Annotated in this window: 48 protein-coding genes (2 of these 48 cut by a window edge); 27 read left to right on the top strand and 21 right to left on the bottom strand. The window is 71.6% G+C overall.

Annotated features, from left to right (window positions below; genetic code table 11):
- Positions 1–503, bottom strand: the 5' end (the start) of a protein-coding gene (locus D466_RS0105325; RefSeq protein WP_018912676.1) for an efflux transporter outer membrane subunit. The gene continues 991 nt to the left of window position 1, outside the view; only the first 503 of its 1,494 coding nucleotides appear in the window; its start codon is at positions 501–503; its stop codon lies beyond the left edge, outside the window.
- Between the two features lie 143 nt (positions 504–646).
- Here D466_RS0105325 and D466_RS0105320 point away from each other — a divergent pair, with 143 nt between their 5' ends.
- The 3 genes from D466_RS0105320 (at position 647) to D466_RS0105310 (ending at position 4,495) form a co-directional block, all read left to right on the top strand.
- Complete coding sequence (locus tag D466_RS0105320; protein ID WP_018912675.1) at positions 647–1,507, top strand: AraC family transcriptional regulator; 861 nt, start codon at positions 647–649, stop codon at positions 1,505–1,507.
- Positions 1,497–2,768, top strand: a complete 1,272-nt coding sequence (locus D466_RS0105315) for an O-acetylhomoserine aminocarboxypropyltransferase/cysteine synthase family protein (protein WP_018912674.1) — start codon at positions 1,497–1,499, stop codon at positions 2,766–2,768. Before D466_RS0105320 ends, D466_RS0105315 begins: the two co-directional genes overlap by 11 nt.
- Positions 2,769–2,866: 98 nt before the next feature.
- Positions 2,867–4,495: a hypothetical protein gene (locus D466_RS0105310; RefSeq protein ID WP_018912673.1), complete on the top strand. Its 1,629-nt coding sequence runs from the start codon at positions 2,867–2,869 to the stop codon at positions 4,493–4,495.
- A gap of 169 nt (positions 4,496–4,664) precedes the next feature.
- Here D466_RS0105310 and D466_RS0105305 read toward each other — a convergent pair whose 3' ends face one another.
- Complete coding sequence (locus tag D466_RS0105305) at positions 4,665–6,302, bottom strand: YifB family Mg chelatase-like AAA ATPase (protein WP_018912672.1); 1,638 nt, start codon at positions 6,300–6,302, stop codon at positions 4,665–4,667.
- 40 nt (positions 6,303–6,342) lie between these two features.
- On the bottom strand, positions 6,343–6,666 hold the full coding sequence (locus D466_RS0105300; RefSeq protein ID WP_231385664.1) for an accessory factor UbiK family protein: 324 nt from the start codon (positions 6,664–6,666) through the stop codon (positions 6,343–6,345).
- Positions 6,667–7,024: 358 nt separating this feature from the next.
- Between D466_RS0105300 and D466_RS0105295 the strand changes: the two genes are divergently transcribed.
- From D466_RS0105295 to gshB, 5 genes are all read left to right on the top strand, one after another.
- Positions 7,025–8,125 carry an outer membrane beta-barrel protein gene (locus D466_RS0105295; RefSeq protein ID WP_018912670.1) on the top strand — a complete coding sequence of 367 codons (1,101 nt, stop codon included), beginning with the start codon at positions 7,025–7,027 and terminating at the stop codon, positions 8,123–8,125.
- 31 nt (positions 8,126–8,156) lie between these two features.
- Positions 8,157–8,495: a P-II family nitrogen regulator gene (locus D466_RS0105290; protein WP_018912669.1), complete on the top strand. Its 339-nt coding sequence runs from the start codon at positions 8,157–8,159 to the stop codon at positions 8,493–8,495.
- 29 nt (positions 8,496–8,524) lie between these two features.
- A complete protein-coding gene (locus tag D466_RS0105285; RefSeq protein WP_018912668.1) occupies positions 8,525–9,913 on the top strand; it encodes an ammonium transporter in 1,389 nt (462 codons plus the stop codon).
- 261 nt (positions 9,914–10,174) lie between these two features.
- The gene (gene gshA, locus D466_RS0105280; RefSeq protein WP_018912667.1) at positions 10,175–11,467 is read left to right on the top strand and encodes a glutamate--cysteine ligase; all 1,293 of its coding nucleotides are present in this window, start codon (positions 10,175–10,177) and stop codon (positions 11,465–11,467) included.
- A gap of 31 nt (positions 11,468–11,498) precedes the next feature.
- Entirely contained in the window at positions 11,499–12,479 is a 981-nt protein-coding gene (gene gshB / locus D466_RS0105275; RefSeq protein ID WP_018912666.1) for a glutathione synthase, read from the top strand.
- A 36-nt stretch (positions 12,480–12,515) separates the two neighbouring features.
- Here the strand turns inward: gshB and D466_RS20640 are convergent, their stop codons facing one another.
- On the bottom strand, positions 12,516–13,466 hold the full coding sequence (locus D466_RS20640; RefSeq protein WP_018912665.1) for a hypothetical protein: 951 nt from the start codon (positions 13,464–13,466) through the stop codon (positions 12,516–12,518).
- A gap of 149 nt (positions 13,467–13,615) precedes the next feature.
- On the opposite strand from D466_RS20640, the gene D466_RS0105265 reads away from it, so the two are divergent.
- Positions 13,616–14,797, top strand: a complete 1,182-nt coding sequence (locus D466_RS0105265) for a class I SAM-dependent RNA methyltransferase (protein ID WP_018912664.1) — start codon at positions 13,616–13,618, stop codon at positions 14,795–14,797.
- A gap of 43 nt (positions 14,798–14,840) precedes the next feature.
- Here the strand turns inward: D466_RS0105265 and D466_RS0105260 are convergent, their stop codons facing one another.
- From D466_RS0105260 to D466_RS0105240, 5 genes are all read right to left on the bottom strand, one after another.
- Positions 14,841–15,614 (bottom strand): 5'-methylthioadenosine/adenosylhomocysteine nucleosidase, encoded by a 774-nt coding sequence (locus D466_RS0105260; protein WP_018912663.1) that lies wholly within the window; start codon positions 15,612–15,614, stop codon positions 14,841–14,843.
- Between the two features lie 18 nt (positions 15,615–15,632).
- The gene (locus tag D466_RS20635) at positions 15,633–16,406 is read right to left on the bottom strand and encodes a glycerophosphodiester phosphodiesterase family protein (RefSeq protein WP_081629828.1); all 774 of its coding nucleotides are present in this window, start codon (positions 16,404–16,406) and stop codon (positions 15,633–15,635) included.
- A gap of 55 nt (positions 16,407–16,461) precedes the next feature.
- Positions 16,462–16,722, bottom strand: a complete 261-nt coding sequence (locus D466_RS0105250; protein ID WP_018912661.1) for a hypothetical protein — start codon at positions 16,720–16,722, stop codon at positions 16,462–16,464.
- A gap of 106 nt (positions 16,723–16,828) precedes the next feature.
- The gene (locus D466_RS0105245; RefSeq protein WP_018912660.1) at positions 16,829–17,461 is read right to left on the bottom strand and encodes a YbhB/YbcL family Raf kinase inhibitor-like protein; all 633 of its coding nucleotides are present in this window, start codon (positions 17,459–17,461) and stop codon (positions 16,829–16,831) included.
- 81 nt (positions 17,462–17,542) lie between these two features.
- A complete protein-coding gene (locus tag D466_RS0105240; RefSeq protein WP_018912659.1) occupies positions 17,543–18,430 on the bottom strand; it encodes a cation diffusion facilitator family transporter in 888 nt (295 codons plus the stop codon).
- 361 nt (positions 18,431–18,791) lie between these two features.
- Between D466_RS0105240 and D466_RS0105235 the strand changes: the two genes are divergently transcribed.
- The 3 genes from D466_RS0105235 (at position 18,792) to D466_RS20630 (ending at position 23,190) form a co-directional block, all read left to right on the top strand.
- A complete protein-coding gene (locus D466_RS0105235; protein WP_018912658.1) occupies positions 18,792–20,504 on the top strand; it encodes an ABC transporter permease subunit in 1,713 nt (570 codons plus the stop codon).
- 43 nt (positions 20,505–20,547) lie between these two features.
- Entirely contained in the window at positions 20,548–21,906 is a 1,359-nt protein-coding gene (locus tag D466_RS0105230; protein ID WP_018912657.1) for a nitrate/sulfonate/bicarbonate ABC transporter ATP-binding protein, read from the top strand.
- Positions 21,907–22,002: 96 nt separating this feature from the next.
- Positions 22,003–23,190, top strand: coding sequence for a glycosyltransferase (locus D466_RS20630; RefSeq protein WP_018912656.1), 1,188 nt, complete (start codon positions 22,003–22,005; stop codon positions 23,188–23,190).
- Here the strand turns inward: D466_RS20630 and D466_RS0105220 are convergent.
- Positions 23,156–23,989, bottom strand: coding sequence for a ferritin-like domain-containing protein (locus D466_RS0105220; protein WP_026284910.1), 834 nt, complete (start codon positions 23,987–23,989; stop codon positions 23,156–23,158). The genes D466_RS20630 and D466_RS0105220 overlap by 35 nt on opposite strands.
- 196 nt (positions 23,990–24,185) lie before the next feature.
- On the opposite strand from D466_RS0105220, the gene D466_RS0105215 reads away from it, so the two are divergent.
- On the top strand, positions 24,186–24,851 hold the full coding sequence (locus D466_RS0105215) for an OmpA family protein (RefSeq protein WP_018912654.1): 666 nt from the start codon (positions 24,186–24,188) through the stop codon (positions 24,849–24,851).
- A 58-nt stretch (positions 24,852–24,909) separates the two neighbouring features.
- On the opposite strand, the gene D466_RS0105210 is transcribed toward D466_RS0105215, so the two are convergent.
- Together D466_RS0105210 and D466_RS20625 are read right to left on the bottom strand one after the other, a co-directional pair.
- Complete coding sequence (locus tag D466_RS0105210) at positions 24,910–25,716, bottom strand: carbon-nitrogen hydrolase family protein (protein WP_018912653.1); 807 nt, start codon at positions 25,714–25,716, stop codon at positions 24,910–24,912.
- A 41-nt stretch (positions 25,717–25,757) separates the two neighbouring features.
- On the bottom strand, positions 25,758–29,987 hold the full coding sequence (locus D466_RS20625; RefSeq protein WP_018912652.1) for a YhdP family protein: 4,230 nt from the start codon (positions 29,985–29,987) through the stop codon (positions 25,758–25,760).
- 210 nt (positions 29,988–30,197) lie between these two features.
- Here D466_RS20625 and glnE point away from each other — a divergent pair, with 210 nt between their 5' ends.
- Genes glnE through D466_RS0105190 form a run of 3 tightly spaced genes read left to right on the top strand, consistent with a single transcriptional unit; the run spans position 30,198 to position 34,651 of the window.
- Positions 30,198–32,918: a bifunctional [glutamate--ammonia ligase]-adenylyl-L-tyrosine phosphorylase/[glutamate--ammonia-ligase] adenylyltransferase gene (gene glnE, locus D466_RS0105200; RefSeq protein WP_018912651.1), complete on the top strand. Its 2,721-nt coding sequence runs from the start codon at positions 30,198–30,200 to the stop codon at positions 32,916–32,918.
- A gap of 24 nt (positions 32,919–32,942) precedes the next feature.
- Positions 32,943–33,887: a transaldolase family protein gene (locus D466_RS0105195; protein ID WP_018912650.1), complete on the top strand. Its 945-nt coding sequence runs from the start codon at positions 32,943–32,945 to the stop codon at positions 33,885–33,887.
- A 23-nt stretch (positions 33,888–33,910) separates the two neighbouring features.
- Positions 33,911–34,651 (top strand): 16S rRNA (uracil(1498)-N(3))-methyltransferase, encoded by a 741-nt coding sequence (locus tag D466_RS0105190; protein ID WP_018912649.1) that lies wholly within the window; start codon positions 33,911–33,913, stop codon positions 34,649–34,651.
- On the opposite strand, the gene D466_RS0105185 is transcribed toward D466_RS0105190, so the two are convergent.
- Positions 34,563–35,630, bottom strand: a complete 1,068-nt coding sequence (locus tag D466_RS0105185) for a LysR family transcriptional regulator (protein ID WP_018912648.1) — start codon at positions 35,628–35,630, stop codon at positions 34,563–34,565. The genes D466_RS0105190 and D466_RS0105185 overlap by 89 nt on opposite strands.
- 333 nt (positions 35,631–35,963) lie before the next feature.
- Between D466_RS0105185 and D466_RS0105180 the strand changes: the two genes are divergently transcribed.
- The 9 genes from D466_RS0105180 to D466_RS22655 all read left to right on the top strand — a co-directional run bounded on the left by D466_RS0105180 (position 35,964) and on the right by D466_RS22655 (position 46,029).
- Positions 35,964–37,043, top strand: a complete 1,080-nt coding sequence (locus tag D466_RS0105180) for a class 1 fructose-bisphosphatase (RefSeq protein WP_018912647.1) — start codon at positions 35,964–35,966, stop codon at positions 37,041–37,043.
- 107 nt (positions 37,044–37,150) lie between these two features.
- Complete coding sequence (locus D466_RS0105175) at positions 37,151–38,026, top strand: phosphoribulokinase (RefSeq protein ID WP_018912646.1); 876 nt, start codon at positions 37,151–37,153, stop codon at positions 38,024–38,026.
- Between the two features lie 43 nt (positions 38,027–38,069).
- Entirely contained in the window at positions 38,070–40,124 is a 2,055-nt protein-coding gene (gene tkt, locus D466_RS0105170; RefSeq protein ID WP_018912645.1) for a transketolase, read from the top strand.
- Positions 40,125–40,137: 13 nt separating this feature from the next.
- On the top strand, positions 40,138–40,824 hold the full coding sequence (locus tag D466_RS0105165; protein WP_018912644.1) for a phosphoglycolate phosphatase: 687 nt from the start codon (positions 40,138–40,140) through the stop codon (positions 40,822–40,824).
- 52 nt (positions 40,825–40,876) lie between these two features.
- A complete protein-coding gene (gap, locus tag D466_RS0105160; protein WP_018912643.1) occupies positions 40,877–41,884 on the top strand; it encodes a type I glyceraldehyde-3-phosphate dehydrogenase in 1,008 nt (335 codons plus the stop codon).
- 16 nt (positions 41,885–41,900) lie between these two features.
- Positions 41,901–43,115 (top strand): phosphoglycerate kinase, encoded by a 1,215-nt coding sequence (locus tag D466_RS0105155; RefSeq protein ID WP_018912642.1) that lies wholly within the window; start codon positions 41,901–41,903, stop codon positions 43,113–43,115.
- Between the two features lie 48 nt (positions 43,116–43,163).
- On the top strand, positions 43,164–44,228 hold the full coding sequence (gene fba, locus D466_RS0105150) for a class II fructose-bisphosphate aldolase (RefSeq protein WP_018912641.1): 1,065 nt from the start codon (positions 43,164–43,166) through the stop codon (positions 44,226–44,228).
- Between the two features lie 14 nt (positions 44,229–44,242).
- A complete protein-coding gene (locus D466_RS0105145) occupies positions 44,243–45,040 on the top strand; it encodes an HAD-IA family hydrolase (protein ID WP_018912640.1) in 798 nt (265 codons plus the stop codon).
- A gap of 11 nt (positions 45,041–45,051) precedes the next feature.
- A complete protein-coding gene (locus D466_RS22655; protein WP_018912639.1) occupies positions 45,052–46,029 on the top strand; it encodes a glycosyltransferase family 2 protein in 978 nt (325 codons plus the stop codon).
- Between the two features lie 28 nt (positions 46,030–46,057).
- On the opposite strand, the gene holA is transcribed toward D466_RS22655, so the two are convergent.
- The 5 genes from holA to D466_RS0105115 form a co-directional block, all read right to left on the bottom strand.
- Positions 46,058–47,143 (bottom strand): DNA polymerase III subunit delta, encoded by a 1,086-nt coding sequence (holA, locus tag D466_RS0105135; RefSeq protein WP_018912638.1) that lies wholly within the window; start codon positions 47,141–47,143, stop codon positions 46,058–46,060.
- A 16-nt stretch (positions 47,144–47,159) separates the two neighbouring features.
- Entirely contained in the window at positions 47,160–47,708 is a 549-nt protein-coding gene (gene lptE, locus D466_RS0105130) for an LPS assembly lipoprotein LptE (RefSeq protein ID WP_018912637.1), read from the bottom strand.
- Positions 47,695–50,367 carry a leucine--tRNA ligase gene (leuS, locus tag D466_RS0105125; protein ID WP_018912636.1) on the bottom strand — a complete coding sequence of 891 codons (2,673 nt, stop codon included), beginning with the start codon at positions 50,365–50,367 and terminating at the stop codon, positions 47,695–47,697. Before leuS ends, lptE begins: the two co-directional genes overlap by 14 nt.
- Before the next feature lie 127 nt (positions 50,368–50,494).
- Complete coding sequence (locus D466_RS0105120) at positions 50,495–50,932, bottom strand: biopolymer transporter ExbD (RefSeq protein ID WP_018912635.1); 438 nt, start codon at positions 50,930–50,932, stop codon at positions 50,495–50,497.
- A 25-nt stretch (positions 50,933–50,957) separates the two neighbouring features.
- On the bottom strand, positions 50,958–51,845 hold the full coding sequence (locus tag D466_RS0105115; RefSeq protein WP_018912634.1) for a TIGR00730 family Rossman fold protein: 888 nt from the start codon (positions 51,843–51,845) through the stop codon (positions 50,958–50,960).
- Positions 51,846–51,914: 69 nt separating this feature from the next.
- Between D466_RS0105115 and D466_RS0105110 the strand changes: the two genes are divergently transcribed.
- Positions 51,915–53,072 carry a homoserine O-acetyltransferase gene (locus tag D466_RS0105110; protein ID WP_018912633.1) on the top strand — a complete coding sequence of 386 codons (1,158 nt, stop codon included), beginning with the start codon at positions 51,915–51,917 and terminating at the stop codon, positions 53,070–53,072.
- Positions 53,069–53,647 (top strand): methionine biosynthesis protein MetW, encoded by a 579-nt coding sequence (metW, locus tag D466_RS0105105; protein ID WP_018912632.1) that lies wholly within the window; start codon positions 53,069–53,071, stop codon positions 53,645–53,647. Before D466_RS0105110 ends, metW begins: the two co-directional genes overlap by 4 nt.
- Positions 53,648–53,669: 22 nt before the next feature.
- On the opposite strand, the gene folE is transcribed toward metW, so the two are convergent.
- From folE to D466_RS0105090, 3 genes are all read right to left on the bottom strand, one after another.
- Positions 53,670–54,281 (bottom strand): GTP cyclohydrolase I FolE, encoded by a 612-nt coding sequence (gene folE, locus D466_RS0105100; RefSeq protein ID WP_026284905.1) that lies wholly within the window; start codon positions 54,279–54,281, stop codon positions 53,670–53,672.
- Positions 54,282–54,438: 157 nt separating this feature from the next.
- Entirely contained in the window at positions 54,439–55,488 is a 1,050-nt protein-coding gene (locus D466_RS0105095; protein WP_018912630.1) for a sterol desaturase family protein, read from the bottom strand.
- 19 nt (positions 55,489–55,507) lie between these two features.
- A protein-coding gene (locus tag D466_RS0105090; RefSeq protein ID WP_369759401.1) for a YncE family protein crosses the window boundary here: on the bottom strand, positions 55,508–56,249 show its 3' portion. Its footprint extends 284 nt past the window's final position; the window shows 742 of its 1,026 coding nt (coding positions 285–1,026); the start codon falls outside the window, past its right edge — the gene reads right to left on this strand; it ends in the stop codon at positions 55,508–55,510.

Below are 56,249 nucleotides of genomic sequence, written 5' to 3'. Positions count from 1 at the left end.
CGCCGGTTGCCGCCGAACAGGTCCAGGTTGTAGTTGACGGCGATGCCCGCGTTGTACAGGTTGTAGATGCGTTGCGTGTTGCCGCCCTGGCCCTGCTGCGCGGAGTTGACCTCGTTGCGGCTGGCGCCGAGCTTGCCATTGACCGTCGGGTACAGCGTCGAGCCGGCCTGGGCGCGGTAGGTCTCCTGCGCCTGGCGCAGCGTGGCCTGCGCGGCCTGCAGGGTCGCGCTGTTGGCCAGGGCCTGCTGGATCAGCGCGTTCAGCCGGGGCGAGCCGAAGGCGGTCCACCACTGCTCCGGCACCGCGGCGCCGCCGAAGCGCTGCGCGCCGCCCAGCGTGCCCGGTGCCGAGGCCGTCGCCGCGGGCAGGGCGCCGGCGGTGTACCCTGCCACCTTGGGGGGGGCGGGATTCTTGAAGTCCGGCCCGACCGTGGTGCAGCCGGCAAGCAGCGCGGCGGCCAGGAGTGACCAGCCGGCGCGCGGGGAAACGGTCGAACGGAGCATGAGCAGCAGTCCTGGAATCCGAAATCTGGAAGGTAATCCTGACGGATGGTAGGGTTTCGCCCCATGGCAAAGTTGCTTGATCCAGCCAATTAATATCGCAATTCGGCCAATTGCGGTTCCCTCGGACCTTCGCCTGGACTTCCATGGGTATTCCCGACGCGCTTCACCGCCTCGTGCACGATCCCGCGGGCCCGGAACTCATCGCCATCCGCGTGCGCAACGACGCGCCGCTGGACAACAGCCACGCCAGCATGCCGCGAGGGGTGCTGTTCCTGCTCACCGAAGGCCTCGTGGCGGTGCAGACCGAGCGCGGGCGGGTGATCGCGGGCCCGCGCAGCATCGGCTGGATGCCGCCCGGCGAAGCGCACTCGGTGCAGTCCTTCGGTCCCACCGCCGGGGTCGGCGTGTTCCTCGCCGAGCGGCACTGCGCGGCGCTGCCCGCCCATCCGGCGCAGTTCGAGGCCAGCCCGCTGGCCGCGCTGCTGATGCAGCGCATGCTGGAGTGGGTGCCCGAGGCGCCGCTGGCGCCGGCGCAGCGGCGCATGATGCAGGTGCTGCTCGACGAGCTCGGGCAGGCCGGAACCCAGTCCCTGCAGCTGCCCTGGCCCAAGGACGAACGCCTGCTGACGGTGGCGCGCGCGCTGCTGGCCAACCCGGCCAGCGGGCGGCGGCTCGAGCAATGGGCGCGCTTCGCCGACATCAGCGCGCGCACCCTCAGCCGCAAGTTCGTCGAGGAAACCGGCATGAGCTTCGGGCAATGGCGCCAATGGGCGCGCCTGACCCAGGCGCTGGAATGGCTGGCCACCGGACAGGCGGTCAAGCATGTCGCGCTTTCGCTGGGCTACGACAGCGTCAGCGCCTTCATCAAGGCCTTCCGCCTGGCCCTGGGCACCACGCCGTCGGCGTATTTCGGCGCCGGGCGCCGAAATACGCCGGCGCGCGATGCCGAGGCGGTCCCCGATCTGTCCCAGTCCACCCTGTCAGGAGAACTCGATGCGTTTTGAAACCCAGGCCGTGCATGCCGGCTACAGCCCCGACCCCACCACCCGCGCGGTCGCGGTGCCGGTGTACCAGACCGTCTCCTACGCCTTCGACGACACCCAGCACGGCGCCGACCTGTTCGACCTGAAGGTGGCCGGCAACATCTACACCCGCATCATGAACCCGACCACCGCGGTGCTCGAGGCCCGGGTGGCCGCGCTCGAGGGCGGCGTGGCCGCGCTGGCGCTGGCCTCCGGCATGGCCGCGATCACCGCGGCGGTGCAGACCATCGCCGCGGCGGGGGACAACATCGTCTCCAGCAGCCGCCTGTACGGCGGCACCTACAACCTGTTCGCCCATACCTTCCCGCGCCAGGGCATCGAGGTGCGCTTCGCCGACCCCGCCGACCCGAAGGCCTTCGCGCGGCTCATCGACGCGCGCACCAAGGCCGTGTATTGCGAGAGCATCGGCAACCCGCTGGGCAACGTCACGGACATCGCCGCGCTGGCCGAGGTGGCGCACGCGGCCGGCGTGCCGCTGATCGTCGACAACACGGTGCCCTCGCCCTACCTGTGTCGGCCCTTCGAGCACGGCGCCGACATCGTCGTGCATTCGCTGACCAAGTACATCGGCGGCCACGGCAACAGCGTGGGCGGGGCCATCGTGGACGGCGGGCGCTTCGACTGGGCCGCGCAGCGCGAGCGCTTCGGCCTGCTGGTGGAGCCCGACGTCAGCTACCACGGCGTGAGCTACACCGAGACCTTCGGCGCCGCGGCCTTCATCGCGCGCGCCCGCGTCGTGCCCCTGCGCAACATGGGCGCGGCGCTGTCGCCGATGAACGCCTTCCTGCTGCTGCAGGGCCTGGAGACCCTGCCGCTGCGCATGGACCGCATCTGCGACAACTCGCTGCGCATCGCCAAGCACCTGCGCGGCCACGCCAAGGTGGCCTGGGTGCGCTACGCGGGGCTGAGCGACCACCCGGACCACGCCACCACGCAGCGCCTGATGGGAGGGCGCGCCTCGGGCATTCTCAGCTTCGGGTTGCGCGGCGGGCGCGAGGCCGGCGCACGGTTCCAGGACGCCCTCAAGCTGTTCACCCGCCTGGTGAACATCGGCGACTGCAAGTCCCTGGCCTGCCACCCGGCCACCACCACCCACCGCCAGCTCGGCGACGCGGAACTGGCCGCCGCCGGCGTGAGCGCGGACATGGTGCGCCTGTCGGTGGGCATCGAGCACGTGGACGACCTGATCGCCGACCTGGAGCAGGCGCTGCAGGCGGCCTGAGGGCGGGGGCGAGCCGCGGCCGGGAAGCGGCCGTTGATGCTGCGTGATTCCGGCGTTGCGCACCTCGCGCGACGCCGGAATCCGGGTTGCAATCCGGCATGCGCAAGCCCCACGTTCCACGCCAGGCCCTGCAGTCGCTTCCCTTCCTGATCTACGTGGGGCTGTTCCTGCGCTTCACGCGCAACGTCCCCTTCGCCGACGATTACGACGTCATCCTGCGCTGGCTGACGCAGTTTCGCGCGCAGCGCCAGGCGGCAGACGTGTTGCCGCTGCTGCTGCAGCAGCACAACGAGCATCGGATGCTGTTCGAGCGTCTGGTTGTGCTGCTGCAGTTCGCGCTGTGCCGACGCGTGAACTTCATCCAGCTCGCCGCGTTCGGATCGCTCGGGCTGTGGCTGATCGTCTGCCTGTTCCAGCGGCGCCTCGCGCCCTCCGCGGCCTGGCTGGCGCCGGCCTTCGCCGTCCTGCTGCTGAATCTGTCGCAGTACGAGCTGGTGTCCTTCGCGACGGCGTCCTTGCAGCAGTACTGGCAGTTGCTGGCCTGTCTGTGGACGCTGCTGCTGGTCGCCGATCGCGGCACGCGCGCCTGGCTGCCGCTGTCGCTGCTCGCCGCGGTGGCCGCGACCTTCACCGGCGCGGGCGGCCTGCTCGTGTTCCTCGTCGCGCCGCTGATCCTCGCGCGACGGCGCGACTGGGGCGCGGTGAGCGCGTGGCTGCTGGTCGCGGGGGCCACCTGCGCGCTGTATTTCGTGCTGCTTCCCTACGAGCCGACGCCCATCCAGACCGCGTCGCGCCAGATCGCGCTGGCCCACCCCCTCGAAGTGCTGCGCTATGTCGTGCTGTTCCTCGGCTCCGCGCTCGGAAACACGCAGTCGGCCGGCATCGCCGGCGTGGTCCTGCTGGTCGCCAGCCTGGCCGTGCTGCTGCGCGCCATGATCGCCGGTTTCAGCTTCGAGGCCGCCGCCGTGCTGTTCGTGCTCGGCTCCGCCGTGGTCGTGGCCGTCGGGCGCATATCCCTGGGCGTCGAGCAGGCGCTGGCCTCGCGCTACACCATCTATTCGCTGGTGCTGATGTGCAGCCTGCTGGGCTATGCGCTTCGCCTGGGTCCGTACCCGGCGGCACCGGCCCGCGCCGTATCCGTGATGGTGTACGCCCTCGGCCTGTGGCTGTTCGCCTACACCGCACCGCAGGCGCTGCGCCTGCTGGCCCAGCGCAGCGCGGCGATGGAGGTGGCCGTGCTCTACCCGCAGCCCGCGCGAGCCGTCGCCATCCTGCGCGCCGGCATGCGCCAGGGCCTCTACTGGCCGCCGGCACGCGTGTACGCCGCGTTGGCCGCGGCCGAGCGTGCCGGGGAGGTGCCGGCCTGCCTCGGCGTGGTGGATTCCATCGACGGCGCGGTGCCGTCCGGCCCCCTGCGCGTGAAGGGCCTGGGCGAGCTCAGGGGCTGGCTGGCCCTGCGGGGAGCCCAGGGCCTGCGGCCCGCCGGAACCGTCTACGTCACGCTGCTCGACACGCGCACGCACAGCCTCAGGTTGTTGCGCACGCAACGCCTCGACCGGCCCGACGTGGGCCGCGCGCTGCGCGACCCACGGCTCGGCGCCGCGGGCTTCATCGCCCGCGTGCAGCCCGGCGCGCTGCACGGCGCCTTTCACCTGGGCCTGGCGTTCGTCGAGAACGGGCAGCTGCACCGCTGCGCCGAGCCGGACGATCTGGTCATGATCGACTGATGCGCCGCGCCGCGCCGAGCAACCGCGCCGCGTGGCGGCATGCCGGCCGCGCAGCCCTTCACGGCGTCAGCAGCGGTGCCACCAGCGCCCGGAAGAACCGATCGGCCCGCGCGGCGTCATGCATCGCCTGCTGCGGCAGGTGAGCGCGCGGGCGCGATCGTGGTCTCGGCTATGCCCCGCCCAGCGCGCGGCGCAGCTGCAGGGCCTCGGCCAGGTGGGAGCGGCCGAGGCGCGGCGCCGCCGCGAGGTCGGCGATGCTGCGCGCCACGCGCAGCACGCGGTGCGCGGCGCGGGCCGAGGCGCCCAGGCTTGCCAGCGCCTCGGCCAGCCAGCTGCGGTCGGCCGCCTGCAACGCGCAGTGGCGCTCCAGCGCGCCGGCCTCGAGGCGGGCGTTGGGCAGGCCCTGGCGCTGCTGCTGGCGTTCGGCGGCCCGGCGCACGCGCTCGGCCACCTCGGCGCTGGGCTCGCCCGGGGGCAGCTCGAACAGATCGGCCGGCGGCAAGGCGGCGACTTCGACCCGCAGGTCGATGCGGTCGAGCAGCGGTCCCGACAGGCGCGCGCGGTAGCGTTGCACCTGCTCGGGGGTGCAGCGGCATTCGCGCGTGGTGTCTCCCAGGTGCCCGCAGGGGCAGGGGTTCATCGCGGCCACCAGCTGGAAGCTGGCCGGCAGGCTCACGCGCCGCGCGGCGCGGGCCAGGTGCACGCAGCCGGCCTCCAGCGGCTCGCGCAGGCCTTCCAGCGCGCGGCGGTCGAACTCGGGCAGTTCGTCCAGGAACAGCAGGCCGTGGTGGGCCAGCGAGACCTCGCCGGGGCGCAGCCGCCCGGCGGCCAGGCTGCCCAGGAGCGCGGCGGCCGAGCTGGTGTGGTGGGGGCTGCGCAGGCTGCGCCGCGCCCAGGCGCGGGGATCGAAGCTGCCGTCCAGGCTGAGCAGCGCGGCACTTTGCAGGGCCTGCTCATGGTCCAGCCCCGGCAACAGCCCGCACAGGCGCTGCGCCAGCATGGTCTTGCCGCTGCCGGGCGGGCCCACCAGCAGCAGGTGGTGGGCGCCCGCGGCGGCGACCTCCAGCGCGCGCCGTGCCAGGGCCTGGCCGCGCACGTCGGCCAGGTCGGGCGCCTGGGCCCCGCCGGGCTCGCGGGCCGCATGGGCCGTGGCGCCCGAGCCGGCCTCGGCTGACGCCGGTTCGACCTGCAGCGAGGCGGCGTCCGCGTTGCCGCACAGGTAGGCGACGACCTCGTTCAGGTGCCTGGCGCCGAGCAGGCCTTCGGCGCCGGCCACCGCCGCTTCCTGCGCGCTGGCCAGCGGAAGCACGAAGCGCTGCGCGGGAGGCCCCAGGGGCCGCGCCGTGCCCGGGCCCGTTCGCGGCTCGCGGGCGCCGGGCCGCGACGTGTCCGGCGGGCGTGGCGATGGCGCCGCGCGCGCGGCACACAACATGGCCAGCGCGCCGCGCACCGGGCGCAGTTCGCCGGAAAGGGACAGCTCGCCGGCGAACTCGTGGCCGGCCAGGCGGGCGGGGTCGATGGCGCCCTGCGCGGCCAGCAGGCCCAGCGCGATGGGCAAGTCGAAACGGCCGGATTCCTTGGGCAGGTCCGCCGGGGCCAGGTTCACGACGATGCGCCGCGCGCTGGGGAAGGGCAGCGAACTGTTCAGCAGGGCGCTGCGCACCCGTTCACGGGCCTCGCGCACCTCGGCCTCGGGCAGGCCGACGATGCCGAAGGCCGGCAGCCCGCCCGACAGGTGCACCTCCACCTGCACGGCGGGCGCTTCCAGGCCCAGCAGGGCCCGGCTGGCGACCACGGCAAGCGCCATGCCGGCCGCAGGTTCCGTGGGGCCCGGAGCCTCCCGGCCCTCAGCCCCTGACCGGCGGCGCCTGGGGCGGCTGCTCGGCGGCGCGCTGCGCGCTGGCGGCCAGGTGCGATTCCAGCGCGGCCACCTGGGCTTCCAGCTGGGCCACGCGCTGGGCCGAGGCGTTGAGCATGGCCTGCAGCGCGTCGAACTCCTCGCGGGTGACCAGGTCGAGGCGGCCGGCGGCCGAGTGCGCCAGCGCGCGCACGTTGCGCTGCACGTCCTTCAGCGGGGAGTTCTCCAGGGCCTCGGCGGCGCGGCGCAGGAAGGCGCGCGGCGACGGCGGCGTGGCGGAGGAGCGATCGGGGGGAGGCGTGGTGTCCATCATGAATGTCCCGTCCATGGCGCCGGACAAGCCCGGCGCCTTTGTCATGCACAGGCGTCTATTGTCGCGCGCCGCGCGTCGTGCCGATGCTCGCGTGCGCAATGACTGCACCGGCGGGACGGTCGGCGCTGGCCCGGCGCGCGTGCACCAGCCGTGGGCGCCGCACCGTGGTGGTGCGTGGGCGCGGTGCGCCGCGCACCGGCGATGTGCCGAAAACGCACCGGCGGTCCCGATACGCCCTGTAACTCCCACGGGTTTCCCGCCGCGGGCCTGGCACGAAAGCTGCAGAGCCATGTCGACACCGGGGTTTCCCCCGGGTGATTTCGATCCTGCCAACCGCTTCGCCCTGAGGAGAGTCCTGATGAACAAAGCCACCCTCGCAGCCTGCCTCGCGACGGCCTTCGCCTGTCCGATGCTCGCCAGCGCGCAGACCGCGCCCGCCGCGGCCGCCTCGGCTCCCAGCCTGGGCGCCGTGATCGCGGCCACGCCCGGCCTGAGCCTGACCGGCTACGTCGCCACCACCTACACCCACTTCGACACCTCGACGCCCTCGCAGCGCCAGTTCGACACCACGCAGAACGGCTTCACCCTCAACCAGGCTTCGCTGACCGCCGCCTACCTGCCCACCAGTGGCTTCGGCGCCTCGGTCACACTGCTCGGCGGCAGCGACGCCACCTACCTGCCGGGCGGCAGCCAGATGGGCGTGGAGAACGCCTTCGTGCAGTATGCCCAAGGCAACCTGACCCTGCTGGCCGGGCGCCTGCCCACGCTGGCGGGCATGGAAGTGGTGAGTCCGATCGCCAACAACGAGATCTCGCGCTCGCTGCTGTTCTTCGACCTCGAGCCGATTTTCCACACCGGCGTGCGCGCCTCCTACGCGGTCAACGGGGCCCTCACGCTGAGCGGCGGGGTCAACGACGGCTTCAACCGCTCCTCGCCGGCCACCGGCGCGTCCAAGACGGTGGAACTGGCTGCCTCGGGCAGCCCCACCAAGATGTTCAGCTACGCGGTGGCCTACTACTACACGGGCACCTCGGCCTACTACAACAGCAGCGTGCTGAGCAAGGAACAGTTGCTCGACCTGGTGGGCAACCTCAACGCCACCGACCAACTGAGCTTCGGGCTGAACATCGACCTGGTGAGCAAGAACGACTACAGCGGCATCGGCACCGGCACGGGCAAGGCCAACGGCTACGCGCTGTACGCCAACTACGCCATCAACGACCAGTACAGCCTGTCGGGCCGCGGCGAGTACCTGGACGACAAGCAGGGCCTGGTCTCGGGCACGCTGGGCACGGCCAACAAGCTCAAGGAGCTGACCCTGGCGCTGAACTACGCGCCGGTGAAGAACGTCAAGCTCAGCGCCGAAGTGCGCCAGGACAAGTCGGACCTGCCGATCTTCGACGGCGGCGCGAAGGACAAGCAGACCTCCTTCGAACTGCTGGCCGCGTACTCGTTCTGAGCCCCATACCCCGCCATCCAAGGAGCCATCCATGAAGATGATCACGGCCATCATCAAGCCCTTCAAGCTCGACGAGGTGCGCGAGGCGCTGTCGGGCATCGGCGTGACCGGCATCACCGTCACCGAGGTCAAGGGTTTCGGCCGCCAGAAGGGCCATACCGAGCTGTATCGCGGCGCCGAATACGTGGTCGATTTCCTGCCCAAGGTGAAGATCGAGGCGGCGGTGCCGGAGACCCTGGTCGAGCGCACCATCGAAGCCATCGAGAACTCCGCGCGCACCGGCAAGATCGGCGACGGCAAGATCTTCGTCTCCGCGCTGGAGCAGGTGGTGCGCATCCGCACCGGCGAGACGGGCGGCGACGCCCTGTGACGGCCCCGCACTTCCGAAAGGTCAAGGACATGAAAAAGTACTTCGCAAGCATCGCCCTGAGCCTGGCCATGCTGGGCTCGCCGGTCGCGGCACTGGCCCAGACCGCCAGCGCGCCCGCGGCGGCCACGGCACCCGCCGCGGCCGCTCCCGCAGCCCCCGCGGCGCCTGTCGCGGCCGCCTCGGCGGCCAAGAACCCGGCGGCTTTCATCAACTCGGGCGACAACGCGTGGATGCTGACCTCCACCGCGCTGGTGCTGATGATGACCATCCCCGGCCTGGCGCTGTTCTACGGCGGCATGGTGCGCAAGAAGAACGTGCTGGCCACGCTGATGCAGAGCTTCGCGATCACCTGCCTGGTGACCGTGCTGTGGATGGTCATCGGCTACAGCCTGGCGTTCACCAGCGGCAACGGGTTCATCGGAGGATTGAGCAGGTTGTTCCTCACGGGCATGGGGCTGGACGCCGCGAACGCGCTGGCGCCCACCATCCCGGAGACCACCTACATGACCTTCCAGATGACCTTCGCGATCATCACCCCGGCGCTGATCGTGGGCTCCTTCGCCGACCGCATGAAGTTCTCCGCGCTGCTGTGGTTCATGGGCCTGTGGCTGCTCGCCGTGTACGCCCCGATCGCCCACATGGTGTGGGGCCCCGGCGGCTGGCTGGGTGGTGACGGCGTGCTCGACTACGCCGGCGGCACCGTGGTGCACATCAACGCCGGCGTGGCCGGCCTGGTGGCTGCGCTGGTGCTGGGCAAGCGCGTGGGCTACGGCAAGGAGCCGATGCCTCCGCACAACCTGGTGCTGACCATGATCGGAGCCTCGCTGCTGTGGGTGGGCTGGTTCGGCTTCAACGCCGGCTCCGCCGTGGCCGCCAGCGACCGTGCTGGCATGGCCATGGCCGCCACGCAGATCGCCACCGCCATGGCCGCGCTGAGCTGGATGTTCGTCGAGTGGATGGCCCGCGGCAAGCCGACCATCCTGGGCATCTGCTCGGGTGCCGTGGCCGGCCTGGTGGCCATCACCCCGGCCTCCGGCTTCGTCGGCCCCACCGGCGCTCTGATCATCGGCCTGGCCGCCGGCGCGGTGTGCTTCTGGACCGCCGTGTACATGAAGGAGATGATCGGCTACGACGACTCGCTCGACGCCTTCGGCGTGCACGCCATCGGCGGCATCCTGGGCGCGCTGCTGACCGGCGTGTTCGCGGTCAAGGCCATCGGCGGCACCGCGGGCATGCTGGAAGGCAACTCCGCGCAGCTGCTGATCCAGGCCAAGGGCGTGGCCGTCACCATCATCTACGACGCCATCGTGACCTTCGTCATCCTCAAGGTGGTCGACATGCTGCTGGGCCTGCGCGTCAGCGAGGAACAGGAGCGCGAGGGCCTGGACATCAGCCTGCACGGCGAGCAGGTGCTGTAAGGCTTCGGCCCGCATGACCCCGGACCCTCGGGTCCGGGCAGCCTCTCTCCAGAGCAAGGATCTTGAGCCCGGCATCGCCCGGGCTTTTTTTCGTCCGGCTTGCGCGTGCTCAAGCCCTCTTGTCGGAAGGCCGGACCGTCCCCACATGGATGCGGAACAATCGAGGCGGACCGGGGCGGTGTCGTACGCGTTCGCCCAGGCTCTGCAACAATCGAAATCCGTGGCCCCTCCGGCGGCCCCCGCTCCCTAGGTGCATCGCGCATGATCCCTCACCTCGTATCCGCCGAAGGCGGCCCGGTGCTCGAACTCGAGCAGCGCATCCTCGAAGCCCAGCCCTCCATCGAGCGCTGGTTCCGCCTCGAGTGGATGGAACACCAACCGCCCTTCTACGCCTCGGTGGACCTGCGCAACGGCGGCTTCAAGCTGGCGCCGGTGGACACCAACCTGTTTCCCGGCGGCTGGAACAACCTGTCCGAGGAAATGCTGCCCCTGGCGGTGCAGGCGGCGATGGCCGCGATCGAGAAGATCTGCCCCGAGGCCAAGGGCCTGCTGCTGATTCCCGAGAAGCACACCCGCAACACCTTCTACCTGGAGAATCTGGCGCGCCTGACCCAGATCTTCCACCAGGCCGGCCTGAACGTGCACGTGGGCACGGTCGACGAGACCATCACCGAGCCCAAGACGGTGACCCTGCCCACCGGCGCCAGCCTGCTGCTGGAGCCACTGGTACGCGCCAAGCGCCGCCTGGGCACGAAGGACTTCGACCCCTGCACCATCCTGCTCAACAACGACCTGTCCTCGGGCGTGCCGGCGGACCTGCAGAACCTGTTCGAGCAGTACCTGCTGCCGCCGCTGCACGCGGGCTGGACCACCCGGCGCAAGAGCACCCACTTCCGCAGCTACGACGCGGTGGTCAAGCGCTTCGCCAAGCTCATCGGCGTGGACCCGTGGATGCTCAACCCCTATTTCGCGCAGTGCGGCGGCATCGACTTCCAGGAGCGCCAGGGCGAGGACGAACTGGCCGAGGCGGTCGACGGCGTGCTGGCCAAGGTGCGGCGCAAGTACAAGGAATACGGCATCCACGAGAAGCCCTTCGTGGCCGTGAAGGCCGACGCCGGCACCTACGGCATGGGCGTGATGATGGTGCACGACGCCTCCGAGGTGCGCGACCTCAACCGCAAGACCCGCAACAAGATGAGCGTGGTCAAGGAAGGCATGCAGGTGCGCGACGTCATCATCCAGGAAGGCATTCCGAGCATCGAACGCCTGCAGGAAGCGGTGTGCGAACCGGTGGTGTACATGATGGACCGCTACGTCGTGGGCGGCTTCTACCGCGTGCACGCCGACCGCGGCCCGAGCGAGAACCTGAACTCGCCGGGCATGCACTTCGTGCCGCTGGCTTTCGACGAGCAGTTCAACGTCACCAATCCGGAGGCCAAGCCCGGCACCAGCGGCCCCAACCGCTTCCACATGTACGGCGTGATCGCGCGCCTGGCGCTGGTGGCCGCGAGCTACGAGCTCGAGCGCACCGATCCCGAGGCCGAAACCGAGTGAAAACAGCCCCCGCGCGCGGGGGCCCGCCGCCATGAAACTGCTGTTCGTCGCCGATCCGCTGGAAGCCTTCAACCCGAAGAAGGACTCGACCCTGGCCATGATGCGCGAGGCGGCGCGCCGGGGCCATGCGGTGTGGGCCTGCGAGCCCCGCCAGCTGCGCTGGCTGCGCGACGCCCGCGGCGCGCAGGCGGTGCAGGCGCCCTGCCGGCACATCCAGCCGCTGGACGGCGCGCGGCCGTGGTTCACCGAGATCGAGGTGGTGGCGCTGGCGCTGCGCGAATTCGACGCGGTGCTCATGCGCAAGGACCCGCCCTTCGACAGCGAGTTCTTCTACGCCACGCATCTGCTGGAGCAGGCCGAGCGCGAGGGCGCGCGCGTGTTCAACCGCCCGCGCGCGCTGCGCGACCACCCGGAGAAGCTGGCCATCCTGGAGTGGCCCGACCACATTCCCGACACCCTGGTCAGCCGCGACCCGGCCGCGCTGCGCGCCTTCGCGCGCGAGCATGGCGACGTCATCGTCAAGCCGCTGGACGGCATGGGGGGCTCAGGCGTGTTCCGCCTGCGCAACGGCGCCGACGGCGCGCCGGACGCCAACCTGGGCGTGGTGCTGGAGACCCTCACCGACACCGGCCGGCGCACGATCATGGCGCAGGGCTACCTGCCGCAGATCGCGCAGGGCGACAAGCGCGTGCTGCTGATCGACGGCGAGCCGGTGCCCTACGCGCTGGCGCGCATTCCGCAGGGCGGAGAGACGCGGGGCAACCTGGCCGCCGGCGGCCTGGGGCGCGCACAGCCGCTGCAGGAAGGCGACCTCGCGATCGCGCGGGCGCTGGGGCCGACGCTGGCGGCGCGTGGACTGCTGCTCGTGGGCCTGGACATCATCGGCACGCGCCTGACCGAAATCAACGTCACCAGCCCGACCTGTTTCGTGGAAATCCGCGAGCAGACCGGCTTCGACGTGGCGGCGCGCTTCATCGACGCGGTGGAAGCGGCGGCCACGCGCGCGGCCTAGGCTCCTAGGCGCGGCGCGCTGCGCCGCAGCGGCGGCTCAGTGTGCCGCCAGCCAGTGCATGAAATCGGCGTAGACCTGCGGGTCGCCGGCCACCCAGCCGGCCACGTGCAAGGCGCGATCCATCGGGCGGGCCTCGGGCGAGAGCAGCGCCGCGCGCACCTTGGCCACCTGGTCGGCACCTACCGAGGGCGCGGCCAGCACGGTCCAGAAGGGCATCTCCTGGTGCGCCAGCACCACGCCGCCGGCGGCGCGCCACTTCGCCGACACCAGCGGCGTGACCACGCCGATCACCGCAGCGTGCGTGACCTGCATGAAATCGGTGACCGCGTTCTGGTACTGCACGTGCACGGTGGGCGGCAGCTTGCTGGCGTGCTGCAGCCACAGCTTGGCCGCCACCTTGTCCACCAGGCTGCCCTGGGCCGGGGCCAGCAGCACCGCGGCAGGCGCGCTCCAGACGTCGCGCAGGGACACGCAGGCGGCCGGCGCCGAGGTGGCCACGCCCAGGGTGCTCAGCGTGGGGCCGCCGAGCAGCACCTCGGCGCCATGGCCGGGGCAGGGCTGGGCGATGAAGTCGACGCCGAAACCCTGCGGCGCCTGCGCCACGGCCACCAGGTGCCAGCCCTTGGCCAGCAGCTTGGCGCTGGCGCTGGGCGGCTTGACGAAGGCGTAGTCGGCCGGCTGCGCGGCCAGTGCCGGGCCGATGGCGTCGTGCGCCACCCACAGCGTGCGCTTGCCGGTGGCGTGGGTGATGGCGTCGGCCAGCGCCTGCGCGCCGTTGGCCACCGCGACCTCGTTCTCCTGCACCAGCCCGTTCTGCACGCGCAGCAGTTGCGTGGCGCCCGTCGCGGCCGGCGCGGGCGCCGCCTGCGCGGCGCCGAGCATCGAGCCGGCGAACAGCGCGCAGCCGAACAGCGCGGCGAGCATGCGTCGTGGTCGGAAAGCCAGGGCGTGGGTGCGCGCGCGGCGCTGCGTGGCGAACAGGGACATGGTCGGTGGCAGGAGGCGCCGCCGGCGCGGCAGCCGACCAAATCTAGCAGAGTGTCGCGTACCCGTGTACCTTGGAGACGCCGCCGCGCCCGCATTGGCTACGATGACGGCCCCCGTTCCCGAAGCGCGCGCAGCGCGCGCCCAGCGCCATGTCCGACGATCAGCACAGCCTGTACCTGCCCTGTCCGCGCGGCCTCGAGCAGGCGCTGCGCGAGGAGATCGCCGAAATCGAGGGCTGCGGCGCGCAGCCGCAGGCCGAGCACGCGGCCGGGCTGAGCCTGCGCGGCAGCCTGCGCGACGTGATGTTGCTGAATCTTCACACCCGCATCGCCTCGCGGGTGCTGCTGCGCGTGGCGCAGGGCCCGGTGGCCCACGCCGACGACATCTACCGCCTGGCGCTGCGCCAGCCCTGGGCGCAGTGGTTCGACGCCGACGCCACGCTGCGCGTGGACGTGACCGCCGAGCGCAGCCCCATGCAAAGCCTGCATTTCGCGCTGCTGCGCGCCAAGGACGGAGTGTGCGATCACTTCCGTCTGCGCGACGGCCGGCGGCCGAGCGTGGCCCGCGAGAACCCGCAGGTGCGGGTGCATCTGCACCTCGACGCCTCCAGCGCCACGCTGTACCTGGACACCTCGGGCGAAGCCCTGTTCAAGCGCGGCTGGCGCGCCGCGCACGGCGAGGCGCCGCTGAAGGAGAACCTCGCGGCCGGGCTGCTGCGCCTGGCCGGCTGGACGCCGCAGGCCGCTCTCTACGACCCCTTCTGCGGGGCCGGCACCATCGTCATCGAGGCCGCGCAGCGGGCCTGCCGCATCGCCCCGGGGCTGCAGCGCGGCTTCGGCTTCGAGCGCCTGAGCGGCTTCGATCCCGCCGTCTGGCGCGAACTGCGCGCGCAGGCCCAGGCCGCGCGCCGCGAGGCCCCGGCGCCCATCGTGGCCGCCGACATCGACCCCCGCATGGTGGCGCTGACCCGCGACAACGCGCGCCGCGCCGGGGTCGAGCAGGCGCTGCAAGTGCGCCAGGGCGACGCCCTGGAGGGCCCCACGCCGCTGGAACTCGCGCCGGAGCAGTCCGGCTGGGTGCTGTGCAACCCGCCCTATGCCGAGCGCATCGAGGCGAAGGGAGCCCAGGCCGAGGACCTGCTGCCCCGGCTCGGCGACCGGCTCAAGCAGCGTTTCGTCGGCTGGAACGCCGCGCTGCTGCTGGCCGACCTGCGTGCCGAGCGTTCGCTGGGCCTGAAGGCGTCCAGGCGCCACGTGCTGTTCAACGGCCCCATCGAGTGCCGCCTGTTCACCTTCGCGCTGGTCGCCGGGCGGCCCCCGCGGAAGGTGTAGGCCCCCTCCGTCGCCGGGCGCGAGCCCGGCGACGGAGGGGCCGTCAGAACCCGCGCAGCGCCAGGCGCAGCACGGCGGCGCCGTAGTGGCGCGCCATCAGCGTGGTGAAGCGGTCGAAATCGATGTGCGCGCTGGCGTCGGCGCGGTCGGAGATGCAGCGCACCGCGGCGAAGGGCACCCGGTAGTCGGCGCAGACCTGCGCGACCGCGGCGGTCTCCATGTCCACGGCCAGCGCGTCGGGCAGAAGCTGGCGCAGCTCGGCCGCCTGCGTAGGCCCGGCGATGAACCGGTCGCCGCTGAGCAGCAGCCCGCGGTGCAGCCGCGGGGCCGTGATGCCCAGGCCCTGCAGCCGGGCGGCGCCTGCGTCGTCCTCCAGCATGCCCTGCAGCGCACGCTGCGCACCCTCGGCCAGGCGCTCGGTCCAGGCCGGGTCCGCGGCGAAGCGGCTGCGCCCGGTGAGCGGGACCTCGAAACGCGGGAACAGCGGAGAGGCGTCCAGGTCGTGCTGCAGGCATTGCTCGGCCACCACCACGTCGCCGATGCCCACGCCCTCGCCCAGGCCGCCGGCGGTTCCGGTGAACAGCAGCGCCTCGCAGCCGAACTCGGCGATCAGGCTGGTGGCGCTGGTGGCGGCCGCCACCTTGCCCACCCCCGACAGCACCAGCACGGCCTCGAAGCCCCACAGCCGGCCGCGGTGAAAGCTGCGCTGGCCGCGCAGTTGCAGCGGGCGCACGGCCAGCAGCTGCTGCAGCAGCAGTTGCTGCTCGGCCTGCAGCGCGCTGAGCACGCCGATGCGGGGATTGCGTCGATCGGGCATGGAGGGTCGGGGGAGGTCTCAGGCGGCGGGGACGGCAGCGGCGGCGGGCGCCGTGTCCGGGCCGTCGGGTACGCGGTCGGTGAACACGCCGGCGGCGCCCAGGTCCAGCCAGCGGCGCAGCTGCACCGGGTCGTCCACCGTGTACACGCGCAGCTCCAGCCCGGCCGCGCGCAGCGGCGCGATCACCGCGGGGTCGGTGTCCCGCGCGGCCAGGTGCAAGGCGCGCAGGCCCAGCGCCTGCGCCACGCCGCGCCAATGGCGCGGCAGGCGCGTGCACAGCCAGGCGCGGGGCAGGCCCGGCGCGGCGCGCAGGGCACCCTGCAGTGCCGCGATGGAAAAGGACGACAGCAGCGGCACCGGCGCGCAGCCGGCCCACAATTCGGCGGCGAGGCCGGCCACGGCGGCGCCCCAGGCCTCCTGCAGAGGTGCCGGGGCGTCGTCATCCACCTTGATCTCCAGGTTCACCCAGCAGGGCTCGGGGCAGGCGCCCAGGGTCTCGCGCAGTTCGGGCAGGCTGGCCAGGGCCTCGCCGGGCAGCGCGCGCAGTGCCCGCCACGTCAGGGCGCTGGCCCGCAGCGAGCTGCCGTGGGTACGCAGCAGCGCGTCGTCGTGCAAGAGGAAGGCCCGGCCGTCGGCGCTGAGCTTGACGTCGCACTCGAAGCTGCGGAAGCCGGCGCGCAGCGCGGCGCGGCAGGCGCTCAGCGAGTTCTCCGGGCCGAGCGAGGCGCCCAGTCGATGGGCGATGATGTCGGGCGGGATGGGGGCCATCATGTGGGCCATCGGAGGGGCCATCGAAGGGGCCGTCGCAGGAGCCAGCGGCGAGACGGCCGGGTCGTTGCGGGTCGGCTCAGGATCCGCAGCGCTCTTTCAGGCGGTCCAGCTGGGCATAGGTGATGCTGCGCCCGCCGGCGGTGGCCTGCTGGATGGCCTGGATCATGCAGGGGGAGCTGCTGGCCATCGACAGCTCGCCGTCGTCGACCGCCAGCCCGTCGCGGCGCCAGCGCAGCAGCCCCAGCACCACGGCCACGACCAGCACGCCGAGCAGGATCCCGAGCAGGCCTTGCAGGTGGGGGTTCAGGGGTTTGCGCGGAGTCTTGGAAGGAGGCATCGCCGACGTGGGCGCTTCGCAGCGCGGGGAGCGGAGGGGTGGAGGCGGGCGCAGCGGCGCGCAGTGTAGCGCGCCGCCCCGGGGCGGGCGCAACGGCCCCGCCCTGTCAGGCCAGGCTGGCCAGCGTGGGGTTCAGCGTGTAGGTGCCGGTGATGCTGGCGTGCGCCAGGATGTGCCCGGTCATGGCTTCGCGCACCTGCTGGCCGGTGAATTCCCCGTCCACCGCGCAGCGCGCCAGGTCCAGCGCATAGACCGTGAACACGTAGCGGTGGGGCAGCGCGTCGTTCCACGGCGGGCAGGGACCGTCGTAGCCGAAGTAGTTGCCCTGCATGTCCTGGTCGCCGCGGAACCAGGCCGTGTAGTCGTTGATGCCGTGGCGCGGGCCAGCGCCGGGCAGCGGCGCCTTGCCGCGCGCGCTCACGCCCGAACTCATCGAGCCGGCGGCGATCTCGCGTTGCGTGGGCGCCAGGTCCACCAGCACCCAGTGGAAAAAGTCCACCCGGGGCAGCGAGGCGGGCACGGTGCGGCCCTCGCGGTTGACGTCCTCGGCGGAGCTGGGCACGTCGGGGTCGTGGCACAGCAGCACGAAGCTGCGCGTGCCCTCGGGCACCTCGTCCCACGCCAGGTGGGGGTTGCGGTTGTCGGACAACGCAACGTGGCCCACCGATGCGGGCTTGCAGAACGCGAATTCGGAGGCGATGACGTGCTGATCCTGGAACGAATCGCTGCGCAGACGCATGGGAATCTCCTGGCCGGACGGGGGCGGCGGCGCGCCGGGGCGGGGCCGCCATGATTCCCATGGTAGTCCGCCGCAACGCCATCAGGAACCGTCGCCGGGGCCTCCGTCCTGCAGGCTTTCCTGGCCCTGCGGCAGCATTTCGATGGTCACCACCAGCCCGGCGATGCGCTGGGTGAGCGCGCGCTCCACCTGCAGCCGGCAGTCGGCCGCGCGCCCCAGGCTCCATTGCGCGGGCATGTGCATGTGCATGCCGACGAAGCGCCGGGTGCCGGCCCGCCGGGTGCGCACGTGGTCGAAGCGCAGGTCCTCGCAGCGGAACTGGCGCAGCACCTGCTCGACCTCGGCCAGGTCGCTGTCCGGCAGCGAACGGTCCATCAGGCCGTCCACCGAGCGCGCCACCAGGCGCCAGGCCTCGCCGACGATGTGCCCGGCCACGACGATCCCGACCACCGGGTCCAGCCACAGCCAGCCGGTCAGCGGCACCAGCGCCACGCCGAGCACCACGCCCACGCTGGTCCACACGTCGGCCAGCAGGTGGCGCGCGTCGGCCTCCAGCACGATGGAGCGCAGGCGCTGCGCGCCGCCCAGCATCCAGCGCGCCACGGCCAGGTTGATCAGCGTGGCCGCCACGTTCAGCACGGCGCCCGCCGCCACCATGTGCACCGGGTGGGGCGCCAGCAGGCGCCGCACCGCCTCGGCGGCGATGCCCAGCGCGGCCACGCCGATCAGCAGCCCCTCCAGGGCGCTGGAGAAGTACTCCGCCTTGGTATGCCCGTAGGGATGGTCGGTGTCCGGCGGGCGTCCGGCGATGGCCACCATCAGCAGCGCGAAACCGGCGGCCACGACGTTGACCAGGGATTCCAGCGCGTCCGACAGGAAGCCCACGGAGCCCGTGAGCCGCCACGCTCCCAGCTTGAGCGCGATGACCCCGAAGGCGGCGGCGAGCGAGACGTAGAGGTAGCGGCGCATGGGCGCGGAGATCGGGCCGAGGAGTCTGGGCGGCAGAGGCCCCCGATTGTGCCGCCGGCCGCGCGCATCGGGCGAGGGGGCGACCCCGCGGCTGCTTTGTGGCTGCATCCGCGTGGTCACAGTAATGTCAAAATGGAGCCTATAGACTACCGAACGGAGGCGCTTCGTAGCCAAGCCGGCGCAACGGGCCTTCTCGCGTGCCTCGCGGCGGCGCACCGGCCGTCCGTGGCCGGCCGGTCCGTCCGTGGTGTCCCGCCTTCGTCGCCGGTTGCTGTCGCTGCCAAGCGGCTGACGCCGCGTTTGCTCTCGTTTCGCGCCTACCGCGCACGCCCCGGCGTGCGAGCTCCCGCCAATCTTCGCGATGTCCCAAGCCCTGCGCCGACTGCCCCTGCCCGTGCCCAACCGGCGCGATCTGGTCGCGTTGCCGCTGGTTCTGGCCCTGTTCTTCATCGTCAGCCATGCCGGGCGCCAGATGGCGGTGCCCTACCAGCTCGGCCAGCAACTGCCCATCTCGCTGTCGCCGTGGGCGCTGCCGGCCGACGGCCTGTACACGGTGCTGCGCATGCTGGCGGCGCTGCTGCTGTCGCTGGTGTTCACGCTGAGCTACGCCTGGCTGGCCGCGCACAACCGCTACGCCGAGCGCGTGCTGGTGCCGGTGCTCGACGTGCTGCAGTCGGTGCCCATCCTGGGCTACCTGTCGATCACCGTCACCGGGTTCATGGCCCTGTTCCCGGGCAGCCTGGTGGGGGTACAGCTGGCGGTGATCTTCGCGGTGTTCACCTCGCAGGCCTGGAACATGACCTTCAGCCTGTACCAGTCGCTCAAGACCGTGCCCCGCGACCTGCAGGAGGCGGCGACGCTGTACCGGCTCAACGCCTGGCAGCGCTTCTGGAAACTGGAGCTGCCCTTCGCCATGCCGGGGCTGCTGTGGAACACCATGATGTCCATGTCCGGGGGCTGGTTCTTCGTCGTGGCCTCGGAAGCCATCACGGTGTCCGGGCACGAGGTGAAGGTGCCGGGCATCGGCTCGTACATCGCGCAGGCCATCGCCAGCCGCGACCTGGGCGCGATCGGGCTGGCCATCGGCGCGATGATCGTGATCATCCTGCTGTACGACACCCTGCTGTTCCGCCCGATCGTCGCCTGGGCCGACAAGTTCAAGCTCGAGATGACCACCTCGGGCGACGCGCCGCGCTCCTGGGTGCTGGACTTCCTGCGGCGCACGCGCCTGCTGCGCCAGTTCGCCGCGGTGCCCCAGGGCCTGTGGCAGCTCAGCGTGCGCCTGATGCCGCGGGTGCAGAACCGGCCCGCGGCGCAGGCCCAGGCCTGGCGCCGCGGCGACACGGTGTTCTACGGCGCCGTGTTCGTGTTCGCCATCTGGTCGCTGGTGCGCCTGGGTGAGGTGCTGCCGCGCGATTTCGGCTGGCCGCTGGTCGGCCACGTGCTGTGGCTGGGCCTGCTCACCGGTTTCAAGGTCTTCGTGCTGGTGGCCCTGTCGGCGCTGGTGTGGGTTCCGGTGGGCGTCTGGGTGGGGCTGCGCCCGCGCCTGGCCGCCGCCGTGCAGCCGCTGGCGCAGTTCCTGGCCGCCTTCCCGGCCAACCTGCTGTTCCCGCTGTTCGTCGTGGTCATCGTGCACTGGCACCTGGACGTGAACGTGTGGACGGCGCCGCTGATGATCCTGGGCAGCATGTGGTACGTGCTGTTCTCGGTGGTCGGCGCGGCCTCGGCGATTCCCAACGACATGCGCGAGGCGGCGCAGAATCTGGGGCTGCGCGGCTGGCTGCTGTGGAAGCGCCTGTACCTGCCGGGGGTGTTCCCCGGTTTCATCACCGGCGCCATCACCGCATCGGGCGGCGCCTGGAACGCCAGCATCGTGGCCGAGGTCGTGAGCTGGGGCGACAAGACCCTGGTGGCAACAGGGCTGGGCTCCTTCATCAGCGAGGCCACCGCGCAGGGCAAGGGCGCCGACATCGCCCTCGGCGTCGGCGTGATGTCCCTGTACGTGATCCTGATCAACCGGCTGGTCTGGCACCGCCTGTACCAACTGGCCGCACGCCGCGTGCGCCTGGACTGAAGCGTCCGCCGCGCCCCTCTGCAACCCAGCGAGCCCGAGTCGCATGTCCGCCCAACCCGAATCCCTGAACACCGAGGCGCCCGACCTGTTCCGCGCCGAACACGTGCGCAAGGCCTTCAAGGCGCCCGACGGCACCGAGCTGCTGATCCTGGACGACGTCAACCTGCGCCTGCGCGAGCACGAGATCCTGGTGCTGCTGGGGCGCTCGGGTTCGGGCAAGTCCACGCTGCTGCGCATGCTGGCGGGACTGTCCGAGCCCAGCGGCGGCACGCTGCTGCACCGCGGACGCCCGATCCAGGGGCCGGTGCCGGGGCTGGCCATGGTGTTCCAGAGCTTCGCGCTGTTCCCCTGGCTGACCGTGCTGCAGAACGTGGAACTGGGCCTGGAGGCGCTGAAGGTGCCGCAGGCCGAGCGCCGGCAGCGCGCGCTGGCGGCCATCGACCTGATCGGCCTGGACGGATTCGAGTCCGCCTACCCGCGCGAGCTCTCCGGGGGCATGCGCCAGCGCGTGGGCTTCGCGCGCGCGCTGGTCATCAACCCCGACGTGCTGCTGATGGACGAGCCCTTCTCCGCGCTGGACGTGCTGACCGCCGAGACCATGCGCACCGACCTGCTCGACCTGTGGGCCGAGCGCAAGATCCCCACCCGCGGCATCTTGCTGGTCTCGCACAACATCGAGGAGGCGGTGCTGATGGCCGACCGCATCCTCATCCTGGGCTCCAACCCGGGGCGCGTGCGCGCCGAGATCCCGGTGGATCTGTCGCAGCCGCGCGACCGCGAATCCCAGGAGTTCCGCGACCTGGTGGAGCACATCTACGGCATCATGACCTCGCGCCCGGCGGCCGCGATCAACGTGGCCCAGCGCGGCGCGCTGAGCATCGGGCACCGCCTGCCGCCGGTGTCGGTGAACCAGCTCGCCGGCCTGCTCGAGGAGTTGCACGCGCTGGAGCAGGGTTCGGGCAACAGCCGCATCAGCCTGCCCGAACTGGCCGAGGACATGCACTTCTCGGTGGACGACCTGTTTCCGCTGATCGAGGCCGTGGAACTGCTGGGTTTCGCGCAGGTCTCGGACGGCGACATCGAGCTGACCGCGGCCGGGCGCCTGTTCGTCGACGCCGACGTGCAGGAGCGCAAGGAGCTGTTCGCGCGCCACCTGATCGCGCGCGTGCCGCTGGCCGCGCGCGTGCGCGCGGTGCTCGACGAGCGCCACAACCACCGCGCCCCCGGCACGCGCTTCCGCACCGAGCTGGAGGACCTGCTCAGCGAGGAAGAGGCCGAGCACGTGCTGGACACCGCGATCGACTGGGGCCGCTACGCCGAGGTGTACGCCTACGACGACAACGCCGACGTGTTCAGCCTGGACAACCCCGGCGAGGAACCGGAGCCGGGAGCCGGGGAATGAGCGGCCCGGGGTGCCAGGCATGAGCCCGCCGCGCGGCCGCTCCGAAGGCGGGCTCAACTCCCTCGGGGAGTCGAGCGCAGCGAGGAGGGCGGTGACATGACCCAGCCGGTGCGTGTCGACCTGGTGTATTTCAACGCCGGCGGCGGGCATCGCGCCTCCGCGCAGGCGCTGCAGCAGGCGCTGGCCGAAGCGGGGCTGGGCTGGGAGGTGCGCCTGGTCAACCTCACCGAGGTGCTCGATCCGGGGGGCACGCTGCGCCGGCGCACCTTCTCGCCCGAGGACTACTACAACGCGCGCCTGGCGCACGGCCTCACGCTGGGGCTGCGCACCGAGCTGCGCGTGCTGCAGGCGCTGATCCACCTGCTGCAGCCCAGCCTGGTGCGCTCGCTGCAGCAGCACTGGGCGCGCAGCGAGCCCGACCTGGTGGTCTCGCTGATCCCGAACTTCAACCGTGCGCTGTACCAGAGCCTGGCCGCCACGCTGCCCGGCGTGCCCTACGTGACCGTGCTCACCGATCTGGCGGACCATCCGCCGCATTTCTGGATCGAGCCGGGGCAGCCGCAGCATTTCGTGTGCGGCAGCGCGCACGCGGTGCGCCAGGCCCTGGAGGCCGGCCACCCGCGCGAACGCGTGCACGCGAGCTCGGGCATGATCATCCGCCCGGATTTCTACCGCCTCGATGCGGACTTCGACCAGGCCGCGGCGCGCGCCGCGCAGGGGCTGGACCCGCGGCGCCCCACCGGCGTGGTCATGTTCGGCGGCCATGGCGCGCGCTCGATGCTGGGCATCGCCGAACGCCTGGACGACGTGCAGCTGATCCTGCTGTGCGGGCACAACCAGAAGCTGGCCGAGCGCCTGCGCGCGCAGCCCGCGCGCGCGCCGCGCCTGGTGCTGGGCTTCACCCCGCGCGTGGCCGAGGTGATGCGCATGGGCGACTTCTTCATCGGCAAGCCGGGCCCGGGCAGCCTCAGCGAGGCGCTGCACCTGGGCCTGCCGGTGGTGGTCACGCGCAATGCCTGGACCATGCCGCAGGAGCGCTACAACACCCAATGGGTGCGCGAACAGGGCTTCGGGCTGGTGCTGCCCTCGTTCCGCCACATCGCGCCCGCCGTGCGCCAGCTGCTGGAGGAGCTGCCGCGCTATCGCGAAAAGGTCGCGGGGCTGCGCAACCGCGCGGTGTTCGAGCTTCCCGGGCTGCTCGAGCGCATCCTGCGCGAGCAGCCGGGGGCGCCGGGCATGCCGGCCGGGCTCAGTTCAGCAGCACGCGGCGAGCCAGTGCGCTGAGCGGGCGCTCGGCCCAGCGCTGCAGCCGCGGGCCGAGTTGCAGCGGCTTGATGATCATGCGCACCGCCAGCTCGATGGGGTACTCGGTGCGCATGCGGTCGAACAGGCGCTGGCGCACGTCGGCCAGCGCGGGCGTCTCGGCGCTGTCGCGCCAGCGCCAGGCGCTGGCATGGCGCAGCGCCACGTCGGCGTCGCTGCGGCGCAGTTCGGCCACGCGGCGCCACAGCGCGGCGATCACCTGGCTGCGCCCCAGGCCCTCGCTGCGCCGGTAGCTGAGAAAGCGGTGGTAGAAGTGCTTGTAGTGCTGCACCTCGTCGGTGCGGATGCGCCAGCTCAGGTCGCGCAGCACGGGCTCGTCGCAGATCGCGTTGAGTGCCTGGTAGTAGGTGGTGGTGCCCATCTCGACGATGCAGCGCGCCACCAGCTCGCGTCCGCGCGAGGGCTCGAGCTCGTCCAGCGTGCACAGCGCCGAGTACTCGGCGAAGAAATCGGCGAAGGCGGCCTCCCAGTCGAACTCGGGCCAGACCGTCTGCACGTAGGCGCGCAAGGCGCGCCCGTGCTGCAGTTCCTCGGGTTCCCAGCGGTCGCGCAGCCAGGACTCGAACTCGGGGTCGCCGGCAAAGTATTCGAGCAGGTTGCGCGTGTACAGGTCGGTGCCGCTCTCGATGAAGGAGGCGCTGCACACGAGCAGGAAGATGTCGTCGCGCGGCGCGACGGCTTCGCGGTCGACGGCCTGCAGGTCGATGTCCTCCAGGCGCCATCGCAAGGTGTCGGGTACGTCGTCGGGAAGTGCGGTCATGGTGGTCAGGTCCTTGATTCCTCGATGGATGTCGCAAACCTGCCCGCGGCGCAACCCAGTTGCGGTGCCGTGGGCATCCCCCCTCACGCGTCTCCCCCTGTGTGGTGTGCATCGCGGCGCACCGCGCCGTCGTGCTCTTCTCTTAAACTACCTGGGGCCATTGTGCGCCGTATCGCCCAATGATCGCTCAAGGAGGATGACCATGTTGCAACGAAGTCTTGCGGCCGCGGCCGCCTTGTCCCTGGTGCTGGGTGGCTGCGCCAACATGAACCAGTCGCAGACCGCCACCGCGCAGGGCGCCGGCATCGGCGCCGCGGCGGGGGCCGTGATCGGCGCCCTGACCGCCGGCGGCAACACCGGCAGCAGCGCCATGCAGGGCGCCGCGCTGGGTGCCGCGGTGGGTGCCGCGGGCGGCTACCTGTGGAACCGGCACCTGGAACAGCAGAAGCAGCAGATGCAGCAGGCTAGCGCGGGCACCGGGGTGCAGGTGTCCCAGACCGCCGACAACCGCCTGAAGATCGGCGTGCCCGCCGATGCCGGCTTCTCCACCGGCAGCGCCACGCTGAACCCGCGCATGGACCCGGTGCTCGAACAGCTGGCGCAGGGGCTGGTGGCCAATCCGGGCGAGACCGTGCAGGTGCTGGGCTTCACCGATAGCACCGGCTCGGACGCCGTCAACTATCCGCTGTCGACCAACCGCGCACAGACGGTGAAGAACTTCCTGGCTTCGCGCGGGGTGCCGGCGCAGCGCATCGCGGTGCAGGGCCTGGGCCCGACGCAGCCGGTGGCCAGCAACGCCACCGCCGAGGGCCGCGCGATGAACCGCCGCGTGGAAATCTACGTGGCCCAGCCCGCGCACTGAGCCGACGGCAGGCCGCCGCGGGCACGCCCCGGGGCCCGCGGCGATGCCTGGGCGATGCCTAGGCGATGCGACGGTGCTCCAGCGCCGGCAGGCTGGCGCGCCAGGAGGCGATGCGTTCGGTCTCGATGTCGGCGGTGATCACGCCCTCGCCCTCGGCGAGCAGCGCGAGCACCTCGCCCCAGGGGTCGATGATCATCGAATGCCCCCAGGTGCGCCGGCCGTTGGCGTGGTGCCCGCCCTGCGCACTGGCGACCACGTAGCCGAGATTCTCGATGGCACGCGCGCGCAGCAGCACCTCCCAGTGCTTCGAGCCCGTGGTGTAGGTGAAGGCGGAGGGCACCAGGAAGGCATCGCAGGGCCGCGGCGTGGACAGCGCGCGGTACAGCTCCGGGAAGCGCAGGTCGTAGCAGATGGACATGCCGATGCGCAGGCCTTGCGCGTCGAAGGCCGCGGGCGCGCCGCCGGGGGCGATGGTGTCGGCTTCCGCGTAGCGCTCGCCGCCGCGTTCGAAGGCGAACAGGTGCATCTTGTCGTAGCGCGCCACCAGGCGGCCGTCGGGCCCGAAGGCCATGGTGCTGTTGAACACGCGGTCGGGTTCCGGGCACTGCAGCGGCAGCGAGCCGCCCACCACCCACATGCGGTGGCGCGCGGCCGCGGCCGACAGCATCTGCTGCACCGGGCCCTTGCCGGGGGCCTCGGCGAAACGGGTCTTGCTGGTGCCCTGCTGCTCCATGATGCAGAAGTACTCGGGCAGCACGGCCAGCGCGGCGCCCCGGCGCGCGGCCTCGTCGAGCAGCGCCTCGGCGCGCGCCAGGTTGTGGTCCAGGTCGGTGGATGAGACGACTTGCAGGGCGGCGACGCGCATGGGGTACTCCAGGAAGGAAACGGTCCGGGCGGCGGCAGCCTTCAGCCGCGCGGCGACGACGCGCCCGCCGCGGGCGGGTGCGGGTCGCGCTGCGGGCTTACCTCGGGCTTGGCCCAGGTGCCCGTGACGCGGTAGCCGTAGGTCAGCGCCTTCATCAGCGGCTCGCGCGCGATCAGCTGCGCGACGAACGTGCCCAGCCCGATGGCCGGATTGATCAAAGCATAGGCCAGCGAGGCCGAGCCTGCATTGATGTCCGGGACCACGACCACGTACAGGTCCTGGGTCTCGCGCGCCAGGTCGGCCGAGCCGTCGATGAACACGGTGGCGGTCAGCCCGCTCATCTTGAAGTCCTTCGTGGTCGCCACGCCGTCGAGCAGCTGCACGTCGGCGCCGACCTTGTCGAAGGCGAAACCGCTGGAGAACACGTCGCTGAAGTTCAGCGTCAGGCGCCGCGGCAGGCTTTGCAGGCTGAGCACGCCCAGCAGCTTGGAGATACCTGGATCGGCCTTCAGGAACTGCCCCTTGCCCAGCGCCAGGTTGAACTGCCCCGAAAGGCTGGGGTAGTCCAGCGACAGCGGCGAGCCCAGCCAGCTCAGCGTGCCCTGCAGCGTGCCCTTGCCGCCCTTGAGCAGCCCTGGCTTGCCCAGGCGGGCGAGCAGCGAGCCGGCGTCGCCCACGTCGAGCTTGAAGCCCAGCGACATGCGATGCGGGGCGCCGGCCCTGCGCGAGGTCGGGCTCCAGTCGCCGCTGGCCGTGAACACCGCGTCCGGGGAGCTCAGGCGCACGTCGTCGAGCTGCCACTGGCGGGCGTCGCCGCGGCCGCGGTTGACGGCCTGCAGGCGCAGGGAGTCGAAGTGGTGGCCGTGGATCTCCACGTCGCTGGCCTGCAGGTCGATCGCCGGCAGGCTGCGCGGGCGTTCGTCGAGCAGGTGCTCCACGTCGGAGTCGGAGCTCTTGGGCAGTTGCAGATGGGTCAGGCGCGCGCTCACGCTGCCCGGCGAGTCACCGGCGCCCATGCGCCAGTTCACCGCGCCGTCGAGCTGGTTGCTGCGCAGGTTGGCCTGCCACAGCGAGCCGCTGCGCGTGGCGCCCAGCACCACGTCGTCGAACACGCGGCCGTCCAGCGTGAGCCGGGACACGCGCAAGGCCAGCACCGTGGGCATCCAGGGGCTCGCCGACGCCGGCGGGCCCGCGGCAGGGCGTGCCTTGGCGGAGCCGCCATTGCCAGGCGCGGCGGGAGCGACGGAGCCCATCGTGGAGCTCGCGGAAGTCGTGGAGGCGGCCGGCGTGTCCTGCGCCAGCGCGCGCTTCCAGGCGTCGACGTCCAGCAGCGGCAGGTCCACGTTGGCATGCAGCCCCTGGCCCGGCGAGGGCAGTGCCGCGGCCGGGCCCAGCGCCACGCTGAGCCCGCGCCAGGCCGCCGGCTTGCCGGCGCCCGCGGCTTGCAGCAGGCCGGAGGCGCGCAGGTCGCCGTCGAGGTCCAGCGACCAGGGCTGCGCGCCGCCGTCGCTGCCGGCCGCGCGCACCACGCGCAGCGTCTGCTCGGTCTGCGCGTTCTTGCCCAGCGGCGCCGGCAGGTCGATGGCCATGCCGACCAGGCTGCTGCTGAGTTGCAGCCGCGGGCCGGACTGTCCGGGCGCCGCGTCCACGCGCAGCGCGAAGGGCGTGCTGCCGCGCAGGTGGCGCAGCAGCGGCGCCCAGGCGCGCAGCTCCGGCGCGGCGCGCAGCGCGGCTGCGTCCACCCGGCCGTCGGCCTCGATGCGCAGCGCGCCGCCCGGCGCCTGCCCGCCGTGTACGCGCAAGGCGCCGCCGGCGAAGTCCGCGCCCTGCAATTGCATGCTGAAGCCGCCCTCGCTGAAGTCCACCTGGCCGCGCACGCCGTTCACCGCCGGCAGCTCGGGCAGATAGCGCAGCTGGTCGCCCAGCAGCTGCAGATGCCCCTTCACGCGAGCCTGGTCGGTGTGCTCCAGCGGCAGGCTCAGGGCGAGCTGCAGGCGCAGCGGGCCGCTGGCCGTGGCCTCGCTGAGCGCGTGCCCGAGCGCCGCGTCCAGCGGGGAGTTGCGCACGTAGCGCAGCGCCTCGTCGGCCGGCGCCAGCACCTGGGCCTGCGCTTGCAGCACGCCGTGCACGTAGCTCGGCAGATCCAGCTCCAGCCCCTGCAGCCGGGCCTTGCCCACGCGGGCGCTGACGCCGCGCGCCGACATGCCGCGGGAGCTGAAGCTGAAGCTGCCGTCGACGTCGCGGAACTCCGGCCACTGGGCATTCGCGGCCACGTCGGCCGCGCTGGCCTGCCGGCCCTTGGGCAGCAGCCGGCGCGGCGCGGGACTGAACACGCCGCCGTGGATGCGCGCGTCGACGCGGAACAGGCCGCTACCGGGCTGGTCGAAGGGGAAGCGCGCCAGCGGTCCCTGCACCTGGAAGCGCACCTCGTCGGCGCTGCCGCCGGCGATGGCGCTGCGCAGGTAGTCGCGCGTGTCCTTGGCGATGCCCAGCGGAAGGTACTTGGGCACGGCGCGCAGTTCCGCGCGGCTCAGGCGCGCGCTCAGGTCCAGCAGCCCGGGGCCGGCGGCCTGCGTGGTGTAGCGCAGATTGACGCTGCCGGCCGCGTCCGGCGTGGCGAGCAGGATCTGCGAGCCCTGCAGGTCCCACTGGCCGCCGCTCTCGCGGCTCCAGCTCAGGCGTGCGTCCAGGCTGCTCACCGGAAGGCTGGGGGCCTCGAACACCGTGGGCAGCGCGACCGCGCCGTCGCGCATGCGCAGCCGGGCGTTGCCGCCGTCCTGGTTGGCGTCGACGCTGCCGTCCAGGCTCTGGATTCCGGGCAGCAGCGCGGGCAGTGCCGCGGCCTGCTCTGGCGCGCTCGCGCCGCCCGCCGGCAGCGCGGCGGCCGGCTGCGCCGGGGCCGGCCCGCCGAGCGCCTGCGCCTGGCCGGCCCCGGCACGGACCGATGGGGCGGCGGCCGCACTGGCAGCCGCCGCCGGGCTGTTCCAGCCCAGGCCGCTGAAGCTGGCCTTGAGCGCGTAGCGCTGGGGCAGGGCGCGCGCCGCGCTCCAGTCGCCGCTCCAGCTCAGGCTGGCGCTGTCGACGCGTCCGCGCGGGCGCAGCTGCAGCAGGCGCTCGCGCCAGTCGGCCGGCAGCGGCAGGCGCTGCGCCAGCGCCTCGAGCTCGCCCAGGTCCAGCGCGCCCACGCTGAGGCTGCCCTGGGCCGGTGCCCCCGGGGCCTGCTGCCGGCGCCATTGCAGCAGGCTGGGTGCCAGCAGCTTGCCGTCCGCGTCGCGCAGGCGCAGGCCGGCGAGCTCGAGCTGGCTGCCGTGGGCCAGGCGGCGCCAGCTCAGGCGCCCCGACAGCTCGCGCAATTGCAGCGGCGGCAGCGCGGGGTCGAGCTGGGCGTGGAGGGCGCCCAGCGCCGCCACCACGGTGACCGATTGCGGCTGGTAGTCGCGGCCGACCTGCAGCCACGCGCGCAGGGCGCCGTCACCGCCCGAGAGTTGTGCTGGCAGGGTGACCCACCGGCCCAGCGAATCCAGGTCCACGCGCGGCAGGTCGGCCCACAGGGTGCCCTGCCAGGCGGCCAGGTTGCCGGGATGGCGGTCGAACAGCGGCTGGCGCATGTCGGCGCGCAATTGCAAAGCTGCGCCAAGTTGGCTGGGGGGCACCGCTTGCAGCGCAGCGCGGTGGTGTAGCAGAGTGTTGCGCAATTCCAGTTGAACGTCGTGCAATTGCAGCGGCGCCGCACCGTGGGTCTTGTCCACCCAGGTGATGGTGCTGTCCTGCACCAGGATCTGGTCCTGCGAGAACAGCCAGTCGGCGAAGCGCTGCCCGCCCCCGGCGCCGGCGCGCAGGTCGATGGGGATGCCGCCGATGTCCAGATGGGTGGCGTCCTCGCGGGTGATGCGCAGGTCGGCGCCTCGGATCACCAGTTGTTCGAAGCTCAGTTGCAGGCGCGGCAGGCTTTTCCAGGAGGGCAGGGCCTGCACCGAGGCCAGGCGCAGCGCGGGGTGTCCGTGGGCGTCGTCGATCACCAGGTCGCGCATCGACAGCGTGGGCAGCAGGCCTTGCCAGCGGCTGCGCACCGAGCCGATGTGCACCGGCAGGCCCAGGGCCTGGCTGGATTCCTGCTCCAGCCAGGGCACGAAGCGCTGCGCGTTGGGCAGCACCGCGTAGCGCAGGGTCAGCAGCGAGGCGCCGAGCAGCAGGTAGAGCGCGACCACCAGCGCGATCGAAGCTTCCAGCAGCCGGGTGGCGAGTTTGACGGTGACGTGCAGCGCGGACACGAGGGCAGGGTGGCGTGGGAACGGGCGGGGGTGGGTGCGCCGCGCGGCCGGCGCGAGCAGCCGCGATGCCACGACCCTTCCAGGATGGTAGCCAAGGAGCCCGATCGCGCGGATCCCCTGAAGCCCTGCTGCAAGCAATGCCGGCCTGCAATATGCTGCGCGCTGAAACACCAAGGCTTCCCCGGGCTTCGGCCGGGTACCTCGCAGCGCATGCAACTCGACGCGTTTTCCCGCTTCTACCGCCGTCAGTCCGGCCGGTTCGACGACATCCACGCCCTGTGGGACGGCGGCATCCCCGGCCGGAACGCGATCGACGCCGCGGTGCAGCACGTGCAGGCGCGCTCCGGCCTGTCCTGCGCGCTGCGCCGGGTGCGCAACGCGCTGATGCTGCGTCTGATGGAATGCGACGTGCTGCAGGAGGCGCCGCTGGCGCAGGTGTGCCACGGCATCGGCAGCATGGCCGAGAGCGCCATCGCCGCGGCGCTGGAGCATGCCCAGGCCGAGCTGCGCGAGCGCCACGGCGTGCCGCGCGGCGGCGACGGCAGCCCCGCGCAACTGATGGTGGCGGGCATGGGCAAGCTCGGCGGCGACGAACTCAACGTGTCGTCGGACATCGACCTGGTGTTCGTGTTCGACCAGGACGGGCATACCGACGGCGCGCATCCGCTGTCGAACTTCGACTACTTCGCGCAGGTGGTGCGGCGCGTGGTGCCGCTGCTGTCCGACCTCACCGCCGACGGATTCGTGTTCCGCGTCGACACGCGGCTGCGCCCCAACGGCGACAGCGGGCCGCCGGTGGTCAGCCTGGCCATGCTGGAGGAGTACTTCCAGGTGCAGGGGCGCGAATGGGAGCGCTTCGCCTGGCTGAAGAGCCGCGTGGTCTCGGCGCAGGACGCGGCCTGCAGCCAGCAGGCCGCGCTGGACGCCGTGGTGGAGCCCTTCGTGTGGCGCCGCTACCTGGACTTCGCGATGCTCGAGGCGCTGCGAGGCGTGCACCGCCAGATCCGCCAGGAGGCGGCCAAGCGCGCCAGCGCGCGCCCGGAGCGCGCCAACGACCTCAAGCTCGGGCGCGGGGGCATCCGCGAGATCGAATTCATCGTGCAACTGCTGCAGGTCGTGCGCGGCGGGCGCATGCCGCAGATCCGCGACCGCAACACCCTGCGTTCGCTGGAGCGCCTGGCCGAGGCCGGGCTGCTGCAGCCCGAGCAGGCGCAGCGCCTGGCGCAGAGCTACGAATTCCTGCGCCGCCTGGAGCATCGCATCCAGTACCTGGACGATGCGCAGACCCACTGCCTGCCCGCCGAGGACGGCGACCTGGAGCGCATCGCCCAGGCTTGCCGCATGCTGCAGGCATCGACGCGGCCGGTGTGCTCGCTGCTGCGCGAGCTCGACGCCGTGCGCGAGTACGTGGCCGGCGAGTTCGACGCGCTGCTGCATTCCTCGCAGCCGCGTTGCGTGGGCTGCCGCAAGCCGGCCGACAGCATCGAGGCGCTGCTGCACCTGCTGACCGCCGCCGGCATCGACGGCGGCCAGTCGGCCGGGCGCCTGCGCGCGCTGGCGCAGTCGGCGCGCTACGCCGCGCTCAGCGACGTGGGGCGCACGCGCATGCTGCGGGTGATCGAGCGCGGCATCGGCATCGCCTCGCAGCAGGCGCAGCCCGACCTGGTGCTGGCACGCCTGGTGGACGTGCTGGAGGCCATCGGCCGGCGCGAGACCTACCTGGCCTTCTTCGCCGAGCAGGCGCAGGCGCTGGCGCGCCTGGTGGGGCTGCTGGGCGCGTCCAGCTGGGCCGCCGACTACGTCAAGCGCAACCCGATGGTGGTGGACGAGCTGATCGCGCCGGCCATCGAGCGCTTCTCGGCGCAGGACTGCCGCGACGAATGCGAACGCCAGCGCGCACGCGCGCTGCAGCGCGGCAGCTGGGATGCGGGCGAGGGCCTGGACGTGCTGCGCCGCGGCTTCCATGCCGAGTTGTTCCGCATCCTGGTGCGCGACCTGGGCGGGCGCCTGCACGTGGAGCAGGTGGCCGACGAGCTGTCCGAGCTGGCCGACACCGTGATCGACCGCGCGCTGGCCTGGGCCTGGGAGGATCTGCCCAAGCGCCACCGCGAGCAGCCCGCCTTCGCGGTCATCGCCTACGGCAAGCTCGGCGGCAAGGAACTGGGCTACGGCGCCGACCTGGACGTGGTGTTCCTGTACGACGACGAGGCCGCCGAGGCGCCCGAGCGCTACGGGGCGCTGGCGCGCAAGCTGGTGTGGTGGCTGACCGCGGCCACCCCGGCGGGAGGCCTGTTCGAGATCGACACCCGGCTGCGTCCGAACGGCAACGCCGGGCTGCTGGTCACCTCGCTGGACGCCTTCGAGCAATACCAGCTCGGGCGTGGCAGCAACACCGCGTGGACCTGGGAGCACCAGGCGCTGACCCGCGCACGCTTTTGCGCCGGCGACGCGGGCCTGGGCGCGCGTTTCGAGGCCATCCGCGCCCAGGTGCTGGGCATGCCGCGCGACGGCGCCGCGCTGCGCGTCGAGGTGGCGGCGATGCGCCGGCGGGTGGCCGAGGGGCACACCCACCGCGGCGCACTGTTCGACCTGAAACACGATTGCGGCGGCATGGTGGACGTGGAGTTCGCGGTGCAGGCGCTGGTGCTCGAGCATGCCAGCGCCTTCCCGCAACTGGTGGCCAACGTCGGCAACATCGCGCTGCTGCGCCTGGCCGAGCAGCTCGGCCTGCTGCCGCCGCGGGTGGGGCGCCTGGCCGCCGTGGCCTACCGGCGCCTGCGCCGGCTGCAGCACGCCGAGCGCCTGCGCGGCGCCGAACAGGCGGCGCTGGTGGAGCCGGCGCGCGTGGGGCGCGAACGCGCCGCGGTGCAGGCGCTGAGCCGCGCGGTGTTCGGGCGCGCCGAGGCAGCGCCGCGAGCCGCGGGACTGTGATCCGTCCCTGAGTACCATGACGCCATGAGTTCCCTGCACGATCTGACGCGCCACACGCGCGTGGTGGCCGATACCGCCGAGTACCTGCGCCTGCCCGAACTGGGCGCCGCGGAGGCCACGACCAACCCCAGCCTGGTGCTGCGCGCCGTGCGCCTGCCCGAATACGCGCCGCTGCTGCGCGACCCCGAGCTGCGCGCCGCGCGCGACCCGGAGCAGGCCATGGACCGGCTGCTGGTGCGTTTCGGGCGCGAGATCCTCGAGCGCGTGCCGGGGCGGGTGTCCACGGAAATCGACGCCCGGCTGTCCCACGACACCGACGCCAGCGTGCAGCGCGCGCGCGGCGTGATCGCCCTGTACGAGGCCGCCGGGGTGCCGCGCCAGCGCGTGCTGATCAAGCTGGCCACGACCTGGGAAGGCATCGAGGCGGCGCGGCGCCTGCGCGACGACGGCATCTCCTGCAACATGACCCTGCTGTTCAGCTTCATGCAGGCGCGCGCCTGCGCGGCCGCCGGGGTGCAACTGGTGTCGCCCTTCGTCGGGCGCATCAGCGACTGGGCGCGCCAGCAGGCGGGCGCGGCCTGGGACCCGCAGGCCCACGAGGGGGAGGCCGACCCCGGCGTGCGCGCGCTGTTGCGCATCTGGCGCTTCTACAAGGCGCGCGGCGTGGCCACCGAGGTGATGGGGGCGAGTTTCCGCCAGACCTCGCAGATCGCCGCCCTGTGCGGCTGCGACCTGCTGACCATTTCGCCGGCGCTGCTGGGCGAGCTGGCCGCATCCGCGCAGCCGCTGCCGCGGCGCCTCGACCCTGCCCAGGCGGGCCCAGCCGAGGAGCAGGTGACGCTCGCCGTCGGGCGCGCCGAGTTCGCCAGCGCGCTGGCCGCCGACGAGATGTGGCGGGCCAAGCTGGACGAAGGCATCGCCAGCTTCAGCGCCGACACCCACGCGCTGCTCGAGCTGCTGCGCGGCTGAGGCCGTCTGGCGGAGCCCGGGCCATGCATCGGCTGTTCCTGCCGGCGCCGCTGTCGGGCGCCAGCCTGGCGCTGAACGAGCAGGCGCTGCGCCACGTGCGCGCGCTGCGCCTGCGCGAGGGCGACGAGGTGGCGGTGTTCAACGGCGAGGGCGGCCAGTGGCGCGCACGCCTGCTGCCGGCGCAGCGCGTGGAACTGCTGGAATTCGACCCCGTGGAACGCGAACTCGGGCGTGAGGTCGAGCTGGCCGTGGGCATGCCCGCCAACGAGCGCATGGACTGGCTGGTGGAAAAGGCCACCGAGCTGGGCGCGGCCGCGCTGGCCCCGCTGATGAGCACGCGCGGCGTGCTGCGCCTGCAGGGCGAGCGCGCCCAGCGCCGCCTGGCGCATTGGCGCGGCGTGGCCATCGCCGCCTGCGAGCAGTGTGGGCGCAACCGCCTGCCGCAACTGCGCGAGGTCGCGACCCTGCAGGCCTGGCTGCACGCGCTGCCGCCCGCCGCCGGCCAGGCGCGCTGCCTGCTGGCGGCTCCCCGCGGCGACACGGCGCCGGTGCAGGCCTTCGCGTCCTGGGCGGCGGCGCTGGAGCCGGCGCAGCCGGTGCTGGCGCTGAGCGGCCCGGAAGGCGGACTCGACGAGGCCGAGATCGACGCCGCGCTGAGCGCCGGCTTCGTGCCCCTCAGTCTGGGGCGGCGGACCCTGCGCGCCGAGACGGCGCCGCTGGCGCTGCTGGCCGCGCTGGCGGCACTTGGCGGGCCGCCCGCCTGAGGCGCTCGGCGGCCGCCGCCTGCGCCGGCGACGGACTCACCGGCTCGGCCGGCATGGGGTGCAGGCTGCCGAATTCGCGGGCCAGGTAGGACTCGCCGTTCTCCAGCACGAAGTAGCGCAGCGCCTCGGCCGAGGGTGACAGCACCTTGGCCGAGGTATGCACCACCTGCCAGCTGCGCACCAGCGGCAGGCCCTCCACGTCGGGCACGCCGATCAGGCCGTTGCGCAGCTCCAGGCCGATGCCGTGCAGCGACAGGAAGCTCACCCCCATGCCCGACATCACCATCTGCTTGATGGTCTCGTTGCTGGCCAGTTCCATGTCGATGCGCGGGTCCACGCGCCACTCGCGCAGGTATTCCTCCATCGCGCTGCGCGTGCCGGAGCCGGCCTCGCGGATGACGAATCCGAACTGGGCCAGCGCCGACGCCGGCTTGCGCTCGCCGCGCATCAAGGGGTGGTCGGGCGCGCAGACCACGCCCAGCGGGTGTGCGGCGAAGGGTTCGCCGCGCGTGGCCAGCTCCCGCGGCGGGCGGCCCATGATGGCCAGGTCGAGTTCGCTGCCCTGCAGCTGCTCGGCCAGTTGTTCGCGGTTGGCCACGACCAGGCGCACCTCGATGTGCGGATGCTCCTCGCGGAACATGGCCAGCAGGCGCGGCATGAAGTACTTGGCCGAACTGACCATGCCGATGGTCAGGCGCCCCGACTGCAGGCCGCGAAAGCGCGCCAGCGCGTCCTCCGCGTCCTTCAGCGTGGACAGCACGCGCCGGGCGTAGACCAGCAGGTACTCGGCGGTCAGGGTCAGGCTCACGGTCTTGCCGTGGCGCTCGAACAGCGGCAGCCCCACCTGGTGCTCGAGCTCGCGGATGTGCATGGACACCGCCGGCGGCGTCAGGTGCAGTTCCTGCGCCGCCTTGCCGAAATGCATGTGCCGGGCCGCGGCGACGAAGACCCGGAGCTGGCGCAGGGTGACGTTCTTCATCAGCTTTCCTGAAGTCACGGACAAGAAAACTTGAATTTACCTTAATTCCGTCGCCGCTTATATTTGTCCGCAAGCGTGGTGCCGGCAGCTTGCTCCGCCGGCCGCGCGGGGTTGTGAACGGGTCCGGGCGCGCGAGCTCCGGGCTTTCTTGACCGCAGTCGCAGTGCGTTTTTCGTTCATGCGAGTCTCCGTGTTTTCTGACTGCGGGCTTTTTCAAGTCTCCTGGGTGGCCGCAGGGGCCTTGAAAAAGACAGGTGTCGGGAAGGCGGCCGCCGGCGGGTCCGGCGAGCCGCCTCCACGTGCCGGGGAATCCATCCGTTCGGGAGACGCATCATGTTGCAGGGCCGTACCACCGTTTCGAAGTTCCTCATCGAGCAGTTGCGAGGCGCCGACGACCAGGCCGACCTGGCCGCGCTGCTGGTGGACGTGACGGCGGCCGTCAAGGCCATCGCCGCGATGACGGCCAAGGGCGCGCTGGGCGGTTTCCTGGGCTCGCTGGGCACGGAAAACGTGCAGGGCGAGACCCAGAAGAAGCTCGACGTGCTGTCCAACGAGGCGATGATCCAGTCCTGCGAATGGGGCGGACTGGTCGCCGGCATGGCTTCCGAGGAGCTGGACGAGCCCTATGCACTGCCCGAGCAGTTCGAGCGCGGCGCCTACCTGCTGGTCTTCGATCCGCTGGACGGCTCCTCGAACATCGACGTCAACGTCTCGGTGGGTACGATCTTCTCGGTGCTGCGCATGACCCGCCTGGGCGAGCCGCAGATGGCCGACTACCTGCGCCCGGGCCTGGAACAGGTGGCCGCCGGCTACGCCATCTACGGCCCGGCCACCATGCTGGTGCTCACCGTCGGCAAGGGCACCCACGGCTTCACGCTGGACCGTGAGATCGGCAACTTCATCCTCACCCATCCGGACCTGCGCATCCCCGAGGACACCAGCGAGTTCGCCATCAACGCCAGCAACGAGCGTTTCTGGGAACCGCCGGTGCAGCGCTACGTGGCCGAATGCAAGGCCGGCAAGACCGGCGACCGCGGGCGCGACTTCAACACCCGCTGGATCGCCTCCATGGTCGCCGACGTGCACCGCATCCTGATGCGCGGGGGCATTTTCATGTACCCGCGCGACACCAAGGATCCGGCCCGCCCGGGACGCCTGCGCCTGCTGTACGAGGCCAACCCCATCGGCATGATCATCGAGCAGGCCGGAGGCGCGGCCTCCACCGGGCGCCAGCGCATCCTGGAGGTGCAGCCGGAGTCGCTGCACCAGCGCGTGCCGGTCATGCTGGGCTCGAAGAACGAGATCGAGCGCCTGGAACGCTACCACCGGGAATACGATAGCGGGTTGGACAAGCCCTTCGTCTCCCCGTTGTTCAAGGATCGTTCGCTGTTCGGCGACGGTGTGCGCGCCTGAGCGCAGCACCCCATCCTCCCCGGCCCCACGGTTTCCTGGCACGGGTCGCCGCCACGAGGCGGCGGCAGCCCGGGCTTCGTCCATCGCCTCGTCGAGAGTCTTCCGCCATGTCCGCCAAGCACCCCATCATCGCGATCACCGGTTCCTCGGGGGCCGGCACGACCACCGTGATGCGCAGTTTCCAGCACATCTTCCGGCGCGAGCGGCTGCAGGCCCAGATCATCGAGGGAGATTCGTTCCATCGCTACAACCGCCTGGAAATGCGGGAAGAAATGAAGCGAAGGGAGCAGGAAGGCAGCACGACGTTCAGCCATTTCGGGCCAGAAGCGAATCTGCTCAAGGAACTTGAAGACGTGTTCCGGGCCTACGGCAGCACCGGCGTGGGCAAGGCGCGCAAGTACATCCACGACGACGCCGAGGCGGCCCAGTTCGGCGTGTCCCCCGGCCAGTTCACCGAGTGGAAGGACATGCAGGCCGGCTCCGACCTGCTGTTCTACGAGGGCCTGCACGGCGGCTACGCGGATGCGCAGGTCGACGTGGCCAGCCAGGTGGACCTGCTGGTGGGGGTGGTGCCCATCATCAACCTGGAGTGGATCCAGAAGCTGCACCGCGACCAGGTGCAGCGCGGCTACTCGCAGGAGGCCGTGATGGACACGATCCTGCGCCGCATGCCCGACTACGTGCACCACATCACGCCGCAGTTCTCGCGGACCCACGTGAATTTCCAGCGCGTGCCCACGGTCGACACCTCGAATCCCTTCATCGCCAAGGACATCCCCAGCCTCGACGAAAGCATGGTCGTGATCCGGTTCGCCGACCCCCACGGCATCGATTTCCCCTACCTGCTGTCGATGCTGCACGACTCGTGGATGACCCGCCCCAACACCCTGGTGGTCCCCGGGGGCAAGATGGGCCTGGCGATGCAGCTGATCTTCACCCCCATGATCCTGCGGCTGATGGACATCAAGCGCCGCGCCGGATGAAATGCAGGGGCCGAACCGCCCACTATCCCGCCCGAGACCCGCCATGAACGCGCATTCCCAACTCTTCCCCGTCATCGACCCCCTCCAGCGCCGTCGCCTGGCCAACGCCATCCGCTTCCTGGCCATCGACGCCGTCGAGGCGGCCAAGAGCGGGCACCCCGGCGCGCCGATGGGCATGGCCGACATCGCCGAGGTGCTGTGGCGCGGGCATCTGCACCACAACCCGGCCAACCCGCACTGGGCCAACCGCGACCGTTTCGTGCTGTCCAACGGGCATGCGTCGATGCTGCTGTACGCGCTGCTGCACCTCAGCGGCTACGCGCTGCCGCTGGAGGAGATCAAGCGTTTCCGCCAGTTGCACAGCAAGACCCCGGGGCACCCCGAGGTGGGCTACACCCCGGGCGTGGAGACCACCACCGGCCCGCTGGGCCAGGGCCTGGCCAACGCCGTGGGCATGGCGCTGGCCGAGACCCTGCTGGCGCGCGAGTTCAACCGCCCCGGGCACGACATCGTCGACCACCACACCTACGTGTTCCTGGGCGACGGCTGCCTGATGGAAGGCATCAGCCACGAGGTCTGCTCGCTGGCCGGCACGCTGCGCCTGAACAAGCTGATCGCCTATTACGACGACAACGGCATTTCCATCGACGGCCACGTCGAGCACTGGTTCGCCGACGACACCGCCAAGCGTTTCGCCGCCTACGGCTGGAACGTGATCGGCCCCGTCGACGGGCACGACGCGCAGGCCGTGGAGCAGGCCACCGCCGAGGCCAAGACCAGCGACCGTCCGTCGCTGATCATCTGCACCACCACCATCGGCTGGGGCTCGCCGAACAAGGCCGGCGGGCACGAGGTGCACGGCGCCGCGCTGGGCGCGGCCGAGGTGCAGGCCACGCGCCAGGCGCTGGGCTGGGAATACGGACCCTTCGAGGTCCCGCAGGACATCTACCAGGCCTGGGACGGCCGCGAGCGTGGCGCCAGGCTGGAGCAGGCCTGGAACCAGCGTTTCGAGGCCTACGCCAAGGCCCACCCCGAGCTGGCCGCCGCGCTGCGACGCCGCCTGGGCGGCGAACTGCCGGCCGACTGGGCCGCCACGGTGCAGCAGCTGTACGCCAAGGCGCGCGCCGTGAGCGCCGCCACCGCCACGCGCAAGGCCTCGCAGATCGCGCTGGAGACCCTGGTGCCGGCGTTGCCCGAGATGTTCGGCGGCTCGGCCGACCTGACCGGCTCGAACCTCACCGCGGTGAAGGCCTCGCGTTCCTGGGAGGCGGCGCAGGACGGGGAGCCGGTGAACTACCTGTCCTACGGCGTGCGCGAGTTCGGCATGGCCGCCATGATGAACGGCATGGCGCTGCACGGGGCCTTGCTGCCCTACGGCGGCACCTTCCTGATGTTCTCCGACTACGCGCGCAACGCCGTGCGCATGAGCGCGCTGATGAAACAGCGCGTGGTGCACGTGTTCTCCCACGACTCCATCGGCCTGGGCGAGGACGGCCCCACCCACCAGGCGGTCGAGCAGACCCCCAGCCTGCGCCTGATCCCCAACCTGGACGTGTGGCGCCCGGCCGACGTGCTGGAGACGGCGGTGGCCTGGAAGCACGCGGTGGAGCGCGTCGACGGCCCCAGCGCGCTGCTGCTGTCGCGCCAGAACCTGGCCGTGCTGCCGCACGGCGAGGCCGCGGAGGCGGCCATCGAGCGCGGCGCCTACGTGGTGGCCGAGGCCGAGGGCACGCCCCAGGTGGTGCTCATCGCCACCGGCTCCGAGGTGGAAATTGCGCTCAAGGCGCGCGAGCTGCTGGCCGCCGCCGGCGTGGCCGCGCGTGTGGTCTCGATGCCCTGCACCAGCGTGTTCGACCGCCAGGACGCGGCCTGGCGCGCGCAGGTGCTGCCGGCCGGGGTGCCGCGCGTGGCCGTGGAGGCCGCGCAGCCGGACCTGTGGCACAAGTACGTGGGCCTGTCGGGCGGCGTGGTGGGCATCGCCAGCTTCGGCGAATCGGCGCCCGCCGGCGAGCTGTACCGGCATTTCGGCATCACCGCCGAGCGCACGGCCGAGCTGGCGCGCGAGGTGATCGCGCGCGCCGGCGGCGCGCTGGCCTGAGGGAGGCGCGACAATGCACGATCTGGTCATGTTCGACCTCGACGGCACGCTGGTCGAGACCGCCCCCGAGATCGCCGACGCCGTCAACGACCTGCTGCACGAGCTGGGCCTGCCCACCGTGGGCGAGGACCTGGTGAAGACCTGGATCGGCCACGGCACGCGCGAGCTGATGACCCATGCCTACGCGCATGCGGCGCAGATCGAGGTGCAGGCGGTGCGCCGCGCCGGCACCATGGACAAGCTCATGCCGCGCTTCGCGCCCTACTACGAGCGCCGCTGCGGCACGCGCAGCCGCCTCTACCCGGACGTGCTGGACGCGCTGCGCTCGCTGCGCGCGCGCAAGGTGCGCCTGGCGGTGGTCACCAACAAGGAGGGGCGCTACGTCACCCCCATCCTGCTGGCGCAGAACATCCGGGCATACTTTGACCTGATCGTGGCCGGGGACAGCCTGCCGGCGAAAAAACCGGATCCGCTTCCGCTACAACATTGTCTGGACAGGTTCCAGGTGCGCCGGGAGCGCGCGCTGTTCGTCGGGGATTCCCAGCTCGACGTGCAGGCCGCGCGCGCGGCCGGGGTGGAGGTCTGGGCGGTGCCCTATGGTTACAACATGGGCCAGCCCATCACCGACAGCCACCCCGACCGCCTGATCGCGACCATGGCCGCGCTGAGCGAGGCCGGCTGCGCGGCTGGCGTCGCCTAGACGCGCCGGGACCCGCCGCATTCGACATTCCGACAAAACCAGGAGCTTTTCCATGAGCATTCGCGTTGGCATCAACGGTTTCGGGCGCATCGGGCGCATGGCGCTGCGCGCCGTCACGCAGGAAGCGGAATTCGGCGACATCGAGGTCGTCGGCATCAACGACCTGCTGGAGCCCGACTACCTGGCCTACATGCTGCAGTTCGACTCGGTGCACGGACGCTTCCGTGGCGACGTGCGCGTGGACGGCGGCAACCTGGTGATCAACGGCAGGAAGATCCGCCTGAGCGCCGAGCGCGACCCGGCCAACCTGAAGTGGGGCGAGGTCGGCGCCGACGTGGTGGTCGAGTCCACCGGGCTGTTCCTGACCGGCGAGACCTGCCAGAAGCACCTGGACGCCGGTGCCGGCAAAGTGGTGCAGTCGGCCCCCAGCAAGGACGACACGCCGATGTTCGTGTACGGCGTCAACCACGCCAAGTACGCCGGCGAGCGCATCGTCTCGGCCGCCTCGTGCACCACCAACTGCCTGGCCCCGGTGGCCAAGGTGCTCAACGACCGCTTCGGCATCAAGCGCGGCCTGATGAGCACGGTGCACGCGGCCACCGCCACGCAGAAGACCGTGGACGGCCCGTCGTCGAAGGACTGGCGCGGCGGCCGCGGCATCCTGGAGAACATCATCCCCTCGTCCACCGGCGCGGCCAAGGCGGTGGGGCGGGTGATTCCCGAGCTGAACAAGAAGCTCACCGGCATGGCCTTCCGCGTGCCCACCTCCGACGTGTCGGTGGTGGACCTGACGGTCGAGCTCGAGCGCGGCGCCAGCTACGAGGACATCTGCAAGGAAATGAAGGCGGCCTCCGAGGGCGCGCTCAAGGGCGTGCTGGGCTACACCGACCAGAAGGTGGTGTCCACCGACTTCCGCGGCTGCTCGCTGCCGTCGATCTTCGACGCCGAGGCCGGCATCGCGCTGGACCCGACCTTCGTCAAGCTGGTGTCCTGGTACGACAACGAGTACGGCTACACCTGCAACATGATGCGCTTCGCCAAGCACGTGGCGTCGAGCTGAACGGGGGAGCCACGCCATGCACATCCTGAGCTTCGAGCAGGTCTGCCAGCGCGGGCAGGCGCGCGGCAAGCGCGTGTTCATCCGCGCCGATCTCAACGTCCCGCTGGACGATCAGGGGCGCATCACCGAGGACACGCGGGTGCGTGCCTCGGTGCCTGCCGTGCGCATGGCGCTGGATGCCGGCGCCGCGGTGATGCTGACCTCGCACCTGGGGCGGCCCACCGAGGGCGCCTTCAAGCCCTCCGACAGCCTGGCCCCGGTGGCGCAGCGCCTGGGCGACCTGCTCGGGCGCCCGGTGCGCCTGGTGGCCGACTGGGTGGACGGGGGTTTCGAGCTGCACCCGGGCGAAGTGGTGCTGCTGGAGAACTGCCGCCTGAACAAGGGCGAGAAGAAGAACGATCCTGAACTTTCGCGGAAGATGGCCGCGCTTTGCGACATCTACGTCAACGATGCCTTCGGCACCGCGCACCGCGCGGAGGCCACCACCTACGGCATCGCCCAGTACGCCCCGGTGGCCTGCGCGGGGCCGCTGCTGGCCGCCGAGATCGACGCCATCCACCGCGCGCTGGCGCAGCCGGCACGCCCGCTGGTGGCCATCGTCGCCGGCTCCAAGGTGTCGACCAAGCTGAGCATCCTGCAAAGCCTGTCCGACAAGGTCGACGGCCTGATCGTCGGCGGCGGCATCGCCAACACCTTCATGCTGGCCGCCGGCCTGCCCATTGGCAAGAGCCTGGCCGAGCCCGACCTGGTGGGCGACGCGCTGCGCGTGATCGAGAAGATGAAGGCGCGCGGCGCCGAAGTGCCGATTCCCGAGGATGTGGTGGTGGCGCGCGAGTTCAGCGCCAGCGCCGAGGCGGTGGTCAAGCCCGCCTCCGAGGTGGCCGCCGACGAACTGATCCTGGACATCGGGCCGCGCACCGCGGCGCGCCTGGGCGCGCGCCTGAAGGCCGCCGGCACCATCGTCTGGAACGGCCCGGTGGGCGTGTTCGAGTTCGAGGCCTTCTCCCACGGCACCGAGACCCTGGCGCGCGCCATCGCCGACAGCCAGGGCTTTTCCATTGCCGGCGGCGGCGACACGCTGGCCGCCATCGCCAAGTACGGCCTGGCCGAGCGCATCGGCTACATCTCCACCGGCGGCGGCGCCTTCCTCGAGGTGCTGGAGGGCAAGACCCTGCCGGCCTTCGAGATCCTGGACAAGCGCTCGCGCGAGGCGGCCGGCGCCGCGGCCTGAGCCGCGCCGCGCCCCCCATCTTTTTTTGAAACCACCCGGAGCCCCATCATGGCCCTGATTTCCCTGCGCCAGCTGCTCGACCACGCGGCCGAGCACGCCTACGGCGTCCCCGCCTTCAACGTCAACAACCTGGAGCAGATGCGCGCCATCATGGAGGCGGCTGCCGAAACCGACTCGCCGGTGATCGTGCAGGCCTCCGCCGGCGCCCGCAAGTACGCCGGCGCGCCCTTCCTGCGCCACCTGATCCTGGCGGCGATCGAGGAATTCCCGGACATCCCGGTGTGCATGCACCAGGACCACGGCACCAGCCCGGCGGTGTGCCAGCGCTCGATCCAGCTGGGCTTCTCCTCGGTCATGATGGACGGCTCGCTGGGCACCGACGGCAAGACCCCGACCAGCTACGAGTACAACGTGGACGTGACCCGCCGCACGGTGGAGATGGCGCATGCCTGCGGCGTTTCCGTGGAAGGCGAACTGGGCTGCCTGGGCTCGCTGGAGACCGGCACCGCGGGCGAGGAGGACGGCATCGGCGCCGAGGGCAAGCTGGACCACAGCCAGCTGCTGACCGACCCCGAGGAAGCCGCCGACTTCGTCGCCAAGACCGGCGTGGACGCGCTGGCCATCGCCATCGGCACCAGCCATGGCGCCTACAAGTTCACCCGCCCGCCGACCGGGGACATCCTGGCCATCGGGCGCATCAAGGAAATCCACGCGCGCATTCCCAACACCCACCTGGTGATGCACGGCTCCTCGTCGGTGCCCCAGGAGTGGCTGAAGATCATCAACTCCTTCGGCGGCGACATGGGCGAGACCTACGGCGTGCCGGTGGAGGAGATCGTCGAGGGCATCAAGCACGGCGTGCGCAAGGTGAACATCGACACCGACCTGCGCATGGCCTCGACCGGCGCCACCCGCAAGTTCCTGGCCGAGCACCCGAAGGAATTCGACCCGCGCAAGTTCCTCATAGCGTCCACCAAGGCGATGAAGCAGATCTGCAAGGATCGCTACGAAGCCTTCGGCACCGCGGGCAAGGCCTCCAAGATCCGCCCGCTGAGCCTGGACGCCATGTTCCTGCGCTATGAGAAGGGCGAGCTGGCGCCCAAGGTCAACTGAGCCGCGAGGACGCGATGGCGGCGCACCCCGACGCGCCGCTGCGCGCGCTGATCTTCGACGTCGACGGCACGCTGGCGGAAACCGAGCGCGACGGCCACCGCGTGGCCTTCAACCGCGCCTTCGCCGAGCTGGGCCTGGACTGGCACTGGGACGAGGCGCTGTACGGGCGCCTGCTCGAAGTCACCGGCGGCAAGGAGCGCATGCTGCACTACTGGCGCGGCGTCGATGCGGCCGCGGCCGCGGCGCCCGACGCCGCGGCGCTGGTGGCTGAAGCGCACCGGCGCAAGACCCGGCACTACGTGGAACTGGTGGACGCCGGCACCGTGGCGCTGCGCCCCGGCGTGCGCCGCCTGCTCGAGCAGGCGCGCGAGGCCGGGCTGCGCCTGGCCATCGCCACGACCACCACGCCGGACAACGTGCACGCGCTGCTGCGCGCCGCCTTGGGCGAGGCCGCCGAGGGCCTGTTCGAGTGCATCGGCGCCGGCGACATCGTGCCGCGCAAGAAACCCGACCCCGGGATCTACCTGTGGGTGCTCGAGCAACTGGGCCTGCCGCCCGGCGCCTGCCTGGCCTTCGAGGATTCCCCCGCCGGGCTGCGCGCCGCGCGCGCGGCCGGCCTGCGCACCGTGGTGACCCCCGGTGTCTATACTGCCGCCGAGGCCTTCGACGAGGCCTGGGCGCTGCTCGACAGCCTCGGGGAGCGGGGTCAGCCCGCGCGTGGGTGCGTGGCGGGCCAGCCGTGGAGTGGTGTGGCCGATCCGGACACGCTGCAGAGGTGGTTGACGCAGGAGATGAGTGCAGCACGTGGCTGAGGAGTCCACCTTTGAAGATCTCCGTGGTCGTTCCGACGCGTAACCGTTCGCATCTCCTGGCGCAGGCATTGGCCGGTATCCACGATCAAAGCCACGCTGAGCTCGACCTGATCGTGGTCGACGACGGGTCGACCCAGCAGGAGGCCGCCCGGAATGAGGAATTGACGCGCGCCGCCCGCGAGGGTGCCCGCTATGTCTACCTCGACGGGGCGAAGCGCGACGGCAGCGGACCATCGGTCGTGCGCAATGCTGGCCTCGAGAGGGCCTCCGGCCCATTGATCGCGTTCTGTGATGACGACGATTTCTGGTGCGAACCGGACTACCTTGCGGCTGCCGCTGCAGCATTTGCGCGACACCCGGATCTTGATCTCGTGCTGGCCAATCAGCGAGCGCTGCGAGACGGGGTGCCGGCCTATGAAGTCTGGCAACCCGGATTGCTTGCTGCGATCGGAGTCAAGCGAGGAGTTGCGGGCGACGGTGTCGTCGTGGGCCGGGGAGAATTACTGGGCCATCCGGGCAAGTTCGCCCACCTCAATGTCTGCGTGTTGCGCAAGAGTCTGGTTGAAGCGCTCGGCGGGTTCCGACGCGAAGTCCGCTACGCGGAGGATATGGACCTGTACGTTCGCTACCTCGACCGCATGCGCCGAGCCTTCTATCTCGATCGTACGGTCGCCGTGCATAACATCCCCGACCGCAATCGGGCCGATAATTCATCGAGTCGACTGACTGCTGAGGACGGCTGGGTGGTCGTACATGGGATCTGCAGCTATCTGATGCTGCATTGCGACACGAAGGAGGCACGGAACTACGCGGCCCGGCTCGCGGGCGGTGTCTGCAGAGACCTGGCCTTGTCATGCAGGGCCGCCGGGAATTACGCCTTGGCCCACCGCTGGGCAAGGGTGGCCGGGGCGTGGTGGCCGACGACCAAATGGTCGGTGTTCACCGCGCTGCTTGGCACCCTGGCCTGGGCGGGCTCTCGCCAGCGCTGAACCCACCGCGCAGTCCACCTGCGCAGGCTCAGATCAGCACCAGGCGCGCGCCCAGTGGCCCGGCGCCGCGCATCGGCGCCACCGCCTGGGCCATGGCCAGGGCCAACTGGCGCACGGCCTCCCAGGGCTCGTGCGGCAGCGCCGCCGGGCGCTGGCCCTTGATGGCGCGGTCGCAGGCCGCGGCGCGCAGCAGCAGGCCTTCCAGCAGCGGCTGCCCCAGGCTAGGCAGCACGCGCGCCAGCAGCTTTTCCTTCGGCCCCCAGATGCGGTTGGCGCGCGCCAGGCTGGCGAAGGATTCGCCGGCGTCCAGGCCCTGGCGCACGCGCAGCCAGGCGCGCAGCTCCTCGGCCAGGCTCCAGTGCGCCAGCACCGGCGCCACGCCCTCGCCCTGCAGGCCGTCGAGCATGCGCAGCAGGCGGGAGCTGTCGCCGGCCAGCACGGTCTCACCGAGGCGGAACACGTTGTAGCGTGCGGCGCCCTGCACCAGCTGCTCGACCTGCTCGGGGTCGAGTTCGCCGGGCTCGACCAGCAGCGCCAGCTTCTCCACCTCCTGGTGCGCGGCCAGCAGGTTGCCCTCGGTGCGCGCCACCAGCAGTTCCAGGCAGGCCTGGCCGGCCGGGCCCGCGGGCAGGCGCAGGCCGTGCTGCTGCAGGCGCTGGCGCATCCAGGCGCCGAGCTGCGCCGGCTCCACGCTGTCCACGCGCACAGCCGTGCCCTGGCCCGCCAGGCTGGAGAACCATTCGCTTTTCTGCGCGGCGGCGTCCAGCCTGGGCAGCAGCACCAGCAGCAGCGCGTCACCCTCGGTCTCGCGCGCCAGTTCCGACAGGGCGGTCGCGCCGTCGCGCCCGGGCTTGCCCCCGGGAATTCGCAACTCCACCAGCTTGCGCTCGCCGAACAGGCTGCGCTCGCGGGTTTGCGCCAGCAGCACCTGCCAGTCGAAATTGCGCTCCACCTGGTGCAGCTCGCGCCCGCCGTAGCCGGCTTGCGTGGCCGCGGCGCGGATCGCGTCCACCGTTTCCATGACCAGCAGCAGTTCGTCGCCGAACACCGTGTAGGGGCCGCGCAGCCCGGCGCGCAAGGCGCCGGCGAGCTGGTCGTGACGGATCAGCGGCATGGAGCGTGGCCTCGGCTCATCGGGCGGGCGCGGAGGCCGGCGCCAGCGCGTGCAGCGCGCCGAGCTGGAACAGGATACGGTCGACGAGGTCGCGGCGCATGCCGGTGTAGAGCAGGTCGGCCTCGTTGGCCTTGGCCAGCGTCGCCGAGGTGCTGTAGCTCATCATGCTGGTGCGGGTGATGGTGGTCGGCGCGATGTAGACATGGCCGTCCGGCGCGGTCAGCTGGAAGCGCGCCGTCTCGTTGAGCGCGTACTGCGCCACCGTGCCGCCGGCGTTGAAGGCGGTGGGGGTCTGCGCGCTGGCGTCCGACAACAGCGTGAACACCGCCTGTGCCTGCTTGGGATCGGCGACGATGCGCGTGGCCGTGGTGGCCAGGATGCGCCGACGCAGCAGGTCCATCAGCGGGCCGCCCTGGCCCTGCAGCGCGATGGTGTCGAACTCCAGGTTGGTGGATTCGCGCAGTTGAAAGCCGCATCCGCCCAGCAGCGCGGCCAGCACGGCGATGCCCGCGCCGCGCAGGCAGGCGCGGCGCGCCCGGCCGGCGATGCCCTCAGACCACCACATTGACCAACCTCTGCGGCACGACGATCACCTTTTTCGCGGCGCGCCCCTCAGCGTGGCGCGCGAACTCGGGGCTGGCCAGCGCCGCCGCCTCGATGGCGGCGCGGTCGGCCGTGGCCGGCACGCGCAGGCTGCCGCGCAGCTTGCCGTTGATCTGCAGCACCAGATCGAGTTCGTCCTGGCGCAGCGCCTCCGGGTCCACCTGGGGCCAGGGCGCGTCCAGCAGCGAACCCAGGCGGCCCTCGAAGCCCAGCTGCTGCCACAGCACGTGGCAGACGTGGGGCGTGGCCGGGTACAGCACACGCAGCAGGATGCCCCAGGCCTCGTCCAGCAGGGCGGCGCGCCATGCCGGCGGCGCCTCCGCCGACGCGGCCTGCTCGATCTGATTGAGCATTTTCATGCAACCCGACACCACGGTGTTGTACTGCATGCGCTCGTAGTCGTGGGTCACCTGGCGCAGCGCGAGGTGGATCTCGCGCCGGGCCTCGGCCAGCGCCCGCGCCTCGCGCGGCAGATCCGACCAGGGGCCGGCCTGCGCGGCGCCCGCGGCGGCGGCCGCCTGCGCGCCGTCCCAGACGCGGCGCAGGAAGCGCTGCGCGCCCTCCACGGCGGAGTCGTTCCATTCCAGCGTGGCCTCCGGCGGGGCCGCGAACATGGTGAACAGGCGCGCGGTGTCGGCGCCGTGCCGGTCGATCAGGTCCTGCGGGTCGACGCCGTTGTTCTTGCTCTTGCTCATGGTGCCCACGCCGTCGTAGCTCACCTCGCTGCCGTCGGACTTGAGCCTGGCGCCCACGATGTGGCCCTGGGCGTCGAGCTGGTTCTCGACCTCGTGGGGCCAGAAATACTCGAGGCCACCCCCCGCGCCGCGGCGCGAGTAGATGTGGTTGAGCACCATGCCCTGCGTGAGCAGACGCTTGAAGGGCTCGTCGGCCTTCACCAGGCCGCAGTCGCGCATCACCTTGGTCCAGAAGCGCGCGTACAGCAGGTGCAGGATGGCGTGCTCGATGCCGCCGATGTACTGGTCCATCGGCAGCCACTGGTCGGTGCGCTCGTCGACCATCGCCTGGTGGTTGTCGGCGCAGGTGTAGCGCATGAAGTACCAGGACGAATCGACGAAGGTGTCCATGGTGTCGGTCTCGCGCCGCGCGGCGCGGCCGCACTGCGGGCAGTCCACCTTCAGGAAGGACTCGCAACGCGCCAGCGGGTTGCCGCTGCCGTCGGGGATCAGGTCCTCGGGCAGCAGCACCGGCAGGTCGCGTTCGGGCACCGGCACCGTGCCGCAGTGCTCGCAATGGATCATCGGGATCGGCGTGCCCCAGTAGCGCTGGCGCGAGATGCCCCAGTCGCGCAGGCGCCAGGTGGTGCGCTTTTCCCCCAGGCCGCGCTCGGCCAGCAGCGCGGCCACGCGGTCCACGGCCTCGCGGTAGCCCAGGCCGTCGAGGAATTCGAAGCCGGAGCCGGAGTTCACGCACTGGCAGCGCAGCTTGTCGCCGTACCACTCGGCCCAGGCGGCGTCGCTGAAGTTCTCGCCGGGAACCTCGACCACCTGGCGGATGGGCAGGCCGTACTTGCGCGCGAAGGCGAAGTCGCGCTCGTCGTGGGCGGGCACGCCCATCACGGCGCCGTCGCCGTAGCTCATCAGCACGTAGTTGCCCACCCACACCGGCACCGCCTGCCCGGTCAGCGGGTGGCGCACCTGCAGCCCGGTGGGCATGCCCTCCTTGTCCTTGAGGGCCAGTTCCGCCTCGGTGGTACCGCCCTGCGCGCAGCGCTCGATGAAGGCCGCCAGCTCCGGGTTGGAGGCTGCCGCGTGGGCGGCCAGCGGGTGCTCGGGCGCCACCGCGCAGAAGGTGACGCCCAGGATGGTGTCGGCGCGCGTGGTGAACACGTACATGCGCCCGTCCTGGATGGGCTGCCCGGCGGCGTCGCGGATGTCGTGCTCGAAGGCGAAGCGCACGCCCTCGCTGCGCCCGATCCAGTTCTCCTGCATCAGGCGCACGCGCTCGGGCCAGCCGGACAGGAAGTTCGGGTCCGAGGGGTCGGACACCGCGGCCAGCAGTTCCTCGGCGTAGTCGGTGATGCGCAGGTAGTAGCCGGGGATCTCGCGCCGCTCCACGGGGGCGCCGCTGCGCCAGCCGCGGCCGTCGATGACCTGCTCGTTGGCCAGCACGGTCTGGTCCACCGGGTCCCAGTTGACCACCTGGGTGCGGCGCTCGGCGATGCCCTTCTCGAGCATCTTCAGGAACAGCCACTGGTTCCAGCGGTAGTACTCGGGCGAGCAGGTCGCCACCTCGCGGCTCCAGTCGATGGCCAGGCCCATCGACTGCATCTGCCGTTTCATGTAGGCGATGTTCTCGTAGGTCCAGCGGGCGGGCGGCACGCGGTTCTTCATGGCCGCGTTCTCCGCCGGCAGCCCGAAGGCGTCCCAGCCCATGGGCATGAGCACGTTGTAGCCGTTCATGCGCAGGTACCGGGTCAACATGTCGTTGATGGTGTAGTTGCGCACGTGCCCCATGTGCAGCTTGCCGCTGGGGTAGGGCAGCATGGAGCAGGCGTAGAACTTCCGGCCCGGGGCGTCCTCGCGCACGCGGTAGGCCTCGGTGGCCTGCCAGTGCTGTTGCGCGGCGCGTTCGACCGCGGCGGCGTCGTACTTGGAATTCATGTCGGCTGGTGGGAAGGGGTCCGTCGCCCGCCGCGCGCGGCAGGGCGCAAACCCGCATGTTAGTTGGGGCGCCGAACGCCGCGTGCACCAGGGGTCGGCGGGCTGGGGCGCCAGCCCGCCGGTGCCGTCAGCGCGGGCCGGCCGCGGGGCTGCCCGGGGGCTGCGTGAGCAGCCCCACGCGGCTGAGGCCGGCCGCCTGTGCGGCCGCCATCACGCGGGCGACGTCGCCGTAGGGCACCGCGCTGTCGGCGCGGATGCGCAGTTCGGCCCGCGCATCGGCGGCGGCGCGGGCGTGCAACAGCGCGGGCAGCGCGGCCGCGCTCACCGGGCGGCCGTCCAGCACCATGCGGCCGTCGCGCTGCAGCTCCAGCAGCAGCGCGCCCGGCGCGGCGGGCGCCGGCGAGGCGGCCACGCGCGGCAGGTCCAGCGCGATGCGTCCGTCCAGCAGCGGCGCGGTGAGCAGCAGGATCACCAGCAGCACCAGCATGACGTCGATCAGCGGGGTCATGTTGATGTCCGACAGCGGGGCCTCGCCCTGCGTGCGCTCGAAACGTCCGAAGGCCATCGCGCGAATGCCCCCGCGGCAGCGATCAGACCGCGCCCGCGTCGGCGTCGATGCCGAGCTCGCGCTGCAGGAGTTCCCAGGCCTGCTCGGCCGTTTCCACGTAGTGGAACAGCTGCAGGTCGTGGGGGCTGATCATGCCGGTGCGCACCAGGTGGTCGAAATCGATCAGGGAGGTCCAGAACTCGCGGTCGAACAGCAGGATGGGGCGCTTGTGCACCTTGCGGGTCTGGGTCAGCGTGAGCACCTCGAACAGCTCGTCCAGGGTGCCGAATCCCCCGGGGAAGCACACCAGCGCGACCGCGCGCATGAGAAAGTGCATCTTGCGCATCGCGAAATAGTGGAAGCGGAAGCACAACTCCGGCGTGATGTAGGGGTTGGGTTCCTCCTCGTGGGGCAGCACGATGTTGAGCCCCACGCTGGGGCCGCCGGCGTCGAGCGCGCCGCGGTTGCCCGCCTCCATGATGCCGGGCCCGCCGCCGGTGACCACCGCCAGGGGCTGCGCCAGTTCGTGGCTGGCGCGGGTCACGAGTTCGGCGAAGCGCCGCGCCTCCCCGTAGTGGCGCGACAGCTTGAGCGCCTGCCGGGCGCGCGCGATCTCCTGCGCGTCGCCGCCGGCCTGCGCCTGTTCGAGCAGCTGCTGCGCCTGTTCCGGGGCCTTGATGCGCGCGCTGCCGAACACCACCACGGTGGCGTCGATGCCGCGTTCGCGCTGCACCATCTCGGGTTTGAGCAGCTCGAGCTGCATGCGCACCGGGCGCAGGTCCTCCTGCAGCAGGAAGGCGGTATCGGTGAAGGCCAGCCGGTAGCTGCTCTCGGGGCCGGAGTAGCGCGAAGGCAGCGGGTGCGCGGCGGCTTCCTCGCGCGCGCTGGGAAAGTTGCGCGCGTGCAGCGAGCTCTTGGGTTTCCTGGACATGCCCAGACTGTACGCGAACCCTATACTGGCCGTCGCGGCGGGGAGCGCTCCCGCCATCCACCCGCACCCATGGTCCCGATCCCGGAAGCGCCCGAGCCGCAGCCCGAGCGCATGCACTTCGACACCCCGCTACCGCTCAAGAGCGGCGCGGTGATGCCCCCCTACGACCTCATGGTCGAGACCTACGGCAGGCTGGACGCCGCGCGCAGCAACGCAGTGCTGGTGTGCCATGCGCTCAACGCCAGCCACCACGTGGCCGGGCGCTACGGCGGCGACGAGAAGACCCGCGGCTGGTGGGACAACATGGTGGGCCCCGGGCGTCCGGTGGACACGCGGCGCTTCTTCGTCATCGGCGTGAACAACCTGGGCTCGTGCTTCGGCTCGACCGGCCCGATGAGCCTCGACGAGTCCACCGGCAAGCCCTGGGGCAGCCGCTTCCCGGTGGTCACGGTGGAGGACTGGGTGGACGCGCAGGCGCGGGTGCTCGACCGCCTGGGCATCCAGCGCCTGGCCGCGGTGATGGGCGGCAGCCTGGGCGGCATGCAGGCGCTGGCCTGGGCGGTGCGCCATCCCGAGCGCGTGGCCCATTGCGTGGCCAGCGCCACCGCGCCCAGCCTGTCGGCGCAGAACATCGCCTTCAACGAAGTGGCGCGCCGCGCCATCATCACCGACCCCGAATTCCACGGCGGCGACTACTACGCCCACGGCGTGGTGCCGCGCCAGGGCCTGAGCGTGGCGCGCATGATCGGCCACATCACCTACCTCAGCGACGACGCCATGGCGCGCAAGTTCGGGCGCAGCCTGCGTTCCGGGGCGCTGAACTACGGCTTCGACGTGGATTTCCAGATCGAGAGCTACCTGCGCCACCAGGGCGAGAAGTTCAGCGGCTACTTCGACGCCAACACCTACCTGCTGCTCACGCGCGCACTGGACTACTTCGACCCCGCCGGCGAGCACGACGGCAACCTCGCGGCGGCGCTGGCGCCGGCGCGCGCGCGTTTCCTGCTCACCAGTTTCACCACCGACTGGCGCTTCTCGCCCGAGCGCTCGCGCGAGATCGTGCGCGCGCTGCTGGCCAACCGGCGCGAGGTCAGCTACGCGGAGATCGAGTCCCCGCACGGGCACGACGCCTTCCTGATGGACGAGCCGCATTACCACGACGTGGTGCGCGCCTATTTCGGGCGCATCGCCGAGCAACTGGGCCTGGCGCAGGAGCCTCAGGCATGAACCCGCGTTTCGACATCATCGCGGCGCGCGTGCCGCAGGGCAGCCGGGTACTCGACCTGGGCTGCGGCAACGGCGCGCTGCTGGCGCATCTGCGCGACCAGCGCGGCTGCTCGGTACAGGGGGTGGAGATCGACCCCGACAAGGTGGTGGCCTGCGCCCGGCGCGGCGTCGACGTGCTGCAGCTCGACCTCGAGCAGGGCCTGGCGATGTTCGCCGACGACAGCTTCGACGTGGTGCTGATGATCGACTCGCTGCCCAACCTGCGCAACACCGAGCGCGCGCTGCGCGAGTCCTCGCGGGTGGGGCGCCAGGGCATCGCCACCTTCGCCAATTTCGCGCACTGGCGCATCCGCCTGCGCGTGGCCTCGGGGCGCCTGCCGGTGACCGAGGAACTGCCCTACGAGTGGTACGACACGCCGAACCTGCGCGTGACCACCTACGCCGACTTCGCGGTGCTGGCCGCCAAGTGCGGCCTGCGCGTGCGCCAGGCCCTGGGCATCCAGGCCGGGCGCGAGGTGCACACGCTGCCCAACCTGCTCGCCTCGGAGGCGATGTTCGTGTTCAGCGCGGGCTGAGGCGCGCCGGCGCGCGGCTGCTTCAGCGCGGGCCGCCGGAGCCGGCGCCGCGCACCAGGCGCATGAATTCCTGGCGCGTGCTGGGGTCGCTGCGGAAGCTACCCAGCAGGGTGCTGGTGACCATGCTGACGCCGCGCTTGTGCACGCCGCGCGTGGTCATGCATTCGTGCGAGGCCTCGACGATGACCCCCACTCCGTGGGGCTGCAGGGTTTCCTGGATGCACTGGGCGATCTGCGCGGTGAGCTTTTCCTGCACCTGCAGGCGCCGGGCGTAGGCGTCGACCACGCGCGCCAGCTTGCTGATGCCCACCACGCGGTTGCGCGGCAGGTAGCCCACGTGCACGCGCCCGATGATCGGCGCCATGTGGTGCTCGCAGTGGCTTTCGAAGTCGATGTCGCGCAGCACGATGATCTCGTCGTAGCCGGCGACTTCCTCGAAGGTGCGCGCCAGGTAGGCCGTGGGGTCCTGCGCGTAGCCGCCGCACCATTCGTGCCAGGCGCGCGCCACGCGCCGCGGCGTGTCCCGCAGGCCTTCGCGCTCGGGGTCGTCGCCGGCCCAGCGCAGCAGTGTGCGGATGGCCTCCTCGGCCTGCTGTTCGGTGACCGGCTCCAAAGGCTTCTCGGGACTCGACATGGTCTGGGGCGGGCGTTGTTGCAAGGGGTAACGCGGGCCGCATGCCCGCCGGGCCCCTCAGTGTAGGACGCCGCGCGGCGCGGCGCAGGCGCTGGACCTCGCGGCGCGCAGGGGCGTGGGGGCGTGCAGGCGCCCGCCGCGGAGTCGCCCCTGCGTCTCAGACGCCCGGCTGGACCCGCGTCCGGCCGCGCAGCGCGGCGGCGGCGCGCCGGCCGATGCGCACGAAGGCCAGGCCCTGCTGGGCCCACAGGCCTTCGCCGTAGTTCTCGCCCGCGCCCTCGGGCGCGGGCAGCTGGGCGCGCACCCCGGTGGGCTGCAGCCGGGTGCTGAAATCGGCCGAGCCGAACAGCACGTCCCACCACGGCAGCAGCACGCCGAAATTGCAGCCGTACAGGCGCGCGCGGTTGCCGTGGCCGAGTTCGTGGCCGAAACCCACCGCGTGATGCAGGCGGTGAAAGCGCGGGCCCACCAGCAGGCGCTCGCCGATGCGCCCGAAGTCGAAACGCATGTTCGCGTGCTGCACGCTCTGCAGCGCGCCGCCCACCAGGGTCAGCGCCACGAACTGGGCCGGAGGCACGCCGATGAACAGCGCCAGCGCGGCGAAGAACGCGGCCTGCAGCGCGTCGTCCAGGAAGTGGTTGCGGTCGTCGGCCCACAGCGAGACCTTGCGCTGGCTGTGGTGCACGGCGTGCAGTTCCCACCACCAGCCGATCTGGTGCTGCCAGCGGTGGTACCAGTAGCCGGCGAAGTCCAGCGCCACCAGATAGATCAGGAAGCCCACCAGCGGGTGCAGGGACATGCCGGGCCACAGCGCGTCCAGGTTCAGGTTGTCCACGCCGTGCAGGTGCAGCCAGGCCAGCGCCAGGTCGAACCACGGCTGCAGCGTGAGGAACAACAGCAGCGGCAGCAGGCCCAGGCGGTTGAACAGGGTGTAGATCACGTCGGTGCCGATGCCGCGGCGGCTCTCCCAGCGCTCCAGCGGCGCCAGCCATTCCAGCGGCCGCAGCACCGCGTACACCAGCAGTAGTTGCAGCGCGCCGTAGACCACCCACAGCAGGCTGTCGTAGGCCATGTCCTCCAGGCCCATCATGTGCAGGTGCCACAGCAGGGGCTGCACGAGGGTCACGAACAGCCAGGTCTGCGCGCTGCCGGTGGCCTGGCCGAACAGATGCGAGGCGGCGGCTTGAAGGGCGGCGAGGGCATGCATGGCGGCTTCGCGGGCGCGCTCAGGCGGCCACCGGCGCGCGCACCGGTGGCGACAGCGGCGGCAGGTTGTCGTAGAAGGGCGCGCGGTCGCGGAAGTAGATGCCGTGCGGCGACTTGCCCACGCCGATCACGTCGGCCAGCTTGAGGCTTTGCAGGTCGATGACCCCCACCGTGCGGTCGAAGCGGAAGGTGCTCCACAGCCAGCGGCGGTCGGCCGACAGTTCCATGTCGTCCGGCCCGGGGCGCAGGCCGGTGATGTCGCCCACCTTGCGCAGCGCCTGCATGTCCAGGATGCTGATGGTGTCGGAGATGCGGTTGCTCACGAACACGTGGCGCCCGTCGGCGCAGGAGCGGAAATTGTGGGCGGCGTCGCCGGTGACCATGCGCGCCAGCGCCTGGCGCCGCCGCCAGTCCACCGCCACGACCGCGTTGGAGCCGGTCAGCGCCACCAGCAGCACGGCGTCGCGCGGGGTCAGCCACACGCCGGCGGGGGTGTCACCCACCTTCATGGTCCACAGCAGGCTCTGCGTGGGCAGGTGGATCGCGGCCACCTCGCCGGTCTGCTGCAGGCTGATGAACACGATCTGGCTGTCGGCGGTGAAGGCCATGTGGCTGGGCACGGCTTCCAGCGGCAGGCGCTTGACCAGTTGCAGCGAACGGCCGCCGCCGTAGCGGTACATGTCGACGCGGTTCAGGCGCAGGCAGTTCGCGACGAACCAGTTGCGGTCCGGCGAGAAACCGATCTGGTAGGGATCCTCGACG

The sequence above is a fragment of the Thiomonas sp. FB-6 genome, from assembly GCF_000377645.1.
In the GTDB taxonomy this organism is placed as follows: domain Bacteria; phylum Pseudomonadota; class Gammaproteobacteria; order Burkholderiales; family Burkholderiaceae_C; genus Thiomonas_A.
This window is presented reverse-complemented; position numbering and strand designations above follow the sequence as displayed.

What these genes read in the sequence shown, in the direction of transcription:
- D466_RS0105320 (WP_018912675.1), top strand. Translation starts at nt 647, where the DNA reads ATGGGTATTCCCGACGCGCTTCACCGCCTCGTGCACGATCCCGCGGGC.
- D466_RS0105315 (WP_018912674.1), top strand. Translation starts at nt 1,497, where the DNA reads ATGCGTTTTGAAACCCAGGCCGTGCATGCCGGCTACAGCCCCGACCCC.
- D466_RS0105310 (WP_018912673.1), top strand. Translation starts at nt 2,867, where the DNA reads ATGCGCAAGCCCCACGTTCCACGCCAGGCCCTGCAGTCGCTTCCCTTC.
- D466_RS0105305 (WP_018912672.1), bottom strand. Translation starts at nt 6,302, where the DNA reads ATGGCGCTTGCCGTGGTCGCCAGCCGGGCCCTGCTGGGCCTGGAAGCG.
- D466_RS0105300 (WP_231385664.1), bottom strand. Translation starts at nt 6,666, where the DNA reads ATGATGGACACCACGCCTCCCCCCGATCGCTCCTCCGCCACGCCGCCG.
- D466_RS0105295 (WP_018912670.1), top strand. Translation starts at nt 7,025, where the DNA reads ATGAACAAAGCCACCCTCGCAGCCTGCCTCGCGACGGCCTTCGCCTGT.
- D466_RS0105290 (WP_018912669.1), top strand. Translation starts at nt 8,157, where the DNA reads ATGAAGATGATCACGGCCATCATCAAGCCCTTCAAGCTCGACGAGGTG.
- D466_RS0105285 (WP_018912668.1), top strand. Translation starts at nt 8,525, where the DNA reads ATGAAAAAGTACTTCGCAAGCATCGCCCTGAGCCTGGCCATGCTGGGC.
- gshA (WP_018912667.1), top strand. Translation starts at nt 10,175, where the DNA reads ATGATCCCTCACCTCGTATCCGCCGAAGGCGGCCCGGTGCTCGAACTC.
- gshB (WP_018912666.1), top strand. Translation starts at nt 11,499, where the DNA reads ATGAAACTGCTGTTCGTCGCCGATCCGCTGGAAGCCTTCAACCCGAAG.
- D466_RS20640 (WP_018912665.1), bottom strand. Translation starts at nt 13,466, where the DNA reads ATGTCCCTGTTCGCCACGCAGCGCCGCGCGCGCACCCACGCCCTGGCT.
- D466_RS0105265 (WP_018912664.1), top strand. Translation starts at nt 13,616, where the DNA reads ATGTCCGACGATCAGCACAGCCTGTACCTGCCCTGTCCGCGCGGCCTC.
- D466_RS0105260 (WP_018912663.1), bottom strand. Translation starts at nt 15,614, where the DNA reads ATGCCCGATCGACGCAATCCCCGCATCGGCGTGCTCAGCGCGCTGCAG.
- D466_RS20635 (WP_081629828.1), bottom strand. Translation starts at nt 16,406, where the DNA reads ATGGCCCCTCCGATGGCCCACATGATGGCCCCCATCCCGCCCGACATC.
- D466_RS0105250 (WP_018912661.1), bottom strand. Translation starts at nt 16,722, where the DNA reads ATGCCTCCTTCCAAGACTCCGCGCAAACCCCTGAACCCCCACCTGCAA.
- D466_RS0105245 (WP_018912660.1), bottom strand. Translation starts at nt 17,461, where the DNA reads ATGCGTCTGCGCAGCGATTCGTTCCAGGATCAGCACGTCATCGCCTCC.
- D466_RS0105240 (WP_018912659.1), bottom strand. Translation starts at nt 18,430, where the DNA reads ATGCGCCGCTACCTCTACGTCTCGCTCGCCGCCGCCTTCGGGGTCATC.
- D466_RS0105235 (WP_018912658.1), top strand. Translation starts at nt 18,792, where the DNA reads ATGTCCCAAGCCCTGCGCCGACTGCCCCTGCCCGTGCCCAACCGGCGC.
- D466_RS0105230 (WP_018912657.1), top strand. Translation starts at nt 20,548, where the DNA reads ATGTCCGCCCAACCCGAATCCCTGAACACCGAGGCGCCCGACCTGTTC.
- D466_RS20630 (WP_018912656.1), top strand. Translation starts at nt 22,003, where the DNA reads ATGACCCAGCCGGTGCGTGTCGACCTGGTGTATTTCAACGCCGGCGGC.
- D466_RS0105220 (WP_026284910.1), bottom strand. Translation starts at nt 23,989, where the DNA reads ATGACCGCACTTCCCGACGACGTACCCGACACCTTGCGATGGCGCCTG.
- D466_RS0105215 (WP_018912654.1), top strand. Translation starts at nt 24,186, where the DNA reads ATGACCATGTTGCAACGAAGTCTTGCGGCCGCGGCCGCCTTGTCCCTG.
- D466_RS0105210 (WP_018912653.1), bottom strand. Translation starts at nt 25,716, where the DNA reads ATGCGCGTCGCCGCCCTGCAAGTCGTCTCATCCACCGACCTGGACCAC.
- glnE (WP_018912651.1), top strand. Translation starts at nt 30,198, where the DNA reads ATGCAACTCGACGCGTTTTCCCGCTTCTACCGCCGTCAGTCCGGCCGG.
- D466_RS0105195 (WP_018912650.1), top strand. Translation starts at nt 32,943, where the DNA reads ATGAGTTCCCTGCACGATCTGACGCGCCACACGCGCGTGGTGGCCGAT.
- D466_RS0105190 (WP_018912649.1), top strand. Translation starts at nt 33,911, where the DNA reads ATGCATCGGCTGTTCCTGCCGGCGCCGCTGTCGGGCGCCAGCCTGGCG.
- D466_RS0105185 (WP_018912648.1), bottom strand. Translation starts at nt 35,630, where the DNA reads ATGAAGAACGTCACCCTGCGCCAGCTCCGGGTCTTCGTCGCCGCGGCC.
- D466_RS0105180 (WP_018912647.1), top strand. Translation starts at nt 35,964, where the DNA reads ATGTTGCAGGGCCGTACCACCGTTTCGAAGTTCCTCATCGAGCAGTTG.
- D466_RS0105175 (WP_018912646.1), top strand. Translation starts at nt 37,151, where the DNA reads ATGTCCGCCAAGCACCCCATCATCGCGATCACCGGTTCCTCGGGGGCC.
- tkt (WP_018912645.1), top strand. Translation starts at nt 38,070, where the DNA reads ATGAACGCGCATTCCCAACTCTTCCCCGTCATCGACCCCCTCCAGCGC.
- D466_RS0105165 (WP_018912644.1), top strand. Translation starts at nt 40,138, where the DNA reads ATGCACGATCTGGTCATGTTCGACCTCGACGGCACGCTGGTCGAGACC.
- gap (WP_018912643.1), top strand. Translation starts at nt 40,877, where the DNA reads ATGAGCATTCGCGTTGGCATCAACGGTTTCGGGCGCATCGGGCGCATG.
- D466_RS0105155 (WP_018912642.1), top strand. Translation starts at nt 41,901, where the DNA reads ATGCACATCCTGAGCTTCGAGCAGGTCTGCCAGCGCGGGCAGGCGCGC.
- fba (WP_018912641.1), top strand. Translation starts at nt 43,164, where the DNA reads ATGGCCCTGATTTCCCTGCGCCAGCTGCTCGACCACGCGGCCGAGCAC.
- D466_RS0105145 (WP_018912640.1), top strand. Translation starts at nt 44,243, where the DNA reads ATGGCGGCGCACCCCGACGCGCCGCTGCGCGCGCTGATCTTCGACGTC.
- holA (WP_018912638.1), bottom strand. Translation starts at nt 47,143, where the DNA reads ATGCCGCTGATCCGTCACGACCAGCTCGCCGGCGCCTTGCGCGCCGGG.
- lptE (WP_018912637.1), bottom strand. Translation starts at nt 47,708, where the DNA reads ATGTGGTGGTCTGAGGGCATCGCCGGCCGGGCGCGCCGCGCCTGCCTG.
- leuS (WP_018912636.1), bottom strand. Translation starts at nt 50,367, where the DNA reads ATGAATTCCAAGTACGACGCCGCCGCGGTCGAACGCGCCGCGCAACAG.
- D466_RS0105120 (WP_018912635.1), bottom strand. Translation starts at nt 50,932, where the DNA reads ATGGCCTTCGGACGTTTCGAGCGCACGCAGGGCGAGGCCCCGCTGTCG.
- D466_RS0105115 (WP_018912634.1), bottom strand. Translation starts at nt 51,845, where the DNA reads ATGTCCAGGAAACCCAAGAGCTCGCTGCACGCGCGCAACTTTCCCAGC.
- D466_RS0105110 (WP_018912633.1), top strand. Translation starts at nt 51,915, where the DNA reads ATGGTCCCGATCCCGGAAGCGCCCGAGCCGCAGCCCGAGCGCATGCAC.
- metW (WP_018912632.1), top strand. Translation starts at nt 53,069, where the DNA reads ATGAACCCGCGTTTCGACATCATCGCGGCGCGCGTGCCGCAGGGCAGC.
- folE (WP_026284905.1), bottom strand. Translation starts at nt 54,281, where the DNA reads ATGTCGAGTCCCGAGAAGCCTTTGGAGCCGGTCACCGAACAGCAGGCC.
- D466_RS0105095 (WP_018912630.1), bottom strand. Translation starts at nt 55,488, where the DNA reads ATGCATGCCCTCGCCGCCCTTCAAGCCGCCGCCTCGCATCTGTTCGGC.